Here is a 56649-nt window from a genome sequence, read left to right as displayed (position 1 = left end):
GCCTGGCGAGCTGGAAATCGACCTGTCCCAGGTCAGCGAGATGGACGGCGCCGGCATGCAGCAGCTGTTGCTGGCCAAACGCGAAGCCACGCGCGTCGGCACGACCTTGCGCCTGGCTGGGCACAGCCGCGCGGTGTTGGAAATCTTCGACCTGTGCAACCTCGCCGCTTTCTTTGGCGATCCTCTGGTTATTTCCTACTCGGCCGCTAGCTGACCTCAGCGCAAAAGGAATTCAGCGTGAGTATAAATCTCGATCAAGCCCTGCAAACCTTCATCGCCGAAGCCCGCGAACTGCTACAGGATATGGAAGAGTCGTTGCTGCGACTGGAGAGCGAACCGGGCGACAGCGACACCCTGGGCGCCATCTTTCGTGCCGCGCACACCATCAAGGGGTCGGCCGGGCTGTTCGGCCTGGAGCCGGTTGTTGGCTTCACTCATATTGTCGAAGACGTGCTCGATCGTGTGCGTGACGGCGCGGTCGGCATCAATAGCGAATTGGTCGCCCTGCTGTTGGAATGCGGCGACCACATGCTGGAGCTGGTCAACGTGGTTGCCGCCCAAGGTGGTCAACTGGATACCCCGGCACAGACTCGGGAAAGCGGCCTGCGCCAACGCCTGAACACCTACCAGGTCATCACGCTTTCGCTGGAGCCATCCGCCACTGCCGTTGCGCCGTTCAATACCGATTATCTGACCGAGGTTTGCGCGGATGACAGCGTGGCCTCCGACCTCTGGCACATCTCCCTGCGCTTCGGCCAGGAAGTGCTGCGCAACGGCATGGACCCGCTGTCGTTCCTGCGCTACCTCAACAGCCAGGGCGAGATCGTTCGCATCACCACCCTGGCCGATGGCATGCCGCAGGCCGATGCCATGGACGCCGAAGCCTGCTACCTGGGCTTCGAGATTGACTACCAGTCCACCGCGGACAAAGCAGCCATCGCCGAAGCCTTCGACTTCGTGCGCGACGATTGCCTGATCCACATCCTCCCGCCGCACAGCAAGATCGCCGAATACATCGAGCTGATTGATCGACTGCCAGAAGATGCGGCCCGTCTGGGAGAGCTGCTGGTCAGCAGCGGCGCCCTGACCCCGCAAGAACTGGAAAAGGCCCTGCACGAACAAAGCGCCCCTATCGAAGCAAACACCCCGGCTGCCCCCCTGGGCGAGATCCTCGTCGAGCAGCGTTCGGTGACGCCCGCACTGGTGCAGGCTGCCCTGAACAAGCAAAGCCAGATTCAGGAGAGCAAGAACAAAGAGAACCGCTACGTTCGCGTGGATGCGGACAAGCTGGACGAGCTGATCAACCTGGTCGGCGAGCTGGTGATCGCGGGAGCCGGCGCCAACCTGCTGGCTCAGCGCAGCCACAACGACGCCTTGCAGGAAGCCGGTTCCCGGGTCTCAGGCCTGGTCGAGGAAATCCGCGACAGCGCCCTGCGCCTGCGCATGGTGCCGATCGGCGACACCTTCAACCGCTTCCAGCGGGTGGTGCGCGATGTCAGCCTCGAATTGGGCAAGGATATCGATCTGCAGATCAGCGGCGCCGACACCGAGCTGGACAAGACCGTGGTGGAAAAGATCGGCGATCCCTTGATGCACTTACTGCGCAACGCCATGGATCACGGCATTGAATCGCCCGAGGTTCGCCAGGCAGCAGGCAAACCGCTGACAGGCACGCTGAGCCTCAACGCCTACCACGACTCCGGCAGCATCGTCATCGAAATCGTCGACGACGGCGCCGGACTCGACCGCGAGCGCATCCTCCACAAGGCCCGCGAGCGCGGCCTGCTCACCGCCACCGCCACACCGTCCGATCAGGACATCTACAACCTGATTTTCGAGCCGGGTTTCTCTACCGCGGCGACCGTCACCAACCTCTCCGGCCGTGGCGTCGGCATGGACGTGGTCAAGCGCAACATCACCGCCCTGCGCGGCAGTGTCGACCTCGACAGCCAGGCTGGCCGGGGCACCCGGGTGCGAATCCGCCTGCCACTGACCCTGGCGATCATCGATGGCTTTCTGGTTGGCGTCGGTCAGGCCACTTACGTGGTGCCTCTGGACATGGTGCAAGAGTGCCTGGAGTTGACCGACGAAGATCGCCAAGCCACCCGCGAGCGCAGCTATCTGAACTTGCGTGGCGAAGTGTTGCCGCTGGTGTACCTGCGTGAACAGTTCAACGCGGAGGGCAGCCCGGGCCGGCGCGAGAACGTAGTGGTGGTGCGTTGCGGCGAGCAGAAAGCCGGTTTGGTGGTGGACGAATTGCAAGGTGAATTTCAGACCGTGATCAAACCGCTGGGCAAGCTGTTCAGCGTCCTGCGCGGCATCGGCGGCTCGACCATTCTGGGCAGCGGTGAGGTGGCACTGATTCTCGATGTACCGAATTTGCTGCAACAGGTCACCCAACAACAGGCACACACCCACCTGCAACCGGCGTTGGCTGAAGCCTGACTACCGACTTGAAAAACACCGTTGATGAACGTGCAAAGCGCTGATTCAAGGGGAACTGACGCGTGTCGAACAAGGGGCGCATGACTGACCTGCTCAATAACATCTGAAGCGATGCAACAGGCCACAGAATAAAAAATTGAACTTCATTGGGAGTTGTCATGAATCAGGCTAATCAATCAATGGTCACCCGTTTTATGAATCGATTCAGCTATAACCAGGAAGAACGGCTTAAAGAGCAAGCGCTGTTATCGGATTTAAAAGGGCAAATTGACGCGATCAACAAGGCACAGGCCGTCATTGAGTTCTCGCTCGATGGCAGAATCTTGCACGCCAACGACAACTTCTTGAACACGCTGGGCTACACCCTGGCCGAGATCAAGGGCCAACACCACAGCATGTTTGCCGATCCGGCCTACAGCGCTTCACCTGAATATCGCCTGTTCTGGGACAAACTCGGGCGTGGTGAATTCGATGCCGGCGAGTACAAACGCATCGGCAAGGGTGGCAAGGAAATCTGGATACAAGCCTCCTACAACCCGATCATGGACACGGACGGCAAGCCCTTCAAAGTCGTCAAATACGCGACCGACATTACCCAGAGCAAGTTGCAGGCCGCCGACTTCGCGGGCCAACTTGGCGCCATTGGCAAGGCGCAAGCGGTGATCGAATTCTCGCTCGACGGCAAGATTCTGCACGCCAACGACAACTTCCTGAACACGCTGGGCTACACCCTCGCCGAGATCAAAGGGCAACATCACAGTATGTTTGCCGAACCCGCCTACCGCGCCTCTACTGAATATCGTCTGTTCTGGGAAAAGCTTGGGCGCGGTGAGTTCGATGCCGGCGAGTACAAACGCATCGGTAAAGGTGGCAGGGAAATCTGGATACAAGCCTCTTACAACCCGATCATGGACATGAACGGCAAGCCCTTCAAAGTCGTCAAGTATGCGACTGACATCACCCAGAGCAAGTTGCAAGCCGCCGATTTCGCCGGCCAACTCAGCGCCATCAGCAAGGCACAAGCGGTGATCGAGTTCTCGCTCGATGGCAAGATTTTGCACGCCAACGACAACTTCCTGAACACGCTCGGCTACACCCTGGCCGAGATCAAGGGCCAACATCACAGTATGTTTGCCGACCCGGTCTACCGCGCCTCTGCGGAATACCGCGTGTTCTGGGACAAGCTCGGGCGCGGTGAATTCGATGCCGGCGAATACAAACGCATCGGCAAAGGTGGCAAGGAAATCTGGATACAAGCCTCCTACAACCCGATCATGGACATGAACGGCCAGCCCTTCAAAGTCGTTAAATATGCCACCGACGTGACGGCGCAGGTCAATGCCAACAACATGCTGGTACAGGCGGTAGAGCAAGCCCAGCATGTCACTTCGGCGGCGAAGGATGGCGATCTGAGCCAACGCATCCCCCTGGAAGGCAAGAGCGGCCCGATTCAGGTGCTGTGCGCCGGCGTCAACTCGCTGATGGAAACCACCGGGGTCATTTTCTCTGACGTGGGACGACTGTTTGGTGCCATGTCGCAGGGCGACCTTGAACAACGTATCACCCGCGAATATTCGGGTGTCTTTGGCCAGGTCAAAGACGATGCGAATGCCAGCTGTGACGCACTCTCGAACGTCATCGAGGACGTCAGTCGTGTTTTCAGCGGGCTGGCCAATGGTGACCTTGGACAGCGCATCACGCGAGAATCGACCGGTATCTTTGCTCAGGTCAAAGACGACGCGAATTCCACGGCAGAGAAGCTGACCACGATTATCGAGGATGTCAGTGCCGCGGCTGACGCGTTGGTCACCGCCTCCGAACAGGTCAGCGCTACCGCCCAGTCCATGAGTCAGGCCACCAGCGAACAGGCGGCCAGCGTCGAGGAAACCAGCGCGTCGATCGAGCAGATGAGCGCGAGCATCAATCAGAACACCGAAAACGCCAAGGTCACCGACGGCATGGCCAGCAAGGCCTCCAAGGAAGCCACCGAGGGCGGTGATTCGGTACAACAGACGGTCGCCGCGATGAAACAGATCGCCCAGCGCATCGGCATCATCGACGACATTGCCTACCAGACCAACCTGTTGGCGCTTAACGCCGCCATCGAAGCGGCGCGGGCGGGCGAGCATGGCAAAGGCTTTGCCGTCGTCGCCGCCGAGGTACGCAAGCTCGCCGAACGCAGCCAGGTGGCAGCGCAGGAGATCGGTCAGTTGTCCTCCAGCAGCGTGGAAATGGCTGAGAAGGCCGGCAAACTGCTCAACGAAATGCTGCCCTCGATCAACAAGACCTCGGACCTGGTTCAGGAGATCAGCGCAGCGTCGGAAGAGCAATCTTCCGGGGTGGCACAGATCAACACGGCCATGAACCAGCTGAACCAGATCACCCAGCAAAATGCTTCCAGCAGTGAAGAACTGGCGGCCACCGCCGAGGAGATGAGCAGCCAGGCCGAGCAACTGCAACAGGCGATGAGCTTCTTCGCCCGCGAATCCGATGTCAGCGACAGCCCGCACAAGGCGGTCGCGCACAGGACGCAGGCGCCGGGCAAAAAACCGCCATTACCTCCCAAGCACCTGCCCCACCGGGCGGCCACTCACTACGCGCTCAGCAACGTCGCAGAAGCCGAATTCACTCGGTTTTAACGGGAGGTCAGCATGGGTGCACTGATGAATACAAATCGACCCGAGGCCATCCACCAGGAGGAAGCGCAGTACCTGACCTTCCTCCTGGGCGGCGAGATGTTTGCCATCGGCATTCTCGGGATCAAGGAGATCCTCGAGTACGGCAACATCACCAGCGTGCCGATGATGCCCGCCTTCGTCCGTGGGGTGATCAACCTGCGCGGTGCGGTGGTGCCGGTGGTGGACTTGTCGGCGCGGTTCGGCCGGCAAAAATCCGATGTTACCCGGCGTTCGTGCATCGTCATTATCGAGGCCGACTCGGACGCCGGCACTCAGGATGTGGGGCTGATGGTGGATGCGGTCTCGGCGGTACTGGAAATCCCCGCCGGTGAGATCGAACCGGCGCCCAGCTTCGGCGCGCGGATACGGTCCGACTTCATCAGCGGCATGGCCAAGGTGGCGGGCAAGTTCGTCGTCGTCCTCAACGCCGACCGCGTGTTGTCGGTCGACGAGATGGCGAAGTTGTCCGAGGTCGGCGCACTGGCGGACACCGCGTCGGGCTAGCGGCCCGGCCGGCTGATTATCGACCCTGGTCGAGACGCCTGGTGCGCCTCGAACAGGATCGACTTTGCATTGCAGTACAGCTCCCCTACCCGGCAAGGATGTTTGATCGTGAATGCAGAAACGCTCAAGGATAGCGAGTTCAAGCAGTTCCAGAGCTGGCTGTATCGTGCCGCCGGCATCAACCTGAGCCCCGCGAAAAAAGCACTGGTTGCCGGGCGCTTGTCCAAACGTTTGAAGCACCATCAACTGAACAGCTACGGCGACTATTTCCAGATGATCATGGGCCATGCCGCTACTGCGGAATTGCAGATTGCCCTGGACTTGCTCACCACCAACGAAACCTATTTTTTCCGCGAACCCAAGCATTTCGACTTCCTGCGCCAGCAGGTTTTACCCAAGGTCGCTCCGGGCAAAACCTTCCGTTTGTGGAGCGCCGCCAGCTCTTCCGGCGAGGAACCCTACAGCCTGGCCATGACCCTGGCCGATGGCCTGGGCAGTACCCCTTGGGAAATCATCGGTTCCGACATCAGCAGTCAGGTGCTGGCCAAAGCCCGCACAGGGCACTACCCGATCGAGCGCGCCAGCCACATTGCGCATCCCTTATTGGCCAAGCATTGCCTGAAGGGAACCGGCAGTCAGGAAGGCACGTTCCTCATCGAGCGAAGCCTGCGCAGCCGGGTGCATTTCATGCCGATCAATCTCAACGAAACACTGCCCGATATCGGCGAGTTCGAGGTGATCTTCCTGCGCAACGTGATGATCTATTTCGATCAGGAGACCAAGCGCAAGGTGGTCGCGCGCATGCTGCCACGGCTCAAACCCGGTGGCTATTTCATCGTCAGTCATTCGGAAAGCCTGAACGGCATTACCGATGCCCTGAAACTGATCTCACCCTCGATTTACCGCAAACCATGAGCAGCCCCCTCGGCAGCAATGAGATTTTCCTGCAGCCCGGCGAGTTCTATTTCGGCGGTGCGGCCACACGTATCCGCACCCTGTTGGGTTCCTGCGTCGCCATTACCCTGTGGCACCCGGCGCGCATGATCGGCGGCATGTGCCACTACATGCTGCCGAACCGGCAGAAGCCCGGCGGGCCACTCGACGGCAAATATGCCGACGAGGCCATGGCGCTGTTTCTGCTGGAGGTGGCCCGCCACCACACGCGGCCCGAGGATTACCAGGTCAAGCTGTTCGGCGGCGGTACGATGTTCCCCGGCTACAGCGAGGAAAACAGCGTCGCCCACAGCAATATCAACGCCGCACGCCAGTTGGTCACGCGCCATCATTTGCGCCTGAGCGCCGAGGATTTAGGACGCAACGGGCACCGCGACGTGATCTTCGACATCAGTAGCGGCCATGTCTGGGTCCGCCATCAAGACTTGAACAAGAGCGAAAAGCGCCTATGAAAAAAATCAGGGTTCTGCTGGTCGACGACTCTGCCGTGGTACGCCAGGTAGTGCTGGCGCTGCTGGAGCGCGAGCCGGATATCCAGGTGATTGGCGCCGCCTCCGACCCTCTCTTCGCCATGGACAAAATGGCCAAGGAGTGGCCCGACGTGATTGTGCTGGACGTGGAAATGCCGCGCATGGACGGCATCACCTTCCTGAAGAAAATCATGGCCGAGCGCCCCACTCCGGTGGTGATCTGCTCAACGCTCACGGAACGAGGCGCGGAAACCACGCTCCAGGCCCTTGCCGCCGGGGCTGTGGACATCATTACCAAGCCCAAGGTCGGCCTGAAAGGTTTCCTCGAACAATCCTCCGCCGAGCTGGTGGCGGCAGTCAGGGCCGCCGCGCAGGCCAACGTCAAGCAACTGGTCAGGAACGCCGCAGCGATTACGCCGGTGGGCGCCAAATTGAATGCCGACGCCATTCTGCCGCCTTCCAGCGGCCAGGCCATGGCGCAAACCACGGAGCGGATTGTCGCCATCGGCACTTCCACCGGTGGCACCCAGGCACTGGAATTAGTGCTGACAGCGCTGCCACGGGTTTCCCCGGGCATCGTCATCGTGCAGCACATGCCGGAAAAATTTACCGCCTCGTTTGCTGCGCGCTTGAACACGCTGTCGCAGATAGAAGTGCGCGAAGCGAAGAACAATGACCGGGTGATTCCCGGCCTGGCCTTGATCGCCCCCGGCGGCAAGCACATGCTGCTCAAGCGCAGCGGCGCCTACTACCATGTCGAGGTTGTCGATGGCCCACTGGTCAACCGTCATCGCCCTTCCGTGGACGTGCTGTTTCGTTCGGTGGCCAAGTTCGCCGGGAAAAACGCCACCGGCATCATCATGACCGGCATGGGTGATGACGGTGCCCGTGGCTTGAAGGAATTACATGAGACCGGCGCACGCACCTACGCTCAGGATGAAGCCAGTTGCGTGGTGTTTGGCATGCCCAAAGAGGCGATCAAATTGGGTGGAGTGGATCGGGTGATCGCTCTGGACGACATCCCCAGAGCGATCACCAATGGCAGGTAACGCGCGTTGTTGACAGGGAACTTACTGCTGCAGGATGAACGTGCTCAGCGTGTGCAAATCATCCGGGCTTAGCTGCGCGAAAGGCGGCATCGGAATGTCCCCCCATTTGCCGGCGCCGCCGTGTTGAATGCTCGACGTGACCTTGGCCAGTGCCTGCGGGTCGTTGGCGTACTTGGCCGCCACCTCGTGATAGGCCGGGCCTACGATCTTGTGATCGAGGGCGTGGCAGGACAGACAAGCGTTACCCTGTAGCAAACCCATTGCATCGACTTTGGCCACGGGCGCTGCCGGAGGCTGGCTTGCCGACGGGTTCGAGGCTGCCTGCACCTCGGCATCGTTCGCATGGGCACTGCCGTAAGTGACCGCCAGGTAAGCGCCGATAATGCTCACATCCTGATCGCTGATCGGCGCCCCGTACACGTGCTGCATCTTGCCCGCTTCACCCGTCCATTGCGCCAGGCTCATGCCGGGAGGCTGGAAGCTGATGTAATCGGCGGAATGGCAGGTGGAGCATTTCTGCTGGGCCAGTTGATAGCCAGGCAGCGCACTGGGTTTGAACACCGCCGTTTCAGGCGGCAGCGTGATCGAGAGCGGCGCTGCGCCAACCAGGCCAATCCAGCCAACCTGAGCCGCGCACAGCAAAGTGGTCATGCGTTTCATGAGTTTCATGCGGGCCCCTCAGGCGACAGTCACGTGGCTGGTTTCTACGACGTGGCGGCGGTAGCCGGCCGGGTTCCAGTCGGCTTGCAGCGGCTGCGTCTCGCCCGCACTGTTACTGGCTCGCACCATCAACTGCGTGGCGCCCTTGCTGGTAAAGGTGATCGGCAGCGTCCACTCCCGGAAGGAGAAGCGGCCAAGGTCCTGACCTAGCTTGGCTTCGCGCCAGCTCTTCCCGCCGTCGATGGAAATTTCCACCTTGTTCACGCCTGCGCCGCCGTCGAACGCGATGCCCTTGAGCACCACGCTTTTTTTCAGCGGCAATACATCGCCATGTTTAACGCTGGTGATGAAGCTGCGCACCGGCAGTTTGGAAATCGGCTTGGTTTGCGCCGCCGTGGTGCCGGGGGCGATGCAGAAACAATCGTTGTCCGGCACCCGGTAACCTTTGGCCATGAAAAAACCGTCGTAGGTGTGGTCGACGACTTCGATCTCGCTCAGGTGCTTGACCCAGTACGTACCGAAATACCCAGGCACCACCAGACGTATCGGGTACCCATTGAGGAATGGCAGATCTGTGCCGTTCATCGACCAGGCGATCATCGGCTCACCGTCCATGGCATGACTGATGTCCAGCGCCTTGATGAACTCCGGCGTGCTTGGCAACACGGGCTTATCGAGCCCACGGAAGGTCACTTGTTTGGCGTCGTCTTTCACCCCGGCCTTTTCCAGTACTACCTTGAGCGGAACGCCCACCCAGCGCGCATTGCCCATTGAACCGTTGCCCAATTGCGCGCCGAACACGCGCGGCATCGAGAAGCCGCGGCTGTTACCCGAACATTGATTGACGGCCACCACTTCAACCGGCTCGGCGAGGGCTTTCAACTCCGACAGGGAGAGGGACAGCGGCGTGTTGACCGAGCCCTTGATCGTCAGACGGTAGGTGTCCGGATCGATGCTGGTAGGGAAATTGGCCAAGTGATAACGCACGAAAAAGGCGTCATTGGGTGTGATTGGCCCTTCATTGAAAACAGGGAACGGCGTCTCAAGGTGCGGCGGGCGGGTGGTCACCAGGGTCAACGGGCGCTTTTGCGGGTATTGCACCAACGGTCTTGGGCCGGCAGCAAAGGTGACTTCTTCGGCGGTTTCGTCGGCGACCTTGGTTTTGTCGGCTGCCTTGGCAAGGCTTGCCAACGGAGATGCCGCAAAAGCCAGGACGAAGGCATCGCGTAGAACACGCCGGCGGCTCGGCTTGCTGTTGTCTATAAAACTGAACTTCATTCTGCGCTCTCTATAATTGTTTTACTGAGATGCAACTGACCGCTCTCCCCCACCAGGCTTGATGTGAAAACGGGGTTTCGCAGGGAAACCAGTATCGTCACGAGCACGCCGACTGCTTTTCATTTGACGTCAGTGACTTCACATTTGACGACAAGTCCTCTCGGCCCGCACCGTCGCCAGAGCGTAGTCCAGGCAATAAAAAAAGCGTCCCGAAGGACGCCTTTTTCATATTTCCATGCCTTGAGTGTTGTCAGACATGCTCACTGCTTTTCGCCTGCGTTGCACGCGGTTCGCCATGTCCATGGTCCGCCTCCACCACCGGGATTTCTTTCCCGTCGCAATCATGCAGCTTGCCTTCGCTGAAGTAATCCCCTTCACGCAATGCTGCCAGATCCTGGTAACGCAGCACGCGTTCAGTACCGGCCGCGAACACCGACTGCTGATCCGAGTTACCGGCCGTGAGGTGGTTGAAGGTCAGGTTCAGCACAATGGCCATGATCGCTGACGAGCTGATGCCCGAGTGGAAAATGGTCGCGAACCAGCTTGGGAAGTGATCGTAGAAGTTCGGTGCAGCAATCGGGATCATGCCGAAACCGATGGAGGTGGCGACGATGATCAGGTTGACGTTGTTGCGGTAATCAACCTTGGACAGGGTACGAATACCGCTGGCCGCCACGGTGCCGAACAGCACAATACCGGCGCCGCCGAGGACCGACGTCGGCACTGCAGCGATGACCCGGCCCATGAAGGGCAGCAAGCCGAGGATCACCAAAAACAAACCGCCCGTGGCAACCACGAAGCGGCTCTTGATCCCGGTCACCGCCACCAGCCCGACGTTCTGGGCGAAAGCGCTTTGGGTGAACGAACCGAAGATCGGCGCGATCATGCTCGACAGCATGTCGGCGCGCAGGCCGTTGCCCAGGCGCTTGGAGTCGACTTTGGTGCCGATGATTTCACCGACGGCGAGGATGTCCGCCGAGGTTTCCACCAACGTCACCATGACCACGATGCACATCGACAGGATGGCGGCGAAGTGGAAGGTCGGCATGCCGAAATGGAACGGCGTCGGGAAGCCGAACATCGGGCCCTGAGTGACAGACGAGAAGTCCGCCATGCCGAGGAACACCGCGATGACTGTGCCGATGACCATCGCCAACAGAATCGACAACCGGGAGATGGTCGCGCTGCCGATCTTGCTCAGCAGCAGGACCAGCACCAGCGTCACCGCCGCCAGACCGATGTTCGCCATGCTGCCGAAGTCCGGCGCATGGCTGTTGCCGCCCATGGCCCAGCGTGCCGCCACCGGCATCAACGTCAGGCCGATGGTGGTGATCACAATGCCCGTGACCAGCGGCGGGAAAAACTTGGTGATGCGCGAGAACACCGGCGTGATCAACAAGCCAATCAACGACGCGGCAATCACCGCACCGAGAATCGACTGAAACCCGCCCTCCCCGCCACTGCTGACAATCGCCACCATGGTCGCGACGCCAGAGAACGACACGCCCTGTACCAGCGGCAACTGACAACCGAAAAACGGTAAACCAAGGGTCTGCAGTAACGTCGCCAGCCCCCCTGCAAACAATGAAGCAGCAATCAACAATCCGATGTCCGCCGGCGAGAGCCCGGCCGCCTGACCAATGATCAAAGGCACCGCAACGATGCCGCCGTACATGGTCAGAACATGTTGCAGGCCGTAAGCCATATTCGCGCCGATCCCAAGGTTTTCATCCTCGGGCCGTTGGTGTGAAACATGGGGCGTTTTCATAGTTAGGGGGTTCCCTGGTTTTTGTTATGCGCACACTGTATGCAATACTCAGGACAAATGTCTATAGAGTTGTATACAACCCATCGGTCAGATTATGGACAGGTGTCCATTCAGGCGTTATCTGTGCGGCTTGCTGGCTCCTCAAAATTTTTGAAATACATCGTTATCACCGGTTTACCCATTCCCCACTAGGCTTCTGCATTCCAAGCGACCGCCGGCACGGACGCCCCTCGCTTATACATATAAAGTATGCATAATGAAGTCATTCGAAATTCAGTTTCACAAGGCAAAAAACGCAGCCAACAAATTAAAGCACCAAGGCATCAGCCTTTCAGAAACGGAGCCGGTTTTCTATGACGAGCGAGCGCTTGCGTTTCAAGACCTCCACCATGATGAAGAAAGGTGGGTCATCATGGGAATGGATGCCAAAGGTCGCCTGTTGGTCGTTGCGTATACCTATCGAGATCCGAATTTCGTCCGAATCATTTCCGCGCGCATCGCTACCAAAAACGAGTGTCGCCGGTACATGGAGGATTGACCGATGAAAGATGAATACGACTTCAGCAATGCCAAGCGTGGTGCCATAGCCACCAGCAAAGGCAAAACCCGAATCACCATCATGCTGGATGATGCCGTCATAGAGGCGGCTCGCTCCCTCGCCGAGAGCGAGGGTTTTGGCTATCAGACGGTGATCAACAACACCTTGCGTCAGGCGTTGCTCAATCACCGGGAAACACCCGTCGAGCTCGATCAGCGCACGGCTGTGGGGAATGCCCGGCATTTCAAGGAAGGGATAACCCCTGGCGAGCTGAAGAACCTCGAGAAAAAACTGACCGAGGTCCTCAGTGAAATTCATCGGGTGATGGCGCCTTGAACGCGCCGCTGTGAAGCCTCAAAAAACACTGGCTCAGCTTGGGCGAACCAATTGCTCAAGCCGCCGTTTCAACTGTGCATTTTCCGGCACCCGAATCCCGAACTCGTCCTGCAGTACCCCGACCAGCTCGTCCACATCCACCACCTGCCGCCGTTCGCTTTCGCGACCGACCCGGTGTATCGCAAAGCTGCCGTTGTTCAGCGTACGGCGCCAGCCGTCTCCGGTCCGGGCAACCATCAGCTGCCGCGCAAATGACGATTCGGGATGGGTCGAGACGTACCAGTTACCGACGGTGTAGTCGATGTCTTCCTGACGCTGCAGGTCAAAAATGTACATCGGGCGCCACTCGCCACTGACGTTGGCCCGCAAGGTGTAGCCATCTTCATGGTGTTCTATGCGATACGGTTCATGCAGTGTGAGTTGTTCAGCGTCGGTATCGAGTATCAGGGGTGCGGTGGGGACCATGCCGCCGAAGCCCACATCGGTGATGTAGCGCACGCCGTCCAGCGTAACCAGGCTCAAGCGGTGCGTACGCGCAGTCCACGCGCCTTCGGGTTGGCCCATCACGACACGGCCGCTGATGCCGCGAGCATCGAAGCCCAGTTCCTGGAGCAACGCCAGGAACAGGTTGTTGAGTTCATAGCAGTAGCCACCGCGACCGTCGAACAGGACTTTCTGCTCGATGGATGGCAGGTCTATCAGCACCGGCTCACCCGACAACGTGGTGAGGTTTTCGAACGCGAAGACACCGGTATGGCGCAGTTGCAGCTGACGCAGGGTTGCCAGGGTCGGCGCCGGGGGTGCATCGAAGCCCAGACGCTGTAGATACAACGCAAGGTGGGTCAGGCGTGGCTCGCTCATTGCTCAGTCCTTATGCATGGGCCGCGGATCTCTCCGCCGATGGCCGACAGGTATAAGGGATAAGGTGCTTCAACTGACAATTGATTTAGCCAATCAACCCACTGGCCAATATCAATGTCGCTTACGCGAACTCACACGAATCCACGTCGGCGCGTGATCGCTGGCATGCGGCTCATTGCGCACCCAGGCATCGACCCCCGCCTCTTGCAGATAAGGACTCAGCGCCGGGTTCAGCAACAGGTGATCGATGCGCAGCCCGGAATTGCTCTGCCAGTGTTGGCGGAAATAATCCCAGAAGGTGTAAAGCCGATCCTCGGGATACAAATGACGCAGGGAGTCAGTCCAGCCCTGATCCAGCAAGCGTTGATAACACGCGCGACTTTGCGGTTGCAGCAACGCATCCTTGAGCCAGGAGCGCGTGTTGTAGATGTCCAGATCGGTGGGCACCACGTTGTAGTCTCCCGCCAGCACCACAGGGTGCTCGCTGCTCTGCAGATCCTTGGCATAGGCGATCAGCCGTTCGAACCACGCCAGTTTGTAATCGAACTTCGGCCCCGGCTGCGGGTTGCCATTGGGCAGATACAGGCACCCCACCAGCACGCCGTGCACCGCCGCTTCCAGATAGCGACTGTGGGTGTCCGTGTCGTCACCCGGCAAACCGCGCCGGCTCTCCAGCGGTTGCGCATCTCGCGCCAGAATCGCCACACCGTTCCACGACGACTGGCCCTGCCAGATTGCACCGTAACCGGCCGCTTCAAGTTCGGCAGCCGGAAATGCCGAGTCGACCGACTTGAGCTCCTGCAAACACGCGATGTCCGGTTTTTCCCGTTCCAGCCACGCCAACAAGTTGGGCAGGCGTGCGCGCAGGCCGTTGACGTTGAAAGTGGCGATTTTCAGGTTTTTCATGGTCCGAGGCTCGCAACGGATTGGCGGTATCCGGTTGTGACCCGATTGCGTGGCGACAGTTGCCGTGATCAGCACAGCAGGCGATTAAAGGTGTCAGTGCCGCACTTGCCAATCGACGACGGCTCCCTTGTAATGGCGCGCGCCCCCGCGTTTTTTTTTCCCGAGAAGGCCTTGAACATGGACACCCTGGACGGTCAACGAATCAGCCTGCGGCCCCTGCAATTCAGTGATGCCGCCGCGCTGCTCGATGCCGCGCAGGACGGTGAGCTGTGGAACCTGACGGTCACTGTCGTGCCCTCCCCGACGACCGTCGACAGTTACCTGAAAAAAGCCCTGGATGGCCGCGATGCCGGCACGGTCCTGCCGTTCGTCATCGTGCTCAACGACAGCGGCGAGGTAATCGGTTCAACACGCTTCTGGAAAATCGACCGACTCAACCGCAAGCTGGAAATCGGCAGCAGCTGGATCAGCGCGAGCTGGCAGAAAACCTTCGTCAACACCGAAGCCAAGTACCTGATGCTGCGCCATGCCTTCGAGGTGCTGGACTGTGTGCGGGTGCAATTCACCACCGACGAGAACAACCAGGCATCCCGTCAGGCAATTTTACGGCTGGGTGCGCAACAGGAAGGCATCGTGCGCCACGAACGGATCATGCCCGACGGCCGCAAGCGCAACTCGGTGCGGTTCAGCATTATTGATGACGAATGGCCGGCGGTGCGGAGTAATCTCGAGCAGAAACTGGCCGGATACAGCCCTCGCTAACACCTCAAAACTCTGTAGGAGTGAGCCTGCTTGCGATGGCGTCAGGTCTGTTGAAGCTGAGTTGGCTGGCTCCCTCACACCTTGAGCCGGGGTGACCACTCGTCATCCAACTGGCACCAACCACCCCGTCCTTCGCACCAATATCAGGTAACGACTCATCTTTTGGAGACGGACCATGATGACCAAAAAATTCACGTCGCTGATACTCGCAGGCTTGTTATGCACCGCCTCGGCAGCCACGTTTGCAGCGTCCAACGACGGTACCGGTTCGACCGGCTCTCAGTCCGGGACCAACAGCGGCTCGGGCATGTCTACCGACCACACCCCCGGCACGCCTCCAGCCGGGAGTAACACGGATTCGGGTGGCGGCTCTGGAACCGGGACAAACGGCGGCGCCAGTGGTTCGGGTTCGGGCGCAGGCGGTGGCACCGGGGCGGCGGGTGGCGGAACCGGAGGTGCGGGGGGTGGAACAGGCAGCTGAACGAATAAAAGCAGGCCATGAAGTGGCCTGCTTTCGTTACCCGCCCATTACGTGCGCTTGACTGCTGGCGGGTTCCACTTGCCGTTCAGCGCTTCGGGTTTCGGGCCATACAAGCGCATGGTCAGGTTGAACTCGCCTTTGGGAGCGGGCAGCCAATTGGCCTCCAGGTCCTTGCCGGGGCTTTCGTTCTGGAAGTAGATATCCAGAGAGCCATCGGCATTGGTCTTGAACGGCATCCAGCTACTGACCGCAAAACGGTTGAGTGAATTGCCCACCTGAAACCCTTCCGGATCGTACAAGGTGATCGACCAGAAAGCGTTCACCGGCGGCGCTTCGCCTTTATCGAAATGCAGCACGTACTTGTTGGCCCCGTCGAGCGGCTTGCCCTGGTCATCGCCCATGTTCAGAGGATAAATCGCATCCTCGGGCAAGTTAGCCCCCAGCCCGACCTGGGCCACGATTGCGCGTTTAAGGTAGTAGTTGCCATAGACGCCCATGGTGTCGGTGTTCATCGACCAGCCATTGACCACGCGAGCGAGGGTTGCCACCTTCCACTTCATCAGCGTCTGCGCTTCATCAGGCACGGTCTGCAGTGCGGCTTTCACGGCCGGGTCCAGCGCCTCAACATTGAACGATTTGCCTACTTCAATACCAATGCGCTGCATCTGCGCCAGGATCGGCTGGTCGGTGAGGTGTGGCGGATGCACTTTGAGCAGCTCGGCAGCGTAGGCAAAGTAATTGGCTGCCGACATCGTATCGACCAGAATCTTCGGCGGCGTTTTCATGTCCACCGTCGGGTCGATTTTCACGGTAACCGGTTCGGCTTTTTTACCCAGCTGCGACAACGGCGTCACCGTGTAGCCCGCCTGAATGCTGTGCACGGCTGCGTAGTCAGCTTCGCCATCGGTCTTGGTACGACCGATGATCCAGACGAAAGGCGTCGGCGCCGGCAAATGGTTCAATCCGGCCGGGACTGTTCCGGTCCAGCCCGGCGGGGTGACCAGAAACTGACTGGCCTGCGTACCGGTCGTGCGCCAACCGGGCGAGGCAAATACGTCGCTCCACATGTCGAGCATCGGCAACAGATAAAAACGCCCCGCGGTGTCCGGTGCGGAAATCACCAATGGTTCCTTGGTCAAGTCGAGCCAGGCGATGGAATACAACGTGTCGAAGTTCGCGCGCACGACCCCTTTGAAATTTGCCGGCGGGTACTGCGGCACGCTCACAAACGTGTTCATCGGGCCTTTACCAAACTCCTTGCCGGGTTCGATATTGGTGAACTGTTTGCGGGTGATGTCCATGGTCAGCAGCGGATAAAAATACAGGTAGGCGTCGACGCCAATGGCGTGTGCCTCTTCGGGCGTGACTTTCGATTGAGCCTGGCTGGCCAGTGGAAAAACGGCGGCAGCGGCGAGGGTTAGAGCAACGGCTGTCAATGCTTGAGTGATCAACATTTAGGCGATCGTCCGTGCGTTGGGGAGCGCTGCCGGGCTCGGCAGGGCTAACGGAACTCTAGACGATCGATTCAGCCAGAACTGACAGGCGGACGGCCGGTTGCCGGGGTGTTGCAAGACTGAAACAACATGGCGGGCGACTCAACGATCAGAGCGCAACAGCGCCTCCACGCCCCCTTCCATCGACAACACGCAGGCCCGGTTACGCCCCGAATGCTTGGCCTGATACAACGCCGCATCGGCGCGTTCGATGAACACTTCAAGGCTGTCGCGCCCGGTCGGTATGAACGCGTAACAGCCCAGACTGACCGTCACATAACCCGTGGGCGAACCGCTGTGGGTGATGTTCTTGTCCATGACGCTACGGCGGATTTGCTCGGCAATCGCCAACGCGCCATGAATGTCGGTGTTGGGCAGCAACACGGCGAACTCTTCACCGCCATAACGCACCGCCAGATCGGCCTTGCGATGGCAGCAACTCTTCAGCGCTCGCGCCACCTCGGCCAGGCAATGGTCACCGGCGACATGGCCGTAGGTGTCGTTGTAGCGTTTGAAGAAATCGATATCGAGCATGACCAGGCTCAACGAACTCAACTGCCGGGCACCGCGCGCGAACTCGATGTCCAGTGCCCTTTCGAACAACCGACGGTTGGCCAGGCCGGTCAGGCTATCGTGAGTGGCAATCAGCTCCAGCGCTTCTTGCGCCTTGCGCAAATCAGCCTCGATCCGCTCACCGTCGCGCACTTGATGAATGAACACCCAGCCGAACAACCCCACGCCCAGGATCACCAGCGCCACAATGACACTGGATTGAAACGCCGTGTCGTACCAGCCCTTGAGCACCGCGTCCCGCGAGGACGCTGCGGAAACCACCAGTGGATAACCTTCCAGTTGACGATAGCCGTACAAGCGGACGATGCCGTCCACGACCGAACCGATCATCGCGTTGCCGGCCGGTGCGTTTGGCAGCAGGTTCTGGAAGATATCGCCCTTGGCCAATGACGTGTTGATCAGCGACTCCACAAAAGGCCGTCGCGCCAACAGTGTTCCATCGCTCAGGGCCAAAAACATCGCGCCCTTGTCATCGATGTTGAAGCTTTTGAAGAATTGATCGAAGTACGCCATCTTGATGCCGGCCAGCAGCACGCCCTGAAACTTGCCGTTCTTGTCGTTGATGCGTTTGGACACTGGAATGATCCACTCGCCATTCTGCCGACTGCGAATGGCCGGCCCGATGTGCGCGACCGACGACACGTTTTGCTGGTGAAACTTGAAGTAGTCACGATCGGCCACCCCCGCGCCCCGGGGCAAGTCCTCAAACGACGTCACCACCCACTGCCCCTGTTTGTCGAACAGGAAAATCCCGTGCAACTGGTCCAGCGACAGCACCCTGCGGGCAAAGGTTTTCTGCAAGCGCGGCCGTTGTGCAGTGCCATAACCGTCGGCTTGAATCCAGTCCACCAGGCTGGTCAGCACCAGGTCGGCTTTCATGAAGGTGTCTTCAGCCTGCTGCGCCATGGCCCGGGTCAGGTTCGACGACGCCACTTGCGCCTCGTCCAGATCGTGGCTGCGCGACTGCTCCAGTTGCAGGTACAACAAAGCACAAAGGCACAGGCACACCGTCGCGATAAACAGCACCGATGCTGTCAGCAGCGGCAACCGTTTCAACGCGCCGCCGGGGGCGTGATGCGGGTCGTGAAGAGGGATAGGCAAAAGCTCGTCCTGTAAGGGTAAGGCGTGGGCGAAGGCCCAAAACCCTTATTTTTTGTGAGCTTAGTCTACGCCGTGGTGTGGGGCAATTGTGCTTTGGACAGACGCCGCATCGCACTTTCCAAATGTGCACGAGCACTCTCGGCATCGCCCAAGCGCATTTGCTCATACGCCCGTTGCGCAATTTCGTGGGGCACCGGTTTCAGTTCACGCTGAGTGGCCATCGCCAGCAACTGCACCTGCGCGGCCCGTTCCAGGTAATACAGGTCGTCCCAGGCCTCGGCGATGGTCGGCCCGGCGACAATCACTCCGTGGTTCTTGAGAAACAAAATGTCAGCGTTGCCCAAGACGCCGGCAATCCGGTCGCCTTCGGATTCGTCGAGGGCCAGGCCGTTGTAGTGCTCGTCCACCGCCGTGCGACCGTAGAACTTCAAGGCAGTCTGGCCCAGCCACAACAGCGGCGCCCCCTCAAGCAAACACAACGCTGTCGCATGCGGCATGTGCGTGTGAAACGCGACTTTCACCCTCGGCAACTGTTGATGCAGCCGCGCGTGAATGTAAAACGCGGTCGCTTCAGGCTGCCCTTCCCCATCCACGACATTGCCGTGAAAGTCGCAGACCAGCAGATTCGCCGCCGTCACCTCGGCAAATGCATAGCCGTAAGGGTTCACGAAAAACACATCATCACGGCCTGGCACCATCGCCGAAAAATGATTGCAGATGCCCTCCTCCAATCCGTGAAGCGCCGCGAGTTGAAAACACGCCGCCAGCTCCGACCGGGCGGTGATGACGGCTTCGCTGTCCAGATTGAGGTCGGCATAACGCGCCGCACGAGTGGAGCCTGCAAGGGTGTGTGCCATGACAATGACTCCGTATTTTTACCAGCCGAGGGAGGTGAACAAGGGCACGACCTGATCCAGCGTGTTCAATATCGCGTCAGGCTGATAGTCCGGCAGTAACTGCCGCCCGGTGCCGCGATCGATCCAGACGCACCGGAAGTGCATGTCGCGGGCGGCGGTGTGATCCAGCGTCGGGCTCGCGCAAATGTGCACCACTTGGTCACGACGCACGCCAAGCTGTTGATGAGCGTAGTCAAACAGCCGCGGATCCGGCTTGTAGGCGCCCGCCTGCTGGGCCGTAATGACCCGGTCGATATGCCCGCCAAGTTGCGCGACGTTGCCGGCGATGATGTCGTCGTCGGTGTTCGACACAATGCACAGCTTGAAGCCCATCGCCTTGAGTCGGGCGAGCGTCTCGATCACTTCGGGGAACGGCGGCATCTGCGGGATGGCCGCGGCCAGTCTTTGGCTGTCCTCTGGACGAGACGCCAGCCCCAATTCTTCCAGCGCGAGTTGCAACCCCTGCGTACTCAACTGGCGAAACGAGCGATGCGGCGGAATTTGCTCAAGACGATGTTCATGCCGGTCGTACACCTCGATCAGGCGCTGGGCATCGACGCGGTGATCGCCCTTGTCACGCAAAATCTCGCCGACCACGGCGTTGAGGCCTTCGTCCCACTGAATCAGCGTGCCGTAGCAATCGAAGGTCAGCCATTCGGGGCGCGGGGTGTTGTTGAGTGTCATGTTCGTCTCCTCTGAAAGGTGATCCTCAGACTACGAGCCGTAGGCGATAGTGTGAAATTAAATTAGTATCGACTACTCAGTTGAAAAACAAATATGAAGAGGTGCGCCATGCTCGATCTTGAATTGCTCAAGACCTTCGTCTGCGTGGTCGATGAAGGCAGCTTCACCCGCGCCGCCGAACGCGTACACCGCACGCAGTCCACCGTCAGCCAGCAGGTGCGCAAACTGGAAGAGCTGGTCGGGCATTCGCTGCTGCTTCGCGACCGGACCGGGCAAAACGTCAACGTCACCGAACACGGCGAACTGCTGATTCACTATGCCCGGCGCTTGCTGGCCTTGTCGTCGGAGGCCGTTGAAGCGCTGTCCAGCGAGCTGGATCTGGAGATCCTGCGGATCGGCGTACCGGAAGACTTCGATGCGCGGCGCATGGCGTTGATCCTCGCCGGCTTCAACCGCGCGCGGCCAGAAGCCCGACTGGAAACGGTCAGCGGCATGAGCACTGATCTGAAACAGAAACTCGCCTCCGGTGAAATCGACATCGCCCTGATCAAACGCGAACCCGACAGCGGCCCGTGCTGGGCGGCATGGCCCGAGGCGTTGGTCTGGGTGAAAGGCATGGACGTGGATTCGGCCCATGGCGTGTTGCCTTTGGCACTGTTCCCGCAGGGGTGCATTTATCGCCAGCGCGCCATTCGATTGCTGGATGTGGCGCAGCGGCCGTGGCGGGTTGCGTTTGGCAGCCACAGCTTGACCGGGATTCAGGCGGCAGTGGCGTCGGGGTTGGGGATTTCCGTGTTGCCGGCCTCGGCGGTGTTGCCGGAGCACCAGGTGTGTACCGATTTGCCTGCGTTGCCGCCGACGGAATTGGCGTTGATCAGTCGTGAGGGCGCACTGACCGGGTTGCAGCGCGGACTTGTGGAGTTTTTGCGGGGAGAATTGACGGTCCTGCCGGCCTGAAAAGATTTGTCACGCTTGTAGGGCAGGCATGACCCAAGGCAAGACCCGGATGGCGTTGGAGGCGCTACGCTTACACTTACATCATGACAAGGAATCGAAATGAGTAAGGCAGACGAGCTCGCCACGAAGTTGAAACACACCGGATCCACCCACGCCGATCAGGCGATCGACAGCTGGCCGAGTCAGGTTTACGAGCTGTATCACCAGATCGAGGGTTGGCTGCATCCGTTGACCGAGGTGGGATTGGTCCTGCGGCGTAATCCCACTCATGTGTTCGAGAGCAGTCAGGACGGGGAAACGTTCGACTATGCCATCGACCAACTGCTGATCGAAGGTAATCGCCACACCCTGACGTTCGATCCGGTAGCACGCTTCACCATGGATGGTGCGGGACGCGTCGAGGTTCACTCCAAGGGTAAAGAACTCGCCCTGTTGCGCACCGTGGACGAGCACGGTGAGACGCATTGGTGGCTGCAAACGATTGAGCAGTCCAATGAGCAAACGGATGCGGTGGCATTGACCGAGCACCTCTTGCTGACGGCGGTGCAAGAGGGATTAGAACTCTAGACCACCGCGACTTAAGGGGAACGTGCTGTGTCCCCTATTGCACACCCGGCCCCGACGCTACCACCGAACCCGTCGCCGCACGCCAATCCATCGCCGGCACGGGTGCGGGCCGATTCAGCGCCTGCAACACCGGGGCGTCATAACCATACACATCAGGCTTGAACGCCACTCGCCCGTCACTCTCCAGGTCCACCGTCCAATACGCCAACAACACCGGCACTTTCACGGGAAGCCGGATGTTCTCGGTCTTGCCATTGGCCAATTGTTTCTGAATGCCGGCGCTGTTCCATTTCACCGGATCGTTGAACAGCAGCTCCACCAGTTGCAGCGGGTTCTCGACCCGAATGCAGCCCGAACTGGTCGCCCGGACAGTTTTGGCAAACAACTCGCGGTGCGGCGTGTCGTGGAGGTAGATCGCATAGTCGTTGGGGAAGCGGATCACCACCTGGCCCAGCGAGCTGTCAGGCCCCGCATCCTGACGCAGGGTCAGCCCGCGTGCATTGTTCCAGTCAACGGTCGACGGATCGAGCACGTTGCCTTCTCGATCCAGTACGCGTATCCGGTTGGAGGCCAGGTAGCCTGGATTGGCCTGGACTTTTGGTATCACGTCTTCCTTGAGGATCGTCGGCGGCACCGTCCAGGTCGGGTTAAAGGTGATGTAGGTAATCTGCGCCTGAAAAATCGGGGTATTGCGCGCCGTTTTACCGACTTGCACCCGGGAGCGCCAGATCGGTTGGCCATCGCGGTACATCGCCACCTTGTAGCCGGCGATATCGACGATAACGAACGTGCCCTGCAGTTTATAAAGCAGCCAGCGCGCCCGCTCCATGTTCACCCGCACCTGGTCGATGCGCGCCTCGACGGGCACATTCAGAGCCGCCAGGGTCGTCGCCCCCGCCATACCATCCGCGCCAAGGTACTGCTCGGTCTGATACTTCTTCACCGCTGCGGTGACGGCGCCATCGTATTTCGTACCGCGGATCAACCGCGGATCGAGAAAGCCTGCCGCGACCATCCTCGCGCGCAACTGTGCGACAGCGGGCTCGTCCATGCCGGGCTTGAGGGAATGATCAACAACCACTTTCGGCCAGCCACCCCGATCCCGAATGCCGCGCAGTTGAGCCAGGGCCTGACGCAAACTGACGTACACCGCCTCTTGCGGGGGCGCCTGGGCGAAAGCACTCGCCACGTCGTGATTGTCGAGCGCAGCGAAGAAGGCGTTGATGTCGTCACGGGGATCGACGCCGTTCGAATCAAAATTCCAGTGATTGTCCAGCCGTGCCGGGTCGACCTTGCCGCGCCGCAATTGCAGCAGCGCGGTAATAAAGGTGTGAGTGGTGGCGATATCAAACGCTGCACGCTGCTCAGTCGAGGCGGTCAGGGTTTGCACCGAAGGTTGAGTCCGGACAATTTCATCTATACGAAAATCCGCCGGGTTCAAACCGTCGGCCTGGAGGTTGTTCAGGCTTTTGATCAACTGTGCGACATCGCTGTCGTTGGTCCACGCCGCGCGATAGGCGCGATGGGTATAAAAATCCATGACCAGACGACTGACATCCACCCGCCGATAGCGTTTTGAAGTGAGCAAGGGAGGGAATGCGGTTTTCAATGGCGCAAGCGTCGCCTGAATCGTTTGAGCGACGTTGTCGTCCGCTGCGGCATCCATCACGGTGCTCGGCGCAGTTACCGGCTCAATCGGCGAAGTTTCGGCGACTGCTGCACCGCTGATCAGAAAGCCCATAAAAAACATGCGGCTTATGACGAATAACCTTGTTAATTGCACCATGGATAATCCTTAATCTCCCGCATTCACTCGCTAGCTTCCCACGCACTGCTAGACTCGAACTTAACATGATGAGACATCTATATGGCGCTACTACGTTTTGGCCTTCCATTGGCGGCCCTGCTACTGACTGCAATGTCCGTACCGTCAGCCTACGCCGATTCGCTGGCCGCCGCCCTCGTCAAAGCAGCACCCGGTGCCGACGCTAAAGTCATTAACCTGGCCGTCCGCGCTTCACAATGCAGCATCGCTCAAGGCGCAGCCCCTGTCCAAAGGCTTGCGATCATCGACTATTCCCTTCCTTCGACCGAACAACGGTTGTGGGTGTTCGACCTTAAAAAACGCAAGTTGCTGTTCCATGAACTGGTTGCCCACGGTCGAAACAGCGGCGAGAACATGGCCGTCAACTTCTCCAATCAAAACGAAAGCTTCGCCACCAGTCTCGGCTTGTACCGGACACAGTCAAGTTATGTCGGGCAAAACGGTTACTCGCTGCGCATGGAAGGCCTGGAACCGGGTTTCAACGATAACGCCTTTGACCGGGCGATCGTGATTCACGGCGCGCCCTATGTGAATCCAATGCTGGCTCGGGTCAATGGCCGTATCGGTAGAAGTCTCGGCTGCCCGGCAGTCAGGCCGGCGATTGCGCATCGGCTGATTGATTCGATGAAAGATGGGCAGCTGTTGTTCTCTTACTATCCGGATCAGCGCTGGTTGAAAACCTCTTCGTATATCAACTGCGGCAGTGGCACGGTCGCGTCGGCGTCCAAATCCACTGTCCGCAAGTAAATACCGCGCGCCCCTCCCCCTCAGTCTTTTGAAAGGCAGCCCTCGTTAGCCTCGCCGTCAACTCCACGTTGACGGGCCGGGCTCAGCGGCATGCATCCACGATTCAAACCTCTGGATTGTATTTAGTGTTTATTATCCGTTCGGGGACGGCTCTGCGTTAACGCGGGGCTGATGAGAATCCATCAAAAAAGTCCGAGAACAATGAAGAACATAAAAAGCACAATGATGCTCGGTGGTTTGTTCGCTCTATCGTTTGGCGTTCAGGCAGAACCCTCGCATCTGGACAGCGTCATCCAGCAAGGCCAACTTCGCGTATGCACCACGGGTGACTACAAACCCTATACCTCCAAAGCCGAGGACGGCGAATACTCAGGCATCGACATCGCCATGGCCCGCTCACTGGCGGACAGCCTCGGTGCCAAAGTTGAATGGGTGCCAACGACCTGGAAAACCCTGATGCCGGACATGCTGGCGGGTAAATGCGATATCGGCATGGGCGGTATCTCGGTGACCCTGGAACGGCAGAAAAAAGCCTTCTTCAGCACCACGCTGGACGTCGACGGCAAGATCCCGCTAGTGCGTTGCGAAGATCAGGCGCTGTACCAAACCATCGAGCAAATCAACCAGCCTAAAGTGCGACTTGTTGAACCGGCCGGTGGGACGAACGAAGCGTTTGTTCACGCCTTCCTGCCCAAGGCGCAACTGAGCCTTCACGACAACGTGACCATCTTCCAGGAACTGCTGGATAAGAAGGCTGACGTGATGATCACCGATGCTTCGGAAGCGTTGTACCAGCAGAAACTCAAACCCGGTTTGTGCGCAGTGAACCCGAGTCAGTTCATGCAGTACGGGGAAAAAGCTTACCTACTGCCGCGCGACGACATCACCTGGAAGGTGTATGTCGATCAGTGGCTGCACTTGGCCAAGGTGACGGGCAGTTACCAGAAGGTTCTAAGCCAGTGGATAGCAACGCCCGAGACTAAATAAGCCGCTAGTTACCGCCCCCCCATATCAGGCAAAACGCAAAACGGCGGAATCACTTCCGCCGTTAGTTAATCGTCGTGCAACAACCCCGAACTGTACTCGCCGAAGCTGTTGCCGAGCGCACTGCCATGGAAATTCATCTTGGTGGCGTTGTTGGTCGGCCCCGGGCCAAAGCCGGCAGACGGCAGCGTGGCTTCCGAATATTCGCTATGGGTGCTTGCGCCCGAACAGGCACTCAACAGCACTGCACCACCGATTAGCACGACTTTGAAGAGATTCGAGATCATTTTTCAGTTCCCTGTGGGATGGAGGGCGCGGTGATGCGAGGTTGAGTTGTCATCCTAGGCTGCAATTTCGGTGGGGATTATGAAACTTCGCAGGTCGACAGCGTTGGTTCAGGTTGGATGTTTTGGCCGGTTCAACGGTCGCAGAACGTTACAAAGCCAATCGCCTGACGGGTGACCCCATCCAGCCAAATGACATCAGACGTTGCTAGCGGTGCTTTGCTCCATGTGAGCCATGAGCAACGAAGATGGGCAGACCTCGCCCTTACTCTTTTTCGAGACACGATGAATGAAGCAATGGCGAACATGGCTACCCATATTGATGCTGCTGACCTTGACGGGCTGCGCAACGCCACCACCCAAAGACCAGAACAACCTCTGCAATATTTATCGTGAATACCCTGACTGGTATGAAGACTCGCTGAAGATGCAGGAAAAGTGGGGCACGCCTCAACATGTGGCGATGGCAATCATGAAGCAAGAAAGCAGTTTTATTTCCGATGCCTTGCCACCTCGCGACTACCTGTTGTGGGTTATCCCTTGGGGCCGAGTCAGTTCCGCCTACGGTTATGCGCAAGCGCAAGACCCGGTGTGGGGCGAGTACAAAAACGGCACCGGAAATGGCGGCTCGCGTGACAACTTTGATGACGCGATCATGTTCATAGGCTGGTACACAACCGGCACCCAGCGCCAACTCGGAATCTCCAAATGGGACGCTTACAACCAATACCTGGCGTACCACGAGGGCCGTGGGGGCTATCGTAACGGCACCTACCTCGGCAAGCCTTGGCTCATGCAGGTTGCGCGCAAAGTAGAACAACAATCACAGAGTTATAATTCGCAGCTCAAGCTTTGTCGTCAGGCGCTGGAAGATGATCGTAGTTGGTTTTTTTGAATTGGGCACTTGACGAGTGTGTACGAGAAAAGGGGCAGACCTATTTAATTCGTCTGCCCCTTTTAGCACTCAATCAGAATGCCTCAACCGGCTTCTTCGCCGCCTGAATAATCTTGTTAGCCTCTAACCGCGGAAACGAAAACCGAATCAACAACCCCGCATCAGCCCCTTCCCCCGCAAGCACCAACTCAGCAGACCTCGTGTTATCAGGCGAAGCATTCAACGCGCCAATCGCATTCGACTGCCCTTTGGCATTCACACCCTCCAGGAACGTATAGGTCAAATTCCCAGAGGTCAGGCCGACCTGTTCAAAGTTGGCTAACTTCGCGGTCAACTCGTCTTTGCTGCTCACTTTCTTCGCGACTTCGACCACATCCAGCATCGACTTATCATCGGTCATGGAAACCAATGTGAAGGTCTTGGAAAGACCTGCGATGGCCTTGCCATACAAATCCTGATCGAACGGGCTGATCAACGACACCATGATCAACTTGTTACCCGAGAACACCAACGCCACGGTGAATTTCTCTTCGAGGAAGTCGACGTCGTCGATGCACCTTGCCGTCCCGCCGACATCTTCAGAGCAGTCGTAGTAACCCGAGGCTTCGGTGTAGTTCACGAGGGGGGATTGATAGACGTAGTTCTTGAAGAGCTTTTCTTCGGCGGCGGCGCTTTGCGCAAATACAAAAATGCTGGCGGTAACAAAAGCCAGTGATGCAATTTTCTTGAGCATGGGATCCCTTCCTCGAACAGCTTTGTAATTAGTAGCCAGATGCTATCAGTCCGCCTAATAACTGTCTCGCTCAATACCTTTTCCGGCATCCGGAGGATTAACCTCGCACGACTCGCCTCAACCCAACCAGCCCATTCCTGATAAACTCCGGTCTTTCGCCCCACCGATTCCAGACCCCCAATGCCCCCAATCACTGCCGCACCCGCCCCGCTCTCCCGCCGCTTCTCCGTCGCCCCGATGATGGACTGGACTGACAGACACTGCCGTTTTTTCCTACGTCTATTGTCGAAGAACGCCCTCCTCTACACCGAAATGGTCACGACCGGCGCGCTGCTCAACGGCGATCACGATCGCTTCCTCCGTCACAACGAAGCCGAACACCCGCTCGCCCTGCAACTCGGTGGCAGTGTCCCGCTGGACCTCGCCGCCTGCGCCCGCATGGCCCAGGAACACGGCTACGACGAGGTGAATCTCAATGTCGGCTGCCCGAGTGACCGGGTGCAGAACAACATGATCGGCGCGTGCCTGATGGGGCATCCGCAGTTGGTGGCCGATTGTGTGAAGGCGATGCGCGATGCGGTGTCGATTCCGGTGACGGTGAAGCACCGCATCGGGATCAACGGACGGGACAGTTACGAGGAGCTCTGCGATTTCGTCGGCACGGTTCGGGATGCCGGGTGCACGAGTTTTACGGTACATGCGCGGATTGCGATTCTGGAGGGGCTGTCGCCGAAGGAGAACCGCGACATTCCGCCCCTGCGTTATGACGTAGCGGCGCAGTTGAAGACGGATTTTCCGGAGCTGGAGATTATTCTCAACGGCGGAATCAAGACGCTGGAGGCCTGCCACGAACATCTGCAGACGTTCGACGGCGTGATGTTGGGCCGCGAGGCCTATCACAATCCTTATGTGATGGCTGAGGTGGATCAGCAACTGTTCGGCAGTACGGCGCCGGTGATCAGCCGCGCCGAGGCGCTGGCACAGTTACGGCCTTACATTGCCGCGCACATTGATGCGGGTGGCTCGATGCACCATATCACCCGGCATGTTCTCGGATTGGGCACTGGGTTTCCGGGGGCGCGCAAGTTTCGGCAGTTGTTGTCGGTGGACATTCACAAGGCTAAAGAGCCTTTGGCGTTGCTGGATCAGGCAGCGGAGTTACTTGAGGGGCGCTAACGGTTAGCGATTGGCGAGTGAAGCAACCAGGCTGGATTTCCCGCAGCCTGGTGTATGTGTCAGAGCGCTGCTGCCTCAGTCCAGTTGACCCAGCCAAATGCCCAGGTTGCCAGGATCAACAAACCAAATACGATCCGGTACCAGGCGAATACGGCGTAACTGTGGTTGGCGATGAACTTGAGCAAGCCGCGCACAGCGATCATGGCGAACAAGAACGCCGTGATAAAACCCAGGGCAAACACTGGCAGGTCGTCGGCCTGGAACAGGTCTCGATACTTGTAGCCTGAGTAGACCGCGGCACCGACCATGGTCGGCATGGCCAGGAAGAACGAAAACTCGGTAGCGGCCTTGCGCGACAGACCAAACAGCAGCCCACCGATAATGGTCGATCCAGAGCGTGAGGTGCCCGGAATCATTGCCAGGCACTGTGCGAAGCCGACCTTCAGGGCGTCGGTCCAGCGCATATCATCAACATTGTCGACATACACCACATGTTCACGCCGCTCTGCCCACAACATGATAAAGCCACCCACGACCAATGCCACTGCCACGGTGATGGGATTAAACAGATACTCATGGATCTTATCGGCGAACAAAACGCCCAAGACAACGGCCGGCATAAAACCGATGAGCAAGTTCAAAGTAAAACGTTGTGCATTACGTTGAGTTGGCAGGCCCGTGACGATCTCGAGGATTTTCCGACGAAACTCCCAGACAACCGCCAGGATTGCACCCAGTTGAATGATGATATTAAAGGCCATCGCCCGCTGACCGCCGAAGTCGAGCAAGTCCGCAACAATAATCTGATGCCCTGTACTTGATATTGGCAAAAACTCTGTCAGCCCTTCGACCACACCTAAAATCAATACCGACACAGTAGTCCAAAAATCCATCAATCCTCCCCATCGACAAAAACACATCCACTGACGTGCTTTTAATGCATCGCTAAAGAGAAATTAAAACGCATTCAGCTGCGCATTAAAACCCTATGTTAATTATTGTCCACCACTACAACTAACAACCCTGATGTTATACAGAGATCAATGCTAGTTAGTTCAGCACCAAAGAAAGCTCAAACTGACATGTCAAGTAACCCAGTGCTGATCATTCATAACACTCACCCACAAAGTCACTCAGCGACTGCGTTAACCGGCAGCACAGCGTATCGAGCTGGAAAGGCGGGACAACAAACCAAGCGATGGCACAATGACACTCTTTTGCCAGCCACCATCAATCACACAGGAGCGCAATGATTCCTAACAAATTAACCAGCAATGTTAAAAAAAATGTGATGCCAGTGAGAAAATCCCATGAAATGTTACCAATTGTCAGTCACGGATGAGAATCAGTGCTTTAACATCCAAATGTCAGCACCCAGCCGAGTCAAAGCATGATGCTTACAGGGAAAATAACGACTACCAGCCACAGTCACGCGAAGGAGGTGACCGGTATTCTCACCATTGGGCGGACCCAAACATTAGTGGAGGGCTTTAAGACTTTAGTAGCAAGCCACGTCCCGAATGATATACCTGTTGATACAATGTGCTACAGCAACTCTTTCAGAAAAAATCAAGACTCTCATTCGTACCGAGCAGTCTTCATTGTCATTGACAGCCCTCAGGCGTTTGTTGAAAGCCTTGCCCTCGTTGAAAATATGCGTGCTGACAACCATGCACTCATTATTTTTGTAGCGATCACCGGTAGAGGCACCTATAACAAGATGAAATATTATCTTGCCGGGGCCGACTATTGTATTAAGTTTGGTACTTTGGCTGACGAAAACTCGGACGTGCTTTCCGAGTTTTTTAATAGCGCGGAATGGCAGAAGCAGCACAATTTGCTCCTGGACCCCACTCGCATGTGCCTGATTGGAGACTATAAAAGACTGGATGTATCGTTTCCGGAAATGAAGATTCTAGAAGCATTTTCCGGCACAAAAAACCAAATATTGAGCCACGATGAAATCGCCAGAATCATGGGGCTTAATATTAATTTTTATGACCCAAGGGCATTGGAAAAGTCTATCAGCCGCCTTCGCGGAAAGATAAAAGGGCTGTATGGCACGAATGCCATTCAAAGTATTCGTGGTCATGGATATCGTTTAATCAGGGGTCTGATCTCGACCGCCTGATGATTAGTATGCAAGGGAGTTATTGCAGTATGAACGCAACGGGGAGCGCGTCTCACATCTATCGTGCGAGTCATTATTTGTCTCGACAATTGATCCTCACTCGCGATGACTGCCCATTTGGCAGCGAGATCAGAATACAGTTTGACGACAATCAGGTTCCGCCCGCTCGTGCCTCCTGTGCGCCACCGATGCAGCAGATGAGTGGCATCTACAGTGAAGTACTGATGCAGACCCGACTGATTGCCCTTTCGCTAAAAGACCGCAACGTCTCCAGCGAAAATAAATACCTGAGCCGACGATTTGTTTGCGTAGGGCAATCAGATCTCGCCAGTCCTGCACTCACCGAAGAGTTGATCCAGTGCAACGATTCGCTGAGCAATTTTGGCCAGACACTGGCTGTCGCTCTTAATGAACTGCCTCTTTCGGCGGTGAGTTTCATCGACAAGAAGAAAATCCTCAACAACATCTATTTATTGAAAGATCATGGGATAGAAATCGCTTTCGACGGTTATGACATCCACGACGAAAGTATCGAGATCTTTACCACCCTGAATCTATTCGACTATATAAAAATCCCCCTTTCAACCCTAGACTTTGACCTTAAAAAAACTGGCAATCCTGAGTTATTCAATCGACTCCATGAACGCATGACCATGCTGACTCACACCACCAAAGTCGCCTTTATAGCCGACAGAGTCGAGCAAGCTGCCAGTCATATACTGGCACGCGCGTTGCCCTTTGATTACTTCCAAGGGAGCCATTACTCCCCTGCCGACATCCTTTTGAATTAAACCGAAAGTACACTTCAGGAGAGAAGACATGGAAAGCAGCACAACCCTCCCCAGAAAATATTTTGTCGTCGTTACTCACAGCTCGGCATTACAACTTGAGCTTGAAGAGTTGCTGTCGAACGAGCGATACAACTCATTTGGCACCGCACAGGCAAAAATGTTTGTCGAAGGTGTTTCCCCACCCTCTTCAGCCCCTAAACTCATGGAGTTTTTCTCCCCTCACCTGGACAGCATTGTTCCGTCTGTTATCAAACGTGATACACAGCGTATGCTGTCGTCTTTCGAATCCGAGTGGCGAACAGCCCAGCCCGACACGCGGTTCAGTAACAGCAACTCTCGTATAGATGAAGCCTCGGACGCCATGTATAGGGCGGCCAAACCACTCAACTCCCATACAGAGGCCTGGCGGCTGAGCAACAGCAACGGTGCATTGATCAAAGATGACATCGAGGTTGTCTTGACTGGACTTGAGGCCACGCTGGTCAAAAAAATGCTCAACCATGAGGATCGTGTCGTCAGCAAAGATGATCTTATTCGGAGCATCGGCAGAGAGCCCGAACATTATCGCGGTCTCGAGATGTGCCTTAGCCGACTACAGGAAAAGTTTAAAAATGCCAGTAATGGCGAACGCCTGTTCCGAGCGGTCAGGAATCGAGGTTATTGCCTGATACAAAACATCATTCGAGGAAAAAGCCTCACCTGAACAAACGCAATGATCCTGCGGTAGTGCATTACAAAAATAAGAAAGCACACTATTTCACACTTCCCCCTGCTCCCTCGCCGCTCAAACACCCCCTCCCAGAAACACCTCACCACCCAACTTACATTTATCGACTATTTCTAACACCACGCCCATCAACATTAACAACCAATGGCACTAACCCCCCGTTAGAAGTCGTCAGACAGCCCACAGCTCAATAAATTAATCTATTCACTGGCGAGCGCACCGCATAGTGGCATTTCGCTCACCAATGCTTTGCCTTCTTATAAAAATAATAACGTTTGCTTCATAAACTTTGGCTGTTGTCTGTCGACGCGCGAATGGACGTATTTTGGGGATATCGCATGGTTAACAATCTTCGTATCAATCGAAATACCCACCTCAAAGGATTGACCTTCTGGGGACAGTGGGCATTGGGTCAGGGCTTTGTAGTTGCCCTGTTGTTTTCATTGGTTTATTACCACACCGGAACGGTAGAGTTCTATTATCGAGTCTGCGCAATTCTTACTGTGCTTGCCTCGGTTCCCGCCTATACATGGTGCGGTGTCTATGCAAAGAAAGATAACTATCTGACGGGCTTGGGACGTTTGTTCATGGGTTGGTCAATGACATTGGCCGCGTTAGCCTGTGTGGCGTTTATCTGTAAGGCTGACGAACTGTTTTCTCGTCAACTTATCCTGGTATGGGCCGCCTGCGGCTACATCGGGCAAGCGCTGTTGTACATTCCGCTGCACGGGTTCTCGCAATACTATCAGCGGTCGCTTCAAAGCGAGCACAAGACCCTGATCGTAGGTACTGGCGAGTTGGCATTGGGATTGGCCCGCAAACTGCGCAGCCTGGAGCATTTCCCGCTGGTGGGCCTGGTCAGCACGGACACCACGCTTCCGCCCGCGCCGGGTTCACCGCGTATCGTGGGCCCGCAGGAGCAACTGCTGGAGTTGATCGAAGCCCATGACATCCGACGCTTGTACATAACGCTGCCCCTGAGTGAAGCGGCAAAAATCGAGGCCATGTATATCGATTTGTTGGGTGCCAACGTAGACGTGGTCTGGGTGCCGGACTTGAACAGTCTGACGCTGCTCAATCACTCAGTAAGAGTCGTGGACGGCTTGCCGGCGATCTACCTGAATGAAAGCCCGTTGACCAGTCAGCCCACCGCTGCACTGAGTAAAAGCCTGCTGGAAAAGAGCGTGGCGTTGTTGGCCATTGTCCTTCTAAGCCCACTGTTGTTGATCATTGCCTTGGCGGTGAAACTCAATTCGCCAGGCCCGGTGTTCTTCAAGCAGGACCGGCACGGCTGGAATGGCAAGGTGATCCAGGTCTGGAAGTTTCGCTCGATGCGCGTGCACGATGATCATGAGGTCAAGCAGGCCAGTCGTAACGATTCGCGGATTACCCCGGTTGGGCGTTTTATCCGTCGCACTTCGCTCGATGAACTGCCGCAACTGATCAATGTGCTGCAAGGCCACATGGCGTTGGTCGGACCCCGTCCGCACGCCGTTGCACACAACAACTACTACTCCGGGAAGATCCTCGCCTACATGGCCCGTCACCGAATCAAACCGGGGATTACCGGGCTGGCTCAAATCAACGGTTGCCGCGGCGAAACGGACACCCTCGACAAGATGCAGAAACGCGTAGAGATCGACCTTAAGTACATCAATAACTGGTCGTTGTGGCTGGACCTGAAGATCCTGGTGAAGACTCCCTTCACCTTGCTGTCCAAAGACATTTACTGATGGCTTGAAAGTCGGACACAAGCAACACGACAAGGGGACGCAAGTCCCCTTTTTCATGGGCCTCTTTCAGGTAGCAATGCTGATTCAAGAGCGGGATAGCGCAGAGAACTCCGCGCCAGGTCTTGCAGTTGATACGGTGCGATCTACAGCGTCAGTTGCGCAGTAGATCGCCCACCTTTCACTCGGTGATCTTGTCGAAGTTGCGATAGAACAGGTCGGTGTCACGGCTCTCGGTCATGGCGTGCAGCGAGTAGCTGCGATTGAGCCGTGCACCACCGTCCCGGGTCAGCGGTGACCAGACGATATTGGCGCGACGCATCGTCGACATACTCATCATTTCGTCGAACGGAATGGAAATGTAAATACCCTTGTCGAAACTGCCTTCGCCATATTCCGCGCTGGTTGCGGTAGTCATCGTGGCCCAGGCCCCGAATTTCACACCATTGTTGAACTGCCGTGATAAGTCGAGTGTGGCGCCCCAATCCCGCGCCAGATAACGGCCGACGCTGACAGCCGCCTGAGCTTCGAAAGGCAGGTCGGTATAACCGGTGATATGGCCGGTAACGGTCGAGTAATCCCGCAGGCCAAAACCTTGGTCAAACTCGCGCTGACGCACGTAGTTCAAGTCCGCGCCGACAGACCAGCCCTCTCCCATTGGACGGAACAGCACCTCACCGCCAACACCGGCAAACATCGATTCCAGGTAGCCACCGTAGACCATGCCATACAGGTCTTTATCCAACTGCTCGGCATGACTGAGCTGGAACATCGGCATCGTCACATCCGAGGTCGTCAGGTACTTGCGTAGGTCCGTCCGCACCCGGGGCAAGCCACTCGGCGCGTCGTAGGTGAAATTGTCGTAATTGTTCACCAGATTGGCACTGAGTAGGCCGCTCCACCAGGTATTGCGCGTGAAGCGGTACTCGGCGTCTGCATCGGCAGTCAATTGATAGAGCAAACCATCAGGGCCACCGACGTTCTGTTTGTAACCCAGCCCAAGCCCATAGTTGAAAGGTTTGAGCGTCCCGGTATAGAGCGTGGTCTCCCGGTGCGGCACCGGCGCATTGACCTCGGTTGTACGGTGCAGGCTTCGAAGCGGCTCTTCATTGTTGACCACTTCGCGAAAGGTTTCGCGAGGCACACTGGTTTCATCCAGCGGCATGTCGTAGCGCTTGTTTACCAAAGTAAACCAGTCGATATCGTCATTGACGCTGTTGTCCAGAATCCGGCTGGCGCGGCCGACCGCTTTTGCCGAATAGAAATAAGTCGACTGCTCGCCGTACACCAATAATTCTGAGCCGCGCTGGGCAATACGCTCAACGTTGTAGCCTGCGTTTTGCTGCAGTCGTTGGGAGACATTGGCCCAGTTGACCTGATCCGGCGCGGTGGCCGGTGCATGCGCCGGCAGACGCTCCGAGGGTGGATCGTAGGTCTTGGCGGGTGCCTTGCGGCTGACGAAGTTGGTGTGCAGGGTGATGCCGAACATGGCGGTATTGCCGCGTTCCCAGCCAGCGCTGAGATCAACCGAATCGGTCAACTTGAACACCGCGCCGATGTTCACCGGCGAGTCCTGCTTGATCTGGTTGTCCTTCGGCTCATTCTTGTAGTCGTTGCCTTCGTACTCGAGTTTCAGGCTGAGCGGCTCCCAGGGTGTCTGGTAGGTCACGCCGCCGAACAACGAAGGTCGTCCACGGAAGTAGGCGTTGGTATTGACGTCGCCGGTGCCCTCGCTGGCTGGCCGGGTCTTGAAGCGATCATCCACCCAGCCCAACGGGTTATCGAAATCGCCGCGATTACCCAGGTAACCCCAGGCAACCCCTGCGCTGAAATCGAAGTCGTCATAGCGCTTGTTGGCGACTACGAACTCGCTGGAGAACAGACCGGTACCACCGATGTCGCGAAACCCCACGGCCAACTCGGGCGCCCAGTGGCTTTCTTGCCACAGGCGCAGCTTGAGGTCCACGGCCTTGTCTTTATAGCTCTGGTCGCCACTCAGGGACTCGGGGCCATATTTGCGGTTGGTGATCGCGGTATAGCGAAACGAGCCTTCCAGCCACTCAAAGGGCTGCAAGGACACGCTGTAGCGGCTATAGGGGCTGGTTCGGCTGGCATTTACGCTCAGCTCACCGGCCGGCGCCATTCGGGCCGTCGGCGTCTGCATCAAGCCCACGCCGCCGAAATCATTCTGGGTAAATCGCGGCTCTCCATGAGCCAGACCACAAGGCAACAACAGTACTGCAGCAAAACGTAAATTCAAGGAACCACCCCAGCCAGTTGTGTGGCAAGAAATTCGGCCAACTGCTGATTCAGTTCAGGTATAGGCGGACTAAGATCATCGTTTTTGACAGGGACCAGGATTTTGCTGCCAGCCGCAGGCACCTGCCCGCTCTCGCGATTCCACGGCGCAATACCAACCCGGCGAGTGACGCCATCGGGCTGAATGATCCACAGGTAATCGGCTTCAGCATCGGCCAGCGGCGAACACCCTTGCAGGTAATCACGCGCCTCCTGCATCGCGCGATACGCGAGCCGGCACGGTTCCGCCACAGCGCCCAGCACTTCAACCACATCGGAGCGCATCGGGTAGATCAGGCTGTCGCCGTCAGCTACGCGGAAATTAAGCGCGAACCCGACCTCGACCGAAACCGGGTCCAGCACGGCCACCTGGCGCCCCGTGACAGGCCAATGGCTGACTTGCTCGTACAACCGCAACGCCAGCGCCGCCCGGCTCGGTCGATCCAGGAGCAACGCGGTACGCTGCAGCACTTTCAAATCGAACAAGACGCCGGCTTTAAGCCGCGTCTGCTCTTCGAGCAAGGGCCTTCGCAGCCAGGCCGCCGCCAGCCAATAGCCTTCAGGATTGGGTTGCGCGACGCGCATCACATCCAGCACACGAGCACCGGGTTGCAGTTCCACCAACCCCGGATTTCGCACATCGCCACTGACGGAAACTGCTGCGCTCACACCGCTGGAGATCAACCACAGGCACGTCCATAACACCTTGGGAAACTTCAACGGACAGTCCTGCGTTCAGAGGTCAGCTGAACGATCGTTACCCTGAGTTGCGCAGTCAGTTGCTGCTCGCTCTGCAGGATGAAACCGTTCTGCGGATTGACCCAGTAATGATTAGTTGCGTGCAGACCAATAGCCGGTGCATCAATACGTTCATCGACACGCATCACAGCGTATTCCTTGTCCAGAATCCTGATGGTTTCCATGGGGTGTCGCGTGAAGCGACTGTTCACGGCAACCCCCACTTCATAGCCGTGATAGAGATCGATCCAGCGCTGGCTGGTGTAGCCATCGGGCAGTGAATGCAGCCCTTGCTTGAACGGCGAGACTGCTGCAAAACGGGTCCCGTCCAGATCCCCGTCGAAGCCCAGTCCGACACTGCGAACGGCCAGGCCATCGCGCAACAACAGCACCTGCTTGCCGGACGCGACCCAGTACTGCAAGTCACCGCGTTCACGCACCATCGCCAACACCCCTACGCCGGAAGGGGTGGTCAGTTTGAGTTGGGGGTAGCGAACTTCGGCGACTTGCGCCGGGGTCAATTCCAGGTCATCAGGCCCGCCGGCCACGGCTTTGAAGTTCGCCAGCGTGGCCTTCATCAGCGGGTTACATCCACACAACAGCAAGGCCGCCATCAAGCAGACGCTAACTTTCAACGTTCTCACAGTTGGACCAGACCTTATCGGGAGTTAGCTTCGCTTAAGTTGTTTTGTGCGGCAGCGCCCATGCCCAGAATCGAGGCCGATGGCACCAACTGACTGATGAAGCGGTTCCAGCGAGTGACGTTGGCAGGGCCCACATAAACAATGTCCTGGGGGCGAACATCGAAGTGAGTGGCGAGTGCCATGGCGGAAGGCGACTCGGCTTGCAGCTGATAGATTTTAGCCGGTTCTACGTCGAGGTTTTCTACACCCCGGATGACGTACACGGCGTTACCGTTAGAGGTGGTCTGGTTCAACCCGCCTACCGAGCCAATCACGTCGGAAAGATTCATCGTGCGGGTCTTGAACGTCAACGCGCGTGGCTGATTGACCTCGCCCATGACGTAAATTTTCTTGCTGTCGTTGTACGGCAGGTACAACTGATCGCCGCCCCTGAGGTAGACCCTTTGCAACTCCGCGTTCTGTTGATTGAGCGCATCAAGATTCAGCGGATACACCCGGCCGTTTCGCGTCAACAGCAACCCGGACAAGTCAGCATTAAGCGGGTCAATGCCGGCGGAACCCAAGGCTTCAACAACGTTGAGCGGATTGGTGGAGATCGCTTGCGGACCGGCTTTCAACACGGCACCCGAGACCACCACTTTCTGACTGGCAAAACGCAACACCGCGACATCCACTTGCGGGTCCGAGATGAAGGTCGACAACTTCTCGGCGATGTCGGATCGCAGTTGCTGGATGGTCTTGCCGGCGGCCTGGACTTCTTTGATGTAGGGGTAGTAGAGCGTGCCATCGGAGCGAACAAGACGGCCGTTCGCATCGATCTGCTGTTGTGCCCCTGACGGTGCTGTCAGCTCGGGGTGATCCCATACCGTGATGTACAAGACATCATTGTTACCAATGCGGTATTCGGCGGGAGTGGTCAACAACTCGGGGGGCAGTGCCTCATGGACCTGTGTTGCCCTGTCCATGGCGATGAGCTTGGGGGTGATCGGAATCAGCTCGACCCGACTGCTTTCGCTGGCCCCTTCGCGAGTGATATCACTGGTGCTCAGATGTTGCCCCGGTGAAAACATACAACCTTGCAAAGCAATACTTGCCAGCATTAAAAAAGGAACACTACGAATCATAATGGCACTACGCTATTCAAGGGCAAACCCAAAACAAGATCGCCCAGTGTTAGCCGGGCAATCTTGTATTACACGTGCGAAATTTTCTTAGTTACTGGTGCCGGTTGTCCCGGTAGTACCCGTGGTGCCGGTGGTCCCGCCATTGGAACTTCCACCGCTGTTGGACGCTGCCACTGCACCGGCAACCAGCGCGGTGCTGGCCAATACAGCTTGTCCAGCCGTCACGTCACCGACAACTTTGGTATCCAGCGTGAGGGCTTCTTCTTCGACCGCGAGTACCCAGCTGCTCATCATGGACAACAGGGCTATTACCATCATCTTTTTCATATCAAACTCCTTCCTGCGAGTTCTTTATATCTACGGACTTGCCGGATGGGTTGCCAGTCAATTTTCCCGACCATAATTAACATCACATCCTGATATAACAGTTCAGCAGAAATACAAGCCGTTGAAGGCCCGTCTATCAGCCTTGATCGGCGTATCCGCGAGGATGATTCGATTGCCAACGCCAGGTATCCGTCATCATCTCCTGCAAATTCCGAGTGGCCTTCCAACCCAGTTCTTTCGCCGCTTTGGAGGGATCGGCCCAACACTCGGCAACGTCGCCCGAACGGCGCGGCATCACGCGATAAGGCACCGCCCGGCCCGAAGCCTGTTCGAATGCCCGCAGTACTTGCAGAACGCTGTAACCGTCACCGGTACCCAAGTTCCAGATATTGATCCCGGTGCGCGTCGAGATCGTCTGCAACGCCTTGAGATGCCCGTCCGCCAGGTCCACGACGTGGATGTAGTCGCGCACGCCGGTGCCATCGACGGTGGGGTAATCGTCACCAAATATCGACAACTCCTGCAGACTGCCGACGGCAACCTGACTGATGTAAGGCACCAGGTTATTGGGAATCCCGTTGGGGTCTTCTCCCATTTGCCCACTGGCGTGAGCGCCGATCGGATTGAAATACCGCAACAGTGCGATGCTCCAGCGTGGCTCCGCCGCACACAGGTCATGCAGTACGTTTTCGATGATCAGCTTGGATTGCCCGTAGGGGTTGGTGGGCGTGCCCGTCGGAAAGTCTTCACGAATCGGCATCTGCTCAGGCGCGCCGTACACCGTGGCCGATGAACTGAACACCAGCCGGAAAACCCCGGCCGCCGCCATGGCCTGACAGAGTGTAATACTCCCGCACACGTTGGATTCGTAATACTCCAGCGGCTTGCGCACGCTCTCGCCCACGGCTTTGAGGCCGGCAAAATGCAGGACCGCATCAATGGAATGCGCCTGGAAAATCCGGTCCAGCAAGGCTCTGTCGCACACGTCCCCATGAATCATCAATGCGGACTTTCCGCAGATGGCTTCAACCGCATGCAGGGCTGCATCAGAGCTATTGCTCAGGTTGTCCAGCACAACCACTTCGAAGCCCGCTTCAAGCAGCGCAAGTGTGGTGTGAGAGCCGATATAACCGGTTCCACCCGTTACCAGAATCTTCATAGAGCGGTCCATAGTGGGGTATTGAAGTATTCAACTGCGCGCCACGATTAAAACTATTGGCGCACGCAATAATTGACGCCAATGACTTATTAGCACTTCACAACAACCGACACTATTAATAGACACCGACTAAAACTAACTAAACACAGGCAGGCCCGACAACTAATAACATTTACCCCATTCTGCGCATGCCATTAATTGCCATCAAACCATGTCTCAGGTATTAAAGTACAACCACCGTAAAACATCCAAACTCACGGCCACCGTCTTTTGTGTGACTGTGAACAATGTCTTTCCAGGATATATCTATGATTCGTAAATGCTTGTTCCCCGCCGCCGGCTATGGCACGCGCTTCTTGCCTGCTACAAAAGCAATGCCGAAGGAAATGCTGCCGATCGTCAACAAGCCTTTAATCCAATACGCCGTTGAAGAAGCACGGGACGCTGGTTTGCAGCACATGGCCATCGTCACCGGTCGGGGCAAACGCGCGTTGGAAGACCATTTCGACATCAGCTACGAACTGGAACACCAGATTCGCGGTACCGAGAAAGAAAAGTTTCTGGCCGGCACGCGCGAGCTGATCGAAACCTGCACCTTCGCCTACACCCGCCAGGTCGAAATGAAAGGCCTGGGGCACGCAATTCTCAGCGGTCGTCCCTTGATCGGTGACGAACCTTTTGCCGTGGTACTGGCGGACGACTTGTGCCTGAACCTGCAAGGCGACGGCGTACTGGCGCAGATGATCAAGCTCTACAAAAAATTCCGCTGCTCGATCGTCGCCATTCAAGAAGTCCCGCGGGATCAGACTCACAAATACGGGGTGATCGCCGGCGAGCTGATTTCCGATGGGATCTACCGCGTCAACAGCATGGTAGAAAAACCAGCCCCTGAGGACGCACCGTCCAATCTGGCAATCATTGGCCGGTACATTCTGACTCCGGATATTTTTGATCTGATCGCCGATACCCAACCCGGCAAGGGCGGCGAAATCCAGATCACCGATGCGCTCATGAAACAGGCACAAAACGGCTGCGTGCTGGCCTATAAGTTCGAAGGCTTGCGCTTCGATTGTGGTGGTGCAGAAGGTTACATCGACGCCACCAACTTTTGTTATGACCAGCTGTATCTCAAGGGCCTTTAACCAGGCGACCCAGCCCGATCACTGCTCACCTTGCGCAGCCCTCGTCACACTCTTCACCCAGGCAGGCCACTATGACCACTGCAAAACGCTCGGTAGACACCGAACTGAAAGCGAGCAACTTCGGAATGATGGCCTGGCTGTCAAAAGCGCCGTCGTTGTCCTTCGACACGGCTGCCTGGCTGGGCACACCCCTGCTGGTTGAGCGGATCGGGGTATTCCCCTCTTCGGGCGATATCCATCGCCCGATCAGGGACCCTATTTCCCTCTTGGCTCACCTGAAATGTCTGTATGCCGACCAAGCCCTGGATGTCGATGAACGCGACGGGCTTAAAGTGATTTTCAACGAGTGGCGATTCCGGGTTCGCATCCGCTACAGCGACCCGGCAATCGTCATCAATGTTGAAACGCGGTGTGATCCCGAACTCATGCCTGTGAAAACCGCCGAGCTGCTGAGTCAGCTGGAACACTTTGAACGGTGAGGGATTACTTTGAAGCGGCACCGCAGGGTGGCTCACCAACAAGCAGTCGATAGAAGTAATCGGCGATAAGCCGACCTCCCGAACCCGGGATGGGGTGAATCTTGTCCGGGCCGATCAAGGGGGTGGGTCCGTTGCTGGCGTAGCGTTTGAAGTCAGAGCCGAACGCACACTGCAAATTCCAATAGGCTATGTTCTGCGAACGCGCCCACGGTTCAAGTACCTGGGCATATTCCGTCATCGGATAGGCACTGGAACGTGTTGTGTCCTCGCGCAAGATTAGATTGACGCTCGCCGCTGGATGAACCTCGCGAACCATCCGCACCAAGCCTTTCATGTTTTCCAGATAGTCCTTGGGCTTTACGCCAAACCCCTGGTCATTGCCACCCAACATAATCAGGTAAACATCTGCCGGTATCTTTGAAACGACGGCTTTCCACTGGGCCTGCCATTGGCTGTCGCTTTTATAGAAGTCAGCGGAAGCGGCGCCCGAAGCAGCAAGTTTTGAGACCCGGACACCGCCACGGTCATTGGCCATCCACAGGCCAAACAATGTCGGAGCACCCTTCACCACTTCGAGCCTTAACGCCCAATCATCAGTGGTGGGGACACTTAATTGCACTTCCTGAACCCCGGAACCCGCCATCGTCAAAGACTGCCACGTGTCAGAAGGTGTCCACCGATACCTCATCTCGCTGGTTTTACCGTTGCCCAGGTAGAGCAGTTTGGCTTGGCCAATGGACGTATTGATCACGGCCGTCTGCTTAGCGTCGATCTCAATGTAAGCACCCGCCTGCCCGGTAACCGTGCGACTGTCCGGACTCGCTTGCCCGAGACTGGAAACGTCCCAGTCACCACCGAAGTACTGCTGGTTACTACGGGTGTACTTGAAGTTCGTACCACCCAGCGCGGTGCCGTGGTTAAACCCGACATAACCAGGCCCGGCGAAACCGACGTCTTTTGCCAGGCGCTGAGTGAGGTCATTCAGATAAAAGTCCTGCCCGGCGCTGTAACTGTCGCCAATCACCGAGATGTCCAGCACCTCCCCCGATTTATCCTTGCCCAGGCCGGAAAGGCGTTCGCTTGAACTTCTTGCCTCGATAACCGGCGTCGAAACGGGACGTGCATCATCGATATAAACCATTGGCCTGATTCCTCTATTTGGCGGTCAGGAGTGAGACACCTTCAGCCCCTTTTTTGCGGCTCGCCCGCTCGCCCAAAAACAGGACAGAGGTCAGGGTGAAACGGCTAAAAACATTCGATAACAGCACCGGCCCCAACAACCCGCACAGCACACCGCCAAAGACCAGGACGCTTTCGTCCGTGACGCCCAAGCGACCCAACGTAAACCGTGAACTGGCGGCAAACAGTACGTGAAAGAGGAATATCGCGTAGGAGTATCCACCGAGCCAGATCAGCACTTTCGAGCGCATGTCGGTCGACAGTAACGCGACGCAGGACATACAGCCAACGAGCAATCCGACCAGGCTCCTGCGATCGACAATGAGTTCGCGATCCACAGCGGCAATGTAGAGCAGCGCGACCGATATCAAGATGAACACCACGGGCCCGATCACTTTCAGCGATCGCTTTAAAGCGTCGACATTCTCGTGGCAAATCATCCCCGTCACGAAAAACGGCAGCAGATAAATAGCACCGTTGATGCCAAACGCATCGACCGGAACAAGCGGCATCAGGAACACTGCTGCGGAAAACAAAAACAACAGGTACAGGCGCGTCGGCGTCTGTAGCAGACCGCGCCACTGAAGAAACCCGACAAACATGAAGATGATAAAAACCGCCTGCAAAAACCAGAAGTGGTTAACCGGCAGGTAAAACGACAACAAGGCGTCCATCAACCCGACGTCCTTGTTTACCCCCGGCGCCACAGCCTGCAGCACCGAAAATGGAACACCGACAAAGAACAACGGCACGATCAATCGTCTGACCTTGCCCAGACAGTATGCATAGAAGTCATTGCCTCTGATTTTGTAAATGGAATAGATATAGCCCGATATAAAGGTGAACAACGGCATCCTGACGTACACCATCGAGTCCGCCAGGATTCGGAAAGGTGATCCCAGGTCGATTTTCAGTCCACCTCCGAGCGGCCCTATCACGTGATAGAGCACCAGCAGCAGGCACGCCAGGCCTCTGAGCGTTTCTATTTCCAACGACTTTTTCTTGCTTTGCATAAACCACAAACCTCAGTTCAAGACGCTTGAATCAACCGACTCAGGTTTTTTTGAGCGCAACTGCAACCCCAGCCCCAGAAACAGGACCGGCACCACCATGGAGAAATGTCGGGCAAACGAGCCAAAGTCAGGCTCGAACAGCCCCTGCACCAATAAAAAGGACAGTGGGATAGCAATAAGCTCTTTGACTTTCGGTTCGATGAGCGATCCCTTGTAGTGACTCGACGTCATCATTTTGAACATCAGCAATGAGGTCATCATCATCAGGACGACAAAGATGATCTGCCCCAGGCCCGATAAAAGTATTAACTCCACCGGAAACGACAACCTGAAAAAGATGCTCATCGAATCCACGGCCTGCGATACGAAATCACCGCCGTTGATCCATGACACGATCAATGACTTCGAGCCCTCCTCGCCCAGCGTGCGCTGTTCATTGTTACTGGCCCGAATGGACGAAACCGAATAGCCGACCAGCACCTGAATCGCCGTTGCGATCGCCAGATAGAACGCGAACAACATCAGGAAGAAGCTGAAACGCGACACATGCTTTTTCATCACACACACGCCGACCCAGACCAGCGAAAACAAGATCCAGTAAGGCCGAATCAGCACGCCGTAAAACAGCGCGGACAGAAAGAAGCCTGCTCGGTATCGCTTCGAAAATGAAAAAACCAGAATGGCAATTACCGCCACCGAGACAATGATTTCCTTGGTCAGGTTATCGAGGAAGAACGACCGCACCACGCCCCACAAACACAAGGTCAGGAAAATCGTTATCGGTATTCTTCTGAAGATAAAGATCGGGATCGACGTCAGAAACAGATTGCACAGCATCCCGTAGGCCCAGGCATTGGTCAGGTTTATCCCGGTGGGACGCAGCAAGTAAGCCGAGCACTCGTAAGAAGACCGGTCTGGCGAGAAGGGATTCCAGAAGTTGCAGTTGTCTGAACGAACGTATGACGACCACAACGTCATCGCATCCGGACCTGGTTCGCGGTGCATCAACAGTGGCATCGCAATGGACAGGAACAGGCCACAGAACAAAATCAGGAACGAGATCGACGAGTCGAGTTTTCGTCCACGAAACTCTATGGAAGGCAGAGACAAAGCCATTACAACGCCCCCTTCGCCCGGGCAAATCTGGTTAGCACAGCGATAACGACCAGTTGCACCGTAATCGAGAAGACGTTCCCCCACGCCGCGCCATAAATTGAATGATGTTTAATGAGTACATAGCTGACAGGCAGTGAAACCATCAGGCATATCGCCGCACTGGCCAGCGACACCCGACTGTTCTTCGACGCAATAAGACCGCCCCATACGATGTCGCCGACAGCCCGAAGGGCAAAGGAAAAAATCAGAATGGATAAAATCCTGTTATCCGGTCGTGGGACTGCCACGTCCACGTAATCGAGCAGGACATTGAAGAAGGCATAAATCAGCACCGCCACCGCGCCGGAAACGATAAGGGAGCGCAACACCCATTGATTCAGGAACAGTTGCCGGACTGTCAGCGCCTGTTGATTATTCTTGTAGCGCTTGGCAAGTACCGGAATGCCGACGACGGCAACAACCGCATAGGACAGCGCTTGCAAGGTGTTGGCCGCAGACCAGGAATACACGTACTTGCCGAGACTTGCGTACGGTTCAATGTCCAGAATAAGAAAACGCTCGGCGTACTGACTGAGTGCGATCAGGCCGCCCCCCAGGTAAAAGGGCAGCCCTGCTCGCCAGACCGAAACGGTGGTGACGACACTGGCTTCCCGCCCCTTGTGAACGTTCACCACAATCAAGTAACCCGCCACGATGACCAGCAGGTTGGTGACCACCCAAAGCCAAAGAACACTGGCGATGCTGGACACTACGCCCGTCATCAATCCTGCGACAGCAAGCAACGCCCAGAGCCCGGTTTTTATGAAAAACAGTACCGCGCCCCAGTTGGCTTTTTGCGCTGAAAAAACAAACGAGTTTATTTCGAAGGAGAGATGCTCGGTGAGCAGCAAAAGTGTGACGCAAGCGATCAACGCGGCACTCGCCTGCACATCGCTGAAGAGCGAGTACAGGGCGACCGTGACCACCGACAACAACAAACCAACGGCCAGGTACAGGACCAGTACCCTATCGACGACGAGCCGCGAACTACCCCCGACGCTGATCAGCCGGTTGATTTCAGAACTGAACCCGACACTGTAGAACTTCGAGGCTATCAAGGAGGCTGCGACTACAACGCCGTAAAAGCCCAATGCGTCATAACCCAGATAATGAGTGATGGCCAACACCAGCAGAAACTTTGCGCCTAATGCACCTCCCCGCAGCAACAAGCGAAATATCATCGAACAATCCCTTTGATGATATTGTCCATCTGCACCGTTTTGGCTTCGATTTCTTTACAGGTGTCCGTGAGTTTCTTGCCAAATCGGGTGAGCGCGTTGGGGGCATAAACCGTGTCGATGATGGTGTCGACATTAATGTCGCCCCCGTTGATCACCCAGTCTTCCACGCCCATGTCCTGATACGCACCGAAGCCTTTGCGTTCATAACTGATATGGAAAGCCGGCACACCGGAGAGGAGTGACTCAATCGCCCCGTGCAACCGTACGGAAATAACCAGGTCTGGCTGATACTTCGCCAGTGTAGCCTTCAAGGGCAACAGGTCTTCGGTAATGCCGAGCTCCCGGTAGAACGCGCCATCGTCGTTGCCGCGCACAGCACTTTGCACAGCGCAGACCACTTTGCTTTTCGACCTTAGTCTCTGCAACAGAAGCTTCAGGTTGGCAACGTAAGCAACTTTCTTCTCTTTGCTCCATTCCGGCGGCTTGCGTAAAACAACGCAGACCACAGCTGGAGATGCCGCACAGCGGGTGAACTTGGGTTGCACCAGGATCTTTTTCGCTAATGCCTGAACCGCCAGGTCTGGTGCCCGGTAGACATTTTCGTGGGACTGAAAAATAGCTGACGATCTGTTGTCCCTGACAAAGACCGCATCAGCACTGGCGTAGTGCTCGACAATTTTGCTGCTCTCGCCATGGAACGGACCGATACTTTGCGGGAGATAAACCGACGGCACCTTGCTCAGGATTGCCGTTTCAAGTTGTTTGGCATGACCCAGTTTCAGTTTGATATGTTCGAAGGCGCTTTTTGAGCGCATGTACCCACCGCCTACCCCGACGATCAGATCGGTGGTTTTCAACAGATCGGCAAGGGGCGCGTAGGACTGGTTAAGAAAAATCGCCTCTTTCACCCTTCCGAAACCTTTAGCCGCCATGACCGGTGCGTCATACCGTTTATACGGGAGATAACTGAACGACTGCGGATCTGACGCAACTACGTTGATCAAAGTGTCTGCACCAAAGTTGCGCAGCACCATGGCGATTGCCAAATCCACGAGAAGCCCATCACCGGAGTTGGACGCGCTGTAGCCATGCAAAATAGTTACGTTCATGATCTTGATTTCTACTTAATAAGTTTGAGCGGAATACACGTCATAGGTTTGCTGGATCATCAACGTTGCGCTGAACTGTTCGCGCACTTTCTTGCGGCTTTCAGTGCCGAGCTCCAGCAGCTTTTGTTTTTTGATATTCAGCAAAATACTCGCAAGCGCCTGATAGTCGCCGGTCGAAAACAGGTAACCCGTAATGTTGTCCGTCACCAGTTCAGGCAGCGATGTGCAGTCACTGGCGATCACCGGCACGCCCATGGCCATCCCTTCGAGAGGCACCATGGCAAAGCCCTCCCAGCGACTTGGCACAATCAGGGCATCCGCGGTTTTATACAGTTCATTAACTTCAGCTGGCGTCACCCAAGGCAGGTATTCCACGGCGTCAATATCGGGGCACTCGACGGTGTCTTCGTTGACCGCACTGCCAACGACAGTGAGTCTCAAGTCGGTTCGCTCGACTTCAGCGAACGCCTTGAGCAACAGATCGAAGCCTTTCTGGTAGTCCAGTCGACCGACAAACAGAAGATGAATGTCCGTACTGTCGCTGGTCTTGCTCTCATCACTTTTATAATGAATACCGTTGTAGATCAGCTTCATACGGTGACGATCAATACCAAACGACGCGGCTTTATCCATCTCATACTGACTGACACAGATAATGACATCGGTCACTTTCTGCAAAACCCGCTCAATCAGTGAATACACTTTCTGTTTGACGGGAGAACTCTCCATCAAGAAGGAAAATGCGTGCGGGCAATATACAATTTTCGGTGACCGCCAAGGGCGCATGACCAGACAGACACACCGGCCGATCACCCCGGAGAACGTGCTGTGCAAGTGCACGACATCCGGTTTTTCCTTGAAAATCACACCGGCCAGTTTCCAGGCGAACCGCAACAGGGACATGACATCGCGCTTGTTCCGGGAAAAGGTCCTGATGTTTTTCTCATCAATACCGTGCAGCTCTTTCTTCTGATCGAACGGAACCAGATATACCAGTTCATACTTCAGTGCGTGGTCTTGCGGGGGAGTCGATATCGTACGGATGACCGTCGCAACACCACCTTTGATTGTTTCCGCCACGTGCAGTATTTTTTTCATAATCCACCTATCTCCATGAACTTAGTCGCAGGCAAGCAGCGTTAAAAAGTGGTTAACGATCGTTAAACCACTCTCAACTCGATTGCCCGGTAGATAGAACGCACATCAGGACTTGTCAGAGGCGTACTCATAGTTGTAATAGCCATAACTGCCATTACCGTAATAGCTGGACGCGCGTTTCTCGACGCCGTTAAAAATGGCGCCCTTCAACTCGATACCGTTTTGCGCAAATCGACGTATTGTCAATTCGATCTCTTTGGCAGGATTCACACCAAAGCGCGTCACAATCAGATTAATCGCGGCTTCACGTCCCACGATGGCTGCATCTGTCACGGCCAGAAGCGGTGGCGTATCGATGATCACCACATCGTAGAGCTCGCTCAGTTCTGCCAGCAGCTCTCTGAAGTTGGCATGCATCAACAGCTCTGATGGATTAGGCGGTACCTGCCCGCGACTAATGAAATGCAAGTTATCCGTTTCAACTCTATTGATCGCCTGTTCGATGCTGCAGCGCTTAGTTAATAGATCGGATAAACCATTGGTGATCGGAGTCGCCAGGGTCTTGTGCAGATGACCTTTGCGCATATCGGCATCGATCAGCACGACCCGCTGCCCGCTTTGAGCAATGACCGCAGCCAGGTTCGAGGACACAAAAGTTTTGCCCACCTGCGGACTCGGCCCGGAAATCATGATCCGGTTGTTGGTCGCATCCAGCCCCGCAAAATGCAAACAGGTTCGCAGGCTGCGTATCGACTCGATCGACAGGTCCGTGGGATTACGCAGGGCCAACAGAAAAGACTGGTTGTTGACGCCGTCGCCCAGCCGAAGTTTTTTGCTGTCTTCTTCCCGCTGCAAATCGCTGTAGGGAATGGACGCATAAACGGGCAGCCCCAGCTGTTCTATGGCTTCTGGCCCCTCGAGTCCTCGGCTCAGGGATTTACGCACCAACACCAAGGCAACACCGACAAAGGCGCCGAGGAAAGTTGCAATGAGAACGATCAGCGCTTTGCGTGGTTTGACCGGGTTGGTGGTATCGACGTCGGCGGTATCAATCAACCGCGCATTGCCGACCGCCCCTGCCCTGATGATGTCCAGCTCCTGGGATTTATTCAGCAACTGGGTATAAATCTGTGTCGCCACTTCCACATCACGAGTGAGGTTCAACAGTTCCTGCTGCGTTGCGGGAAGGTCCTGAACCTTCTTCTCCAAACCATGGCGCTGTTTGCTCAAGTCCCCAAGTTGAGCCATCAAGGCGCGGTAGGCAGGGTGCTCTCGGGTGAACTTTCGATCCAGGTCCGCTTGCTGGAGCTTCAAATCGGAGATGCGCGTATCCAGCACCACCATCTGTTCCAGAACGGACTTTGTTTCGAGTGAGATGTTTACGGTATTGCCGCGGGTTTGGTAGCTGTTCAGCGCGTTGCTGGCTTTGACCAGATCCTCTTTGACTTGAGGTAATTGCGCCTGCAGGAAGTCCAGGCTCTGGGCCGCCTCGGCTGAGGTGCGCTGCACATTCTGCTGTACATAAAGAGTTGAGATCTTGTTGAGGATCTTCACCGCCAAGGTGTAGTCGGTGCTGGCAAGGGCCAAGTTTATAATGCCCGACTCTTTACCTTGCTCGGAGACATCGAGAGCGTCCTGGTAATTCTGAATGGTGACAATCCGTGGATTGCGAACCACTTCAAATTTAGTGCCCGGATTCGCGGCCATGAGCGCGACAAGCACCTCGACCCCATTTTCTACTACTGCGTTGCCTGTAGTGCCGGCGACCAACAAACCGCCACTGTCATCGTAGAGCTTGAAGCGGTTCTGCTCTTCAGCCACCAGGGTCAGTTTTTTACCCAGCAGTTCATCAGGCAGCTTGAGCTTTTCGATATCGAGACGCTCGCCACCCCAGGCATAACTGCTCATACCCAAGCGCGCAGGCGAAACACTTTCCGTCGGGGTGCTCTTGTATCGCCGCGCGATAAAACCGCCCACGACAGGAAAGGTGTGGGGCGTTATCACGATATCCAGGCGCAGGTCATCGACGGTTTTACCGATGACCGCGCGGGACTTGATAATTCCGATTTCGGTCGCCGCCGGGGATTGGCCGCCCAGCATGCTGCTGATATCCGAAAACCCCAGCATGTCGTTCTTTTTCGGTTCGACCTGTACCAACGCGTTAGCCAGATACACGGGTGGCGATAGTATCGAATAGGCGGCGCCGGTCACCATAAACGCACCGGTGATGGCACCTATCAACCATTTATGATCAATCAATGTGCCCAGTAAGCCGAGAAGATCAATCTCGTCTCCCTCTTTATCCCGGGTGCTGACTACTGACGGTAACTGCATAAGGTCTATTCTTTTACCTTGAATACTAATCTGAAAATCATCCATCAACGTCCGAGGCGCTGTGCCCATGAGCAAACAGCATCTTCAATCAATGCATGAGCATGGACAAAAGCAGCTTTTCCTTGACGATACGGGTCCTTTATTTCGCGCTCACTCTGCCACTTGCCCAGAAGAAACACTTTGCCCCTCGCGTGCGAGGCAATATTCAGCACGCCTTTTACATGCTCTTTTTCCATGACCAGAATCAGGTCTGATTCATTAACAATCGCAGGCGTAATTTGCCGCGCTTTAAACCTTTGGGCAGCGCGACCCTGTTCTTCGAGAACAGAAAGTGCGTTGGGCTCCATAGACTCGCCCACCCGCGCGTCCAGCCCCGCGGAGGTTACCGAGATATCCGAAGGCTCCAGCGCATTGCGCAGCAACATTTCAGCTGTTGGACTTCGGCAAATATTGCCAACGCATACGATAAGGATCTTTCTGAACAAGGCTACTCTTCCCGTGTAGTGTCGAATCGGCCAATGTGTAGCGGGGATATGAGTGAACCGATAAGATCGGTCCCGCATTCAGAGATGGATCGATCATGGAAATACAAGGATATTAAATACCACGACACATAAAAAACGCCCAACCAGAATAGCCGGACCAAAAATAACGACAGCAATCGGTGCAATATTTTTTCGACTAAAAATAACAATGATGCAGCGACAATAGCGAATTGATGATATGGCTGTAGTATTCGCCTCTCAGGAATTAGACATGACCTTAACGTGTTTTCGATGTATTACAGCTTCAACACTATTGATATTCGGCGCATTCAATCACGCTAACGCCAGCCAGGTTTTTCCAGCCCTGGCAGAGGGCAACAAAACCATAGGCGTTCAGGTAAAGATTCAAAATTTTTCTACCACCGATGCCCGGCAAATCAAGGATTCCGGCTTCGGATTCGTGCGTTTTGGCGTATGGACCAACAGCTTGAAAAGCCCGGCGTACCAGAATCAGATCAATGAAGCGTTCGCTGCCGCCAAATCCGCCAACCTGCCGGTATTGATGACCGTTCGCTCAACCAAAGCGTTAACCGGCAAATCGAAAAGCGGTGACGATGAACTCGCCAGCGCAGGTGTGGCATTCGCAAACTCAGTCATAGAGCTGGAAAACACCTACAGCACGCAGCTTGTTGCCATTGAAATATGGAATGAACCGGACCTGCCAAAATACTGGCCCACACAGGATTTTGAAGTAACCTTTGCGCCGTTCATGAGCGCGGTGTGCAATGGGTTACAAAAGCGCGATCATTCAACACCGCTGATCGGGTTTGGATTCGCACGTGCGCCCACCACAGGCTCCAAGTCGACCGCAGCACTGACTAAAATCATTGCTGAGCATCCGAAATGCCTGAGTGCTGTCTCCTATCATCCCTATGGCATGTCGGGTACCGAGATCAACACTGCCCAAGCATTTATTCTCAACAACTTTCATGTACCCGGCGTGATTACCGAATGGGGAGTGCCATCGCTCAATTCCATCGGCGGAACAACCGGACAGGCCACACGCATCACCAGATTCATTACCGACGTCAAACAACTGAACATACCGCTGACCTCTCTTTACGAATGGAAAAACAGCGACTCAGGCAGCAATGATCGTGAACGAAGTTTTGGATTGAAGTCTTCTGATGGCAACTCCAAACCAGCGGAAGCGGCTGTCAAGACGCTATTAAAGGCACAATAGCGGATAACTGCCTCCGCGTTTAAGGGAGGCTTTTGTTCTTATATTCGGAATAACTCGTCGCGTCGACCGCCAGTGAGGCTTCCACCAGCACTTCCAACAATACGACTTGCGCTTCAATGCGCAGGTCTTGCTGACGTTGTTGCGCGTCGTTCATTTGCTCCATCATTACGCGGGTGACCTGAGAAGGCGTGCTGTGTTTCACTCGCTGCAGCCAACCGGGGATATTTTTTGCGGCTTTAACCTTGCCCATTGCAACCACGCCCTGCAAATTATCCGGGTGGTTATCTTTTGAAACTGCCATCAACTCTTCAAATACTTCGGTGAGTTTCTTCAGGACATAACCCAGGATTAAGTCATCGAAGGCCTCCACATTTCCAGACACCTGCTTCCCCTGTGAAGTCATCTTCCCGTCCGACACATCCATTTATCAGCAGCACGTTACACGGCATCCGGGCCTCGCTATTTGACATATTATAACGGCGGACCCCGACCCTTTTTAACAGCGCGCCTCCTCAAGATAAGGCGTCAGCGGTCAGTTACCTTGAACCTGTGCCCGGTTTTGGCATCGTATTAACCGACACCGTGCCCCGCCATTCAAACAGCCGTTTTCAGGTTGTTGCCGCTGGGGCCATTGATACGTACATGCGCCCTTGAGTGGCTGTCAGCGCTCGGGTAATGTCATTAGACCCACAGGACAGAGCACGCCCATGACTTCCAAGCTGGAACAACTGAAACAAATGACCACCGTGGTTGCCGATACCGGCGACTTCGAAGCGATCGCTCGCGTTAAACCGGTGGACGCCACCACTAACCCTTCCCTGCTGCTCAAAGCCGCGGCGATTCCTGCCTATGCCGAATTGCTGAACGCCTGCGTTCACGATTGCAAAGGCGATGTGGGCCTGGCCAGCGACCGTTTTGGCGTTGCGGTCGGGCAAGAGATTCTGAAGGTTGTACCGGGCCGCATTTCCACTGAAGTGGATGCGCGCCTATCGTTCGACACTGACGCCGTATTGAAGCGCGCGCACCGTCTGATCGAGCTGTATGACAAGGCCGGCATCGGCCGTGACCGCGTGCTGATCAAGATTGCCTCCACCTGGGAAGGCATTCGTGCGGCAGAGACACTGGAAAAAGAAGGTATTCAGACCAACCTGACACTGTTGTTCTCATTTGCTCAGGCAGCCGCGTGCGCCGATGCAGGTGTGTTCCTGATCTCGCCGTTCGTGGGCCGGATTTACGACTGGTACAAGAAAGCCAACGGCAACGACTACACCGGCGCGGATGATCCGGGCGTGCAGTCGGTGACCCGTATCTACAACTACTACAAAGCCAATGACTACAAGACGGTGGTGATGGGCGCGAGCTTCCGCAACCTGAGCCAGATTGAGCAATTGGCCGGTTGTGATCGCCTGACCATCAGCCCGGACCTGCTGGAGAAGCTGGCAGCGGACACTGGCAAGCTGGAGCGCAAGTTGGCGCCTGGGCATGCCGGCGAGGCGCGTTTGAGCTTGAATGAAGCGCAGTTCCGTTGGTTGTCCAACGAAGACGCAATGGCCACCGAGAAACTGGCTGAGGGCATTCGTCAGTTTGCTCGCGACCAGGAGAAGCTTGAGGCACTGCTGCAAGCCAAGCTGTGATTTGAGTTAGCGCAATGCAAAAAGGGCGAACCCTGGTGGGTTCGCCCTTTTTTGTGCCCGTTACTTCAAGCGATCAGTGACGCTCCAGCGCATTCACCAGGTCATGGAACGCTTCGCGATTGTGGTCATTGAGGCCCATGAGGATTTTGTGGGCTTCAAGAACCTTGATCCTCACCACTTCCTCGGACTGGTCCTGGTCTGGCAAGTCGTCCAGGCATTCCGGGCAAGGCACAGGCTGGTCAACAATGTTGAACACTTGCTCGAAGCCCATGGATTCGAGCAGCCGGGTGATGTCTTCGTGGGTGGTGACGACAGTCGGCAGCAGGCCGACTTTCTGCCGCGACAGGATCGACAATTTGGCCAGCAGGCCAAGGGTGGTGCTGTCGATGCTGCGGGTTTCGGTCAGGTCGATCACGATTGCGTTGAAATTCAACGCGGTGAAGATCCGATCAATAGTCGCATCCAACGCCGAACACAGGGTCAGGCGAACTTCACCGACGAATTTCAGGACGAAGGTGCCGTCCTGCTCGGCGAACTGGATTCTACCGGTACTCATTAAAGATTCCTGCTCAACACCAACAGGGCGATATCATCCGGCATCTCCCCTAGCGTGGCCAATCCAAAAACCTGCCGCAGCCCATCCAGGGTGCCGCCCGCAGCCTTGACCCGTTGGGGCAACGCCGCTTCTTTTTCTTTGAGTGTAGGTTCTGGCAAAAGGTCCAGAATGCCATCAGACATCAGCGTCAGACTGAACGTCGGCGGCAGCTCCAGTACGTGATCTTCGTAGGTGGCTTCATTAAAGAGGCCCACCGGCAGACCGCGCCCTTCCAGATAACGAACACTGTCTGGCGTGTACAACACTGGCAACGGCAAATGACCGCCGATGCTATAGGTCAACAAACCTGTCTCCTCGTCGATGACTCCACCGACCATTGTGACGTGTTTACCCAGCTTACAACTGATCAGGCCTCGGTTGATATGACCAAGGACCTCTGAAGGCTTGAATTCCGGCAATGTACCGCTGCGCTTGGATTCGAACAGCAAGCGCGTGGTCATGAACTTCAGCAGCACGGTAACGAACGCTGAAGAAGCGCCATGCCCGGAAACGTCTGCCAGGTAGAAGGCTACCCTACGCTCATCGACCCGAAAGTAGTCAACGAAATCACCCGACAGGTACAGCGACGGGATGATCTGGTGCGCAAACTGGAACTCGTCGATGGTCCAGGGGCTGACCGGCAGCATGTTCATCTGCACCTGGCGACCGGCATTCTGGTCTTCCTGGAGCAGGTTCAGGCTGGCGGCGAGCTCACGGTTGGCCTTTTCCAGCTTCTCGCGGTAGCGCTGGTTTTCCAGCAGCAGGCGCGCACGATCCAGGGCCCGGCGCACGGAATGCTCGAGCACGGCCAGATCTTCGAGAGGCTTGATCAGGTAATCCGCCGCGCCCAGGCGCAGTGCCTCGACCGCGTCGTTCATCACGCCGGCACCCGAAACTACAATCACCGGCGTTTGCGGGGACCGTTCGGTAACCTGGCGAATGAGTTCGAGTCCGCCCATCTGCGGCATGCGCAGATCGCAGATGACCAAGTCGGGCTTGTCTTGCTCGAATACCTGAAGACCCTGTTGGCCATTGCTGGCCTGCAGGACACTGAAACCACTGTCTTCCAAATAGGCCGCGAGACTCGCGCGCACTACCTCGTCATCATCGATTATCAGCAGCGTGGCACTGGTTTTTGGCATGTGGGCAAACGGCGCCAGAATTAGGTTGGCGTAGCAGGCACGGGTTTTAGCCCGGCTCACACTACTGGATTCGCTTTCTAGCCTCTCTATTGCACCGTTTTCGAGCGTTTGCCCTACTCACCTGTACACCAGAGGTGCCCTTCTAAGGCGCAGACGGTACTCCCATCCGAGAGGCGTTTCAAGCTCACGCCGATGGTCGCTTGGCGTCTTTACTTGTCAAATCACCGGGAGTTATAAGAACAGACAAATCCGTAACCCAATGGAAGGATCGAGCCCATGAGTCAAACCGGTCGGGACTACAGCGAAAAGCGCGATTTCATCCGCATGCGAGTCGATGCCGATGTGTCGTTGATTCATGAAGGTGATGAGGTGCCAGCCGTCTGCATCGACCTTTCCAGCAGTGGCATGCAGGTTGAAGCGAAGCGTGTGTTCAAGGTGGGTGACCGGCTCAACGTGCGCATCGATTCCGATCACGCCGCATTAAAAGGCCTTGAGGCCGACACCGAAGTGGTGTGGGTGAAGCCTTTGGACGGTGAAGGCCAGAAACTCGGGCTTACAATCTTGAAGATGAAATAAACCGGATCCA

The 56649-nt window shown here is 56.4% G+C and carries 54 protein-coding genes and 3 pseudogenes (1 of these 57 running past the window's edge); 27 read left to right on the top strand and 30 right to left on the bottom strand.

Going from position 1 to position 56649, the window contains the following annotated elements:
• From AC07N8_RS04310 to AC07N8_RS04275, 8 genes and pseudogenes are all read left to right on the top strand, one after another.
• Nucleotides 1-214, top strand: the 3' portion of a protein-coding gene (locus tag AC07N8_RS04310; RefSeq protein ID WP_493142049.1) for an STAS domain-containing protein. It extends 113 nt beyond the left edge of the window; only the last 214 of its 327 coding nucleotides appear in the window; its start codon lies beyond the left edge, outside the window; its stop codon occupies nucleotides 212-214.
• 23 nt (nucleotides 215-237) lie between these two features.
• The gene (locus tag AC07N8_RS04305) at nucleotides 238-2445 is read left to right on the top strand and encodes a chemotaxis protein CheA (protein ID WP_493142051.1); all 2208 of its coding nucleotides are present in this window, start codon (nucleotides 238-240) and stop codon (nucleotides 2443-2445) included.
• A 158-nt stretch (nucleotides 2446-2603) separates the two neighbouring features.
• Nucleotides 2604-4064: pseudogene (locus AC07N8_RS04300) on the top strand (PAS domain S-box protein); the annotation flags it as partial.
• Between the two features lie 138 nt (nucleotides 4065-4202).
• Nucleotides 4203-5084 (top strand): annotated as a pseudogene (locus tag AC07N8_RS04295) (methyl-accepting chemotaxis protein); the annotation flags it as partial.
• 12 nt (nucleotides 5085-5096) lie between these two features.
• Nucleotides 5097-5627: a chemotaxis protein CheW gene (locus AC07N8_RS04290; protein ID WP_493142053.1), complete on the top strand. Its 531-nt coding sequence runs from the start codon at nucleotides 5097-5099 to the stop codon at nucleotides 5625-5627.
• A 105-nt stretch (nucleotides 5628-5732) separates the two neighbouring features.
• Entirely contained in the window at nucleotides 5733-6542 is an 810-nt protein-coding gene (locus AC07N8_RS04285; protein WP_493142261.1) for a CheR family methyltransferase, read from the top strand.
• A pseudogene (locus tag AC07N8_RS04280) lies at nucleotides 6539-7058 on the top strand (chemotaxis protein CheD); the annotation flags it as partial. The gene AC07N8_RS04285 and the pseudogene AC07N8_RS04280, both read left to right, overlap by 4 nt.
• Nucleotides 7030-8100: a protein-glutamate methylesterase/protein-glutamine glutaminase gene (locus tag AC07N8_RS04275; RefSeq protein WP_483840170.1), complete on the top strand. Its 1071-nt coding sequence runs from the start codon at nucleotides 7030-7032 to the stop codon at nucleotides 8098-8100. The pseudogene AC07N8_RS04280 and the gene AC07N8_RS04275, both read left to right, overlap by 29 nt.
• Before the next feature lie 21 nt (nucleotides 8101-8121).
• Here AC07N8_RS04275 and sorB read toward each other — a convergent pair whose 3' ends face one another.
• The 3 genes from sorB to AC07N8_RS04260 form a co-directional block, all read right to left on the bottom strand.
• On the bottom strand, nucleotides 8122-8769 hold the full coding sequence (gene sorB, locus AC07N8_RS04270) for a SorB family sulfite dehydrogenase c-type cytochrome subunit (RefSeq protein ID WP_483840171.1): 648 nt from the start codon (nucleotides 8767-8769) through the stop codon (nucleotides 8122-8124).
• Between the two features lie 9 nt (nucleotides 8770-8778).
• The gene (sorA, locus tag AC07N8_RS04265; RefSeq protein WP_493142055.1) at nucleotides 8779-10038 is read right to left on the bottom strand and encodes a SorA family sulfite dehydrogenase catalytic subunit; all 1260 of its coding nucleotides are present in this window, start codon (nucleotides 10036-10038) and stop codon (nucleotides 8779-8781) included.
• A gap of 250 nt (nucleotides 10039-10288) precedes the next feature.
• On the bottom strand, nucleotides 10289-11806 hold the full coding sequence (locus AC07N8_RS04260; protein WP_493142057.1) for a nucleobase:cation symporter-2 family protein: 1518 nt from the start codon (nucleotides 11804-11806) through the stop codon (nucleotides 10289-10291).
• Nucleotides 11807-12062: 256 nt separating this feature from the next.
• Here AC07N8_RS04260 and AC07N8_RS04255 point away from each other — a divergent pair, with 256 nt between their 5' ends.
• Together AC07N8_RS04255 and AC07N8_RS04250 are read left to right on the top strand one after the other, a co-directional pair.
• Nucleotides 12063-12344 carry a BrnT family toxin gene (locus AC07N8_RS04255; protein WP_483840174.1) on the top strand — a complete coding sequence of 94 codons (282 nt, stop codon included), beginning with the start codon at nucleotides 12063-12065 and terminating at the stop codon, nucleotides 12342-12344.
• A gap of 3 nt (nucleotides 12345-12347) precedes the next feature.
• Nucleotides 12348-12680 (top strand): BrnA antitoxin family protein, encoded by a 333-nt coding sequence (locus tag AC07N8_RS04250; protein WP_483840175.1) that lies wholly within the window; start codon nucleotides 12348-12350, stop codon nucleotides 12678-12680.
• Nucleotides 12681-12713: 33 nt separating this feature from the next.
• Here AC07N8_RS04250 and AC07N8_RS04245 read toward each other — a convergent pair whose 3' ends face one another.
• The gene (locus AC07N8_RS04245) at nucleotides 12714-13541 is read right to left on the bottom strand and encodes an arylamine N-acetyltransferase family protein (RefSeq protein WP_483840176.1); all 828 of its coding nucleotides are present in this window, start codon (nucleotides 13539-13541) and stop codon (nucleotides 12714-12716) included.
• A 111-nt stretch (nucleotides 13542-13652) separates the two neighbouring features.
• Nucleotides 13653-14447, bottom strand: a complete 795-nt coding sequence (locus tag AC07N8_RS04240) for an exodeoxyribonuclease III (RefSeq protein ID WP_483840177.1) — start codon at nucleotides 14445-14447, stop codon at nucleotides 13653-13655.
• Between the two features lie 177 nt (nucleotides 14448-14624).
• Between AC07N8_RS04240 and AC07N8_RS04235 the strand changes: the two genes are divergently transcribed.
• Nucleotides 14625-15209 carry a GNAT family N-acetyltransferase gene (locus AC07N8_RS04235; RefSeq protein WP_483840320.1) on the top strand — a complete coding sequence of 195 codons (585 nt, stop codon included), beginning with the start codon at nucleotides 14625-14627 and terminating at the stop codon, nucleotides 15207-15209.
• A 175-nt stretch (nucleotides 15210-15384) separates the two neighbouring features.
• On the top strand, nucleotides 15385-15690 hold the full coding sequence (locus tag AC07N8_RS04230; protein ID WP_483840178.1) for a hypothetical protein: 306 nt from the start codon (nucleotides 15385-15387) through the stop codon (nucleotides 15688-15690).
• A gap of 47 nt (nucleotides 15691-15737) precedes the next feature.
• Here AC07N8_RS04230 and AC07N8_RS04225 read toward each other — a convergent pair whose 3' ends face one another.
• The 4 genes from AC07N8_RS04225 to AC07N8_RS04210 all read right to left on the bottom strand — a co-directional run bounded on the left by AC07N8_RS04225 (nucleotide 15738) and on the right by AC07N8_RS04210 (nucleotide 20437).
• Nucleotides 15738-17144 (bottom strand): DUF1254 domain-containing protein, encoded by a 1407-nt coding sequence (locus tag AC07N8_RS04225; RefSeq protein WP_493142061.1) that lies wholly within the window; start codon nucleotides 17142-17144, stop codon nucleotides 15738-15740.
• 141 nt (nucleotides 17145-17285) lie between these two features.
• Nucleotides 17286-18857, bottom strand: coding sequence for a sensor domain-containing diguanylate cyclase (locus tag AC07N8_RS04220; RefSeq protein WP_483840180.1), 1572 nt, complete (start codon nucleotides 18855-18857; stop codon nucleotides 17286-17288).
• Between the two features lie 65 nt (nucleotides 18858-18922).
• Nucleotides 18923-19714 (bottom strand): aldolase, encoded by a 792-nt coding sequence (locus tag AC07N8_RS04215; protein WP_483840181.1) that lies wholly within the window; start codon nucleotides 19712-19714, stop codon nucleotides 18923-18925.
• Nucleotides 19715-19732: 18 nt separating this feature from the next.
• The gene (locus AC07N8_RS04210) at nucleotides 19733-20437 is read right to left on the bottom strand and encodes a haloacid dehalogenase type II (RefSeq protein ID WP_483840182.1); all 705 of its coding nucleotides are present in this window, start codon (nucleotides 20435-20437) and stop codon (nucleotides 19733-19735) included.
• A gap of 108 nt (nucleotides 20438-20545) precedes the next feature.
• Here AC07N8_RS04210 and AC07N8_RS04205 point away from each other — a divergent pair, with 108 nt between their 5' ends.
• Nucleotides 20546-21394 carry a LysR substrate-binding domain-containing protein gene (locus AC07N8_RS04205; RefSeq protein ID WP_493142064.1) on the top strand — a complete coding sequence of 283 codons (849 nt, stop codon included), beginning with the start codon at nucleotides 20546-20548 and terminating at the stop codon, nucleotides 21392-21394.
• Between the two features lie 99 nt (nucleotides 21395-21493).
• Nucleotides 21494-21961 (top strand): hypothetical protein, encoded by a 468-nt coding sequence (locus tag AC07N8_RS04200; protein WP_493142066.1) that lies wholly within the window; start codon nucleotides 21494-21496, stop codon nucleotides 21959-21961.
• A 34-nt stretch (nucleotides 21962-21995) separates the two neighbouring features.
• On the opposite strand, the gene AC07N8_RS04195 is transcribed toward AC07N8_RS04200, so the two are convergent.
• Complete coding sequence (locus AC07N8_RS04195) at nucleotides 21996-23747, bottom strand: L,D-transpeptidase family protein (RefSeq protein WP_493142068.1); 1752 nt, start codon at nucleotides 23745-23747, stop codon at nucleotides 21996-21998.
• 81 nt (nucleotides 23748-23828) lie between these two features.
• On the opposite strand from AC07N8_RS04195, the gene AC07N8_RS04190 reads away from it, so the two are divergent.
• Both AC07N8_RS04190 and AC07N8_RS04185 read left to right on the top strand, forming a co-directional pair.
• Nucleotides 23829-24533 (top strand): murein L,D-transpeptidase catalytic domain family protein, encoded by a 705-nt coding sequence (locus AC07N8_RS04190; RefSeq protein WP_483840186.1) that lies wholly within the window; start codon nucleotides 23829-23831, stop codon nucleotides 24531-24533.
• 201 nt (nucleotides 24534-24734) lie between these two features.
• Complete coding sequence (locus AC07N8_RS04185) at nucleotides 24735-25520, top strand: transporter substrate-binding domain-containing protein (protein WP_483840187.1); 786 nt, start codon at nucleotides 24735-24737, stop codon at nucleotides 25518-25520.
• Between the two features lie 65 nt (nucleotides 25521-25585).
• On the opposite strand, the gene AC07N8_RS04180 is transcribed toward AC07N8_RS04185, so the two are convergent.
• Nucleotides 25586-25804, bottom strand: a complete 219-nt coding sequence (locus tag AC07N8_RS04180) for a hypothetical protein (protein WP_483840188.1) — start codon at nucleotides 25802-25804, stop codon at nucleotides 25586-25588.
• A gap of 286 nt (nucleotides 25805-26090) precedes the next feature.
• Here AC07N8_RS04180 and AC07N8_RS04175 point away from each other — a divergent pair, with 286 nt between their 5' ends.
• Nucleotides 26091-26696 (top strand): transglycosylase SLT domain-containing protein, encoded by a 606-nt coding sequence (locus AC07N8_RS04175; protein WP_493142070.1) that lies wholly within the window; start codon nucleotides 26091-26093, stop codon nucleotides 26694-26696.
• A gap of 73 nt (nucleotides 26697-26769) precedes the next feature.
• Here the strand turns inward: AC07N8_RS04175 and AC07N8_RS04170 are convergent, their stop codons facing one another.
• Nucleotides 26770-27429 (bottom strand): hypothetical protein, encoded by a 660-nt coding sequence (locus AC07N8_RS04170; RefSeq protein ID WP_483840190.1) that lies wholly within the window; start codon nucleotides 27427-27429, stop codon nucleotides 26770-26772.
• A 180-nt stretch (nucleotides 27430-27609) separates the two neighbouring features.
• On the opposite strand from AC07N8_RS04170, the gene dusA reads away from it, so the two are divergent.
• On the top strand, nucleotides 27610-28605 hold the full coding sequence (gene dusA, locus AC07N8_RS04165) for a tRNA dihydrouridine(20/20a) synthase DusA (RefSeq protein ID WP_483840191.1): 996 nt from the start codon (nucleotides 27610-27612) through the stop codon (nucleotides 28603-28605).
• Nucleotides 28606-28664: 59 nt separating this feature from the next.
• On the opposite strand, the gene AC07N8_RS04160 is transcribed toward dusA, so the two are convergent.
• Nucleotides 28665-29498 (bottom strand): undecaprenyl-diphosphate phosphatase, encoded by an 834-nt coding sequence (locus AC07N8_RS04160; protein ID WP_483840192.1) that lies wholly within the window; start codon nucleotides 29496-29498, stop codon nucleotides 28665-28667.
• A 497-nt stretch (nucleotides 29499-29995) separates the two neighbouring features.
• Here AC07N8_RS04160 and AC07N8_RS04155 point away from each other — a divergent pair, with 497 nt between their 5' ends.
• The 4 genes from AC07N8_RS04155 (at nucleotide 29996) to AC07N8_RS04140 (ending at nucleotide 33987) form a co-directional block, all read left to right on the top strand.
• Entirely contained in the window at nucleotides 29996-30736 is a 741-nt protein-coding gene (locus AC07N8_RS04155) for a winged helix-turn-helix domain-containing protein (RefSeq protein WP_493142072.1), read from the top strand.
• A 29-nt stretch (nucleotides 30737-30765) separates the two neighbouring features.
• On the top strand, nucleotides 30766-31527 hold the full coding sequence (locus tag AC07N8_RS04150) for an EAL domain-containing protein (RefSeq protein ID WP_493142074.1): 762 nt from the start codon (nucleotides 30766-30768) through the stop codon (nucleotides 31525-31527).
• Between the two features lie 28 nt (nucleotides 31528-31555).
• Nucleotides 31556-32230 carry a winged helix-turn-helix domain-containing protein gene (locus tag AC07N8_RS04145; RefSeq protein ID WP_493142076.1) on the top strand — a complete coding sequence of 225 codons (675 nt, stop codon included), beginning with the start codon at nucleotides 31556-31558 and terminating at the stop codon, nucleotides 32228-32230.
• Between the two features lie 362 nt (nucleotides 32231-32592).
• Nucleotides 32593-33987, top strand: a complete 1395-nt coding sequence (locus AC07N8_RS04140) for an undecaprenyl-phosphate glucose phosphotransferase (protein ID WP_483840196.1) — start codon at nucleotides 32593-32595, stop codon at nucleotides 33985-33987.
• A 178-nt stretch (nucleotides 33988-34165) separates the two neighbouring features.
• On the opposite strand, the gene AC07N8_RS04135 is transcribed toward AC07N8_RS04140, so the two are convergent.
• The 6 genes from AC07N8_RS04135 to galE form a co-directional block, all read right to left on the bottom strand.
• Nucleotides 34166-36244: a YjbH domain-containing protein gene (locus tag AC07N8_RS04135; protein WP_493142079.1), complete on the bottom strand. Its 2079-nt coding sequence runs from the start codon at nucleotides 36242-36244 to the stop codon at nucleotides 34166-34168.
• Nucleotides 36241-37002: a capsule biosynthesis GfcC family protein gene (locus tag AC07N8_RS04130; RefSeq protein ID WP_483840198.1), complete on the bottom strand. Its 762-nt coding sequence runs from the start codon at nucleotides 37000-37002 to the stop codon at nucleotides 36241-36243. Before AC07N8_RS04130 ends, AC07N8_RS04135 begins: the two co-directional genes overlap by 4 nt.
• Nucleotides 36999-37664 (bottom strand): YjbF family lipoprotein, encoded by a 666-nt coding sequence (locus tag AC07N8_RS04125; protein ID WP_483840199.1) that lies wholly within the window; start codon nucleotides 37662-37664, stop codon nucleotides 36999-37001. Before AC07N8_RS04125 ends, AC07N8_RS04130 begins: the two co-directional genes overlap by 4 nt.
• A 14-nt stretch (nucleotides 37665-37678) precedes the next feature.
• On the bottom strand, nucleotides 37679-38788 hold the full coding sequence (locus AC07N8_RS04120; RefSeq protein ID WP_493142082.1) for a polysaccharide biosynthesis/export family protein: 1110 nt from the start codon (nucleotides 38786-38788) through the stop codon (nucleotides 37679-37681).
• An 87-nt stretch (nucleotides 38789-38875) separates the two neighbouring features.
• Nucleotides 38876-39115, bottom strand: coding sequence for a hypothetical protein (locus tag AC07N8_RS04115; RefSeq protein ID WP_483840201.1), 240 nt, complete (start codon nucleotides 39113-39115; stop codon nucleotides 38876-38878).
• A gap of 136 nt (nucleotides 39116-39251) precedes the next feature.
• Nucleotides 39252-40274, bottom strand: a complete 1023-nt coding sequence (gene galE / locus AC07N8_RS04110; RefSeq protein ID WP_483840202.1) for a UDP-glucose 4-epimerase GalE — start codon at nucleotides 40272-40274, stop codon at nucleotides 39252-39254.
• Between the two features lie 308 nt (nucleotides 40275-40582).
• Between galE and galU the strand changes: the two genes are divergently transcribed.
• Complete coding sequence (galU, locus tag AC07N8_RS04105) at nucleotides 40583-41416, top strand: UTP--glucose-1-phosphate uridylyltransferase GalU (RefSeq protein WP_483840203.1); 834 nt, start codon at nucleotides 40583-40585, stop codon at nucleotides 41414-41416.
• 71 nt (nucleotides 41417-41487) lie between these two features.
• A complete protein-coding gene (locus tag AC07N8_RS04100) occupies nucleotides 41488-41895 on the top strand; it encodes a mannose-1-phosphate guanylyltransferase (RefSeq protein WP_493142084.1) in 408 nt (135 codons plus the stop codon).
• 4 nt (nucleotides 41896-41899) lie between these two features.
• Here AC07N8_RS04100 and AC07N8_RS04095 read toward each other — a convergent pair whose 3' ends face one another.
• The 8 genes from AC07N8_RS04095 to AC07N8_RS04060 form a co-directional block, all read right to left on the bottom strand.
• A complete protein-coding gene (locus AC07N8_RS04095) occupies nucleotides 41900-43036 on the bottom strand; it encodes an SGNH/GDSL hydrolase family protein (RefSeq protein ID WP_483840205.1) in 1137 nt (378 codons plus the stop codon).
• 13 nt (nucleotides 43037-43049) lie between these two features.
• Entirely contained in the window at nucleotides 43050-44087 is a 1038-nt protein-coding gene (locus AC07N8_RS04090; protein WP_493142087.1) for an acyltransferase family protein, read from the bottom strand.
• 12 nt (nucleotides 44088-44099) lie between these two features.
• On the bottom strand, nucleotides 44100-45203 hold the full coding sequence (locus AC07N8_RS04085; protein ID WP_483840321.1) for a hypothetical protein: 1104 nt from the start codon (nucleotides 45201-45203) through the stop codon (nucleotides 44100-44102).
• Entirely contained in the window at nucleotides 45203-46423 is a 1221-nt protein-coding gene (locus tag AC07N8_RS04080; RefSeq protein WP_483840207.1) for an MATE family efflux transporter, read from the bottom strand. Before AC07N8_RS04080 ends, AC07N8_RS04085 begins: the two co-directional genes overlap by 1 nt.
• Nucleotides 46420-47532 carry a polysaccharide pyruvyl transferase family protein gene (locus tag AC07N8_RS04075; RefSeq protein WP_493142089.1) on the bottom strand — a complete coding sequence of 371 codons (1113 nt, stop codon included), beginning with the start codon at nucleotides 47530-47532 and terminating at the stop codon, nucleotides 46420-46422. Before AC07N8_RS04075 ends, AC07N8_RS04080 begins: the two co-directional genes overlap by 4 nt.
• A 15-nt stretch (nucleotides 47533-47547) precedes the next feature.
• Nucleotides 47548-48630, bottom strand: a complete 1083-nt coding sequence (locus AC07N8_RS04070) for a glycosyltransferase (protein ID WP_483840209.1) — start codon at nucleotides 48628-48630, stop codon at nucleotides 47548-47550.
• A 105-nt stretch (nucleotides 48631-48735) separates the two neighbouring features.
• A complete protein-coding gene (locus tag AC07N8_RS04065) occupies nucleotides 48736-50964 on the bottom strand; it encodes a polysaccharide biosynthesis tyrosine autokinase (RefSeq protein WP_483840322.1) in 2229 nt (742 codons plus the stop codon).
• 44 nt (nucleotides 50965-51008) lie between these two features.
• Nucleotides 51009-51449, bottom strand: a complete 441-nt coding sequence (locus AC07N8_RS04060; protein ID WP_493142091.1) for a low molecular weight protein-tyrosine-phosphatase — start codon at nucleotides 51447-51449, stop codon at nucleotides 51009-51011.
• A 271-nt stretch (nucleotides 51450-51720) separates the two neighbouring features.
• On the opposite strand from AC07N8_RS04060, the gene AC07N8_RS04055 reads away from it, so the two are divergent.
• Nucleotides 51721-52692 carry a glycosyl hydrolase family 5 gene (locus AC07N8_RS04055; RefSeq protein WP_493142093.1) on the top strand — a complete coding sequence of 324 codons (972 nt, stop codon included), beginning with the start codon at nucleotides 51721-51723 and terminating at the stop codon, nucleotides 52690-52692.
• Nucleotides 52693-52711: 19 nt separating this feature from the next.
• Here the strand turns inward: AC07N8_RS04055 and AC07N8_RS04050 are convergent, their stop codons facing one another.
• Nucleotides 52712-53116 (bottom strand): hypothetical protein, encoded by a 405-nt coding sequence (locus tag AC07N8_RS04050; RefSeq protein WP_493142095.1) that lies wholly within the window; start codon nucleotides 53114-53116, stop codon nucleotides 52712-52714.
• A 283-nt stretch (nucleotides 53117-53399) separates the two neighbouring features.
• Between AC07N8_RS04050 and tal the strand changes: the two genes are divergently transcribed.
• Nucleotides 53400-54326 (top strand): transaldolase, encoded by a 927-nt coding sequence (gene tal / locus AC07N8_RS04045; RefSeq protein WP_123434332.1) that lies wholly within the window; start codon nucleotides 53400-53402, stop codon nucleotides 54324-54326.
• A gap of 73 nt (nucleotides 54327-54399) precedes the next feature.
• Here the strand turns inward: tal and rssC are convergent, their stop codons facing one another.
• A complete protein-coding gene (gene rssC, locus AC07N8_RS04040) occupies nucleotides 54400-54882 on the bottom strand; it encodes an anti-sigma factor antagonist RssC (RefSeq protein WP_007943680.1) in 483 nt (160 codons plus the stop codon).
• Nucleotides 54882-56063, bottom strand: coding sequence for a two-component system response regulator RssB (gene rssB / locus AC07N8_RS04035; protein WP_007943679.1), 1182 nt, complete (start codon nucleotides 56061-56063; stop codon nucleotides 54882-54884). The genes rssC and rssB overlap by 1 nt, the downstream gene beginning before the upstream one ends.
• Before the next feature lie 276 nt (nucleotides 56064-56339).
• Between rssB and AC07N8_RS04030 the strand changes: the two genes are divergently transcribed.
• Nucleotides 56340-56639, top strand: a complete 300-nt coding sequence (locus tag AC07N8_RS04030) for a PilZ domain-containing protein (protein WP_483840212.1) — start codon at nucleotides 56340-56342, stop codon at nucleotides 56637-56639.
• The last annotated feature ends 10 nt before the right edge of the window (nucleotides 56640-56649 follow it).

Source organism: Pseudomonas sp. GW821-FHT10C09 (assembly GCF_059415465.1).
The sequence above is the reverse complement of the archived record's forward strand: the minus strand, read 5'-3'. Positions and strand labels throughout refer to the sequence as shown.

Bases quoted from the DNA above. Each gene is read 5' to 3' on its own strand.
- AC07N8_RS04160 (WP_483840192.1), bottom strand. From the start codon at position 29,498: ATGGATTTTTGGACTACTGTGTCGGTATTGATTTTAGGTGTGGTCGAA.
- AC07N8_RS04050 (WP_493142095.1), bottom strand. From the start codon at position 53,116: ATGGATGTGTCGGACGGGAAGATGACTTCACAGGGGAAGCAGGTGTCT.
- AC07N8_RS04240 (WP_483840177.1), bottom strand. From the start codon at position 14,447: ATGAAAAACCTGAAAATCGCCACTTTCAACGTCAACGGCCTGCGCGCA.
- rssB (WP_007943679.1), bottom strand. From the start codon at position 56,063: ATGCCAAAAACCAGTGCCACGCTGCTGATAATCGATGATGACGAGGTA.
- AC07N8_RS04210 (WP_483840182.1), bottom strand. From the start codon at position 20,437: ATGACACTCAACAACACCCCGCGCCCCGAATGGCTGACCTTCGATTGC.
- AC07N8_RS04075 (WP_493142089.1), bottom strand. From the start codon at position 47,532: ATGAACGTAACTATTTTGCATGGCTACAGCGCGTCCAACTCCGGTGAT.
- AC07N8_RS04085 (WP_483840321.1), bottom strand. From the start codon at position 45,203: ATGGCTTTGTCTCTGCCTTCCATAGAGTTTCGTGGACGAAAACTCGAC.
- AC07N8_RS04090 (WP_493142087.1), bottom strand. From the start codon at position 44,087: ATGCAAAGCAAGAAAAAGTCGTTGGAAATAGAAACGCTCAGAGGCCTG.
- AC07N8_RS04255 (WP_483840174.1), top strand. From the start codon at position 12,063: ATGAAGTCATTCGAAATTCAGTTTCACAAGGCAAAAAACGCAGCCAAC.
- AC07N8_RS04145 (WP_493142076.1), top strand. From the start codon at position 31,556: ATGGAAAGCAGCACAACCCTCCCCAGAAAATATTTTGTCGTCGTTACT.
- AC07N8_RS04215 (WP_483840181.1), bottom strand. From the start codon at position 19,714: ATGGCACACACCCTTGCAGGCTCCACTCGTGCGGCGCGTTATGCCGAC.
- AC07N8_RS04275 (WP_483840170.1), top strand. From the start codon at position 7,030: ATGAAAAAAATCAGGGTTCTGCTGGTCGACGACTCTGCCGTGGTACGC.
- AC07N8_RS04260 (WP_493142057.1), bottom strand. From the start codon at position 11,806: ATGAAAACGCCCCATGTTTCACACCAACGGCCCGAGGATGAAAACCTT.
- AC07N8_RS04175 (WP_493142070.1), top strand. From the start codon at position 26,091: ATGAAGCAATGGCGAACATGGCTACCCATATTGATGCTGCTGACCTTG.
- AC07N8_RS04190 (WP_483840186.1), top strand. From the start codon at position 23,829: ATGGCGCTACTACGTTTTGGCCTTCCATTGGCGGCCCTGCTACTGACT.
- AC07N8_RS04150 (WP_493142074.1), top strand. From the start codon at position 30,766: ATGAACGCAACGGGGAGCGCGTCTCACATCTATCGTGCGAGTCATTAT.
- AC07N8_RS04225 (WP_493142061.1), bottom strand. From the start codon at position 17,144: ATGTTGATCACTCAAGCATTGACAGCCGTTGCTCTAACCCTCGCCGCT.
- AC07N8_RS04080 (WP_483840207.1), bottom strand. From the start codon at position 46,423: ATGATATTTCGCTTGTTGCTGCGGGGAGGTGCATTAGGCGCAAAGTTT.
- sorA (WP_493142055.1), bottom strand. From the start codon at position 10,038: ATGAAGTTCAGTTTTATAGACAACAGCAAGCCGAGCCGCCGGCGTGTT.
- AC07N8_RS04030 (WP_483840212.1), top strand. From the start codon at position 56,340: ATGAGTCAAACCGGTCGGGACTACAGCGAAAAGCGCGATTTCATCCGC.
- AC07N8_RS04095 (WP_483840205.1), bottom strand. From the start codon at position 43,036: ATGGTTTATATCGATGATGCACGTCCCGTTTCGACGCCGGTTATCGAG.
- AC07N8_RS04245 (WP_483840176.1), bottom strand. From the start codon at position 13,541: ATGAGCGAGCCACGCCTGACCCACCTTGCGTTGTATCTACAGCGTCTG.
- AC07N8_RS04055 (WP_493142093.1), top strand. From the start codon at position 51,721: ATGACCTTAACGTGTTTTCGATGTATTACAGCTTCAACACTATTGATA.
- dusA (WP_483840191.1), top strand. From the start codon at position 27,610: ATGCCCCCAATCACTGCCGCACCCGCCCCGCTCTCCCGCCGCTTCTCC.
- AC07N8_RS04235 (WP_483840320.1), top strand. From the start codon at position 14,625: ATGGACACCCTGGACGGTCAACGAATCAGCCTGCGGCCCCTGCAATTC.
- AC07N8_RS04290 (WP_493142053.1), top strand. From the start codon at position 5,097: ATGGGTGCACTGATGAATACAAATCGACCCGAGGCCATCCACCAGGAG.
- AC07N8_RS04120 (WP_493142082.1), bottom strand. From the start codon at position 38,788: ATGATTCGTAGTGTTCCTTTTTTAATGCTGGCAAGTATTGCTTTGCAA.
- rssC (WP_007943680.1), bottom strand. From the start codon at position 54,882: ATGAGTACCGGTAGAATCCAGTTCGCCGAGCAGGACGGCACCTTCGTC.
- AC07N8_RS04230 (WP_483840178.1), top strand. From the start codon at position 15,385: ATGATGACCAAAAAATTCACGTCGCTGATACTCGCAGGCTTGTTATGC.
- AC07N8_RS04195 (WP_493142068.1), bottom strand. From the start codon at position 23,747: ATGGTGCAATTAACAAGGTTATTCGTCATAAGCCGCATGTTTTTTATG.
- AC07N8_RS04185 (WP_483840187.1), top strand. From the start codon at position 24,735: ATGAAGAACATAAAAAGCACAATGATGCTCGGTGGTTTGTTCGCTCTA.
- galE (WP_483840202.1), bottom strand. From the start codon at position 40,274: ATGAAGATTCTGGTAACGGGTGGAACCGGTTATATCGGCTCTCACACC.
- AC07N8_RS04205 (WP_493142064.1), top strand. From the start codon at position 20,546: ATGCTCGATCTTGAATTGCTCAAGACCTTCGTCTGCGTGGTCGATGAA.
- AC07N8_RS04250 (WP_483840175.1), top strand. From the start codon at position 12,348: ATGAAAGATGAATACGACTTCAGCAATGCCAAGCGTGGTGCCATAGCC.
- AC07N8_RS04115 (WP_483840201.1), bottom strand. From the start codon at position 39,115: ATGAAAAAGATGATGGTAATAGCCCTGTTGTCCATGATGAGCAGCTGG.
- tal (WP_123434332.1), top strand. From the start codon at position 53,400: ATGACTTCCAAGCTGGAACAACTGAAACAAATGACCACCGTGGTTGCC.
- galU (WP_483840203.1), top strand. From the start codon at position 40,583: ATGATTCGTAAATGCTTGTTCCCCGCCGCCGGCTATGGCACGCGCTTC.
- AC07N8_RS04170 (WP_483840190.1), bottom strand. From the start codon at position 27,429: ATGCTCAAGAAAATTGCATCACTGGCTTTTGTTACCGCCAGCATTTTT.
- AC07N8_RS04155 (WP_493142072.1), top strand. From the start codon at position 29,996: ATGATGCTTACAGGGAAAATAACGACTACCAGCCACAGTCACGCGAAG.
- sorB (WP_483840171.1), bottom strand. From the start codon at position 8,769: ATGAAACTCATGAAACGCATGACCACTTTGCTGTGCGCGGCTCAGGTT.
- AC07N8_RS04065 (WP_483840322.1), bottom strand. From the start codon at position 50,964: ATGCAGTTACCGTCAGTAGTCAGCACCCGGGATAAAGAGGGAGACGAG.
- AC07N8_RS04070 (WP_483840209.1), bottom strand. From the start codon at position 48,630: ATGAAAAAAATACTGCACGTGGCGGAAACAATCAAAGGTGGTGTTGCG.
- AC07N8_RS04200 (WP_493142066.1), top strand. From the start codon at position 21,494: ATGAGTAAGGCAGACGAGCTCGCCACGAAGTTGAAACACACCGGATCC.
- AC07N8_RS04100 (WP_493142084.1), top strand. From the start codon at position 41,488: ATGACCACTGCAAAACGCTCGGTAGACACCGAACTGAAAGCGAGCAAC.
- AC07N8_RS04140 (WP_483840196.1), top strand. From the start codon at position 32,593: ATGGTTAACAATCTTCGTATCAATCGAAATACCCACCTCAAAGGATTG.
- AC07N8_RS04180 (WP_483840188.1), bottom strand. From the start codon at position 25,804: ATGATCTCGAATCTCTTCAAAGTCGTGCTAATCGGTGGTGCAGTGCTG.